We start from the raw sequence: 57,671 nt of genomic DNA on the forward strand, positions 1-57,671 counted from the left end.
GGCAAGGGACGCGATGGATGGCCACGGCTTCGGCATGGCCTCGGTGCGCTTCATCTGCGGCACGCAGACCCTGCACCGCGAGCTCGAACGCACCATCGCCCGCTACCTCAACAAGGACGACGCCATTCTCTTCGCCGCCTGCTTCGATGCCAATGGCGGCGTGTTCGAGCCGCTGCTCGGTGCCGAAGACGCCATCGTCTCCGACAGCCTCAACCATGCCTCGATCATCGACGGCGTGCGCCTGTGCAAGGCCAAGCGCTACCGTTTCGCCAATGGTGACATGAACGACCTCGAGGTCCAGCTCAAGCAGGCGAAGGCCGACAACGGCCGCCACATCGTGATCGCCACCGATGGCGTGTTCTCGATGGACGGCTATCTCGCCGACCTCAGATCGCTCACCGATCTCGCCGGCCGCTATGGCGCCAACGTGATGGTGGACGATTGCCACGCGACCGGCTTCATCGGCCCCGAGGGCAGGGGCACGCCGGCCCGTGCCGGCGTGGAGGACAAGGTCGACATCCTCACCGGCACGCTCGGCAAGGCGCTCGGCGGGGCGATGGGCGGATATGTCGCTGCCAGCCAGCCAATCATCGATCTCCTTCGCCAGCGTGCCAGGCCCTATCTCTTCTCCAATTCGCTGGCCCCGCCGGTCGCGGCCGGTTCAATGAAGGCGATCGAACTGGCAAAAAAAGGCGACGACCTGCGTGAGCGGCTGTTCGCGAATGCCAGGCGCTTCCGGGCCGGGCTCGAAAAGGCCGGGTTCGAACTGCTGCAGGGGGAGACGCCGATCATCCCGGTGATGCTGCACGATGCCCGCCGCGCACAGGACATGGCCAAAGCGCTCGATGAGCGCGGTGTCTATGTCGCAGGCTTCTTCTTCCCAGTCGTACCGAAGGGCAGGGCGCGCATCCGCACGCAGATGTCGGCCGGGCTCACGGATGCCGATATCGACTTTGCCATCGACGCCTTTGCCGATGCCGGAAAGGCTTTGGGCGTGATCTGACTTGCGATATGTAGTATTGTAACTACATTCCCTGTGGAGCCGTCGCATGAAACATATGACAAGCCGCGAATTCAACCATGATATCGGCAAGGCCAAGCGGGCCGCCGATGAAGGACCGGTTATCGTCACCGATCGGGGGCGGCCCGCCTACGTTCTCTTGAAATACGAGGATTATCGCAAATCAGAGACGAATGGGGTGACAATGTTCGATCTACTCCACGATCCCCAGGCAAGCGACTTCGATTTCGACCCGCCCCGTGTGCAGGACAACGGACCTCGGCCCGTCGAGTTTGATTGATGTTCCTCATTGACACGAACGTGCTGTCAGCGTTGCGTCGGCCTGACAAAGCGGATCCCACTTTCAAGGGTTGGGTGCAGGCAACGCCGCCAGGAGAGATGTATCTGTCCGTGTTGAGTGTCTACGAAGTAAAGTTTGGCGCCCTGCGTGTGGCGCGCCGCGATCCGCGACAAGGAAGCGATCTGAATCGGTGGATCGAGAAGTTCGTTCTCAAAGTTTTTGCGGACCGGATATTCGATGTGAGCATGAACATTGCTTTGCGATGCGCCGCACTGCATGTGCCAGATCCCCGGCCGGTGACGGATTCGCTGATTGCCGCAACAGCGCTTGAGCATCGCCTCGTAATTGCGACCCGCAACGTCTCTGATTTTCTGCCCATGGGCGTACGCGTCCTCAACCCCTGGCAAGCCTGAAGGCCCTTCATGAAAGCCCTCGTCAAGTCCAAGCCGGAACCCGGCATCTGGTTTTCGGACAATGAACCGACGCCCACGCTCGGCCCCAATGACGTGCTGGTGAAGGTGCACAAGACCGGCATCTGCGGCACCGACATCCATATCTACAAATGGGATGCCTGGGCACAGAAGACGGTGCCGGTACCCATGGTGGTCGGCCACGAATATGCCGGCGAGATCGTGGAGATCGGTTCGGCCGTACACAGCCTCAGGATCGGCGAGCGCGTCTCAGGCGAGGGGCATGTCATCGGCATGAAGAGCCGCGCCACGAGGGCAGGGCGCTTCCATCTCGATCCCGACACGCGCGGCATCGGCGTCAACATGCCCGGCGCCTTCGCGGAATATGTGAAAGTGCCCGCCTTCAACATCGTGCCGCTGCCCGAGGAGGTCGACGACGAACTCGGCGCCATCCTCGATCCGCTGGGCAATGCCGTGCATACGGCACTCTCCTTCGATCTCGTTGGCGAGGACGTGCTGATCACCGGCGCCGGGCCGATCGGCATCATGGCAGGGGCGGTTGCACGCCATACCGGCGCGCGGCATGTGGTGATCACCGATATCAATCCGGTGCGGCTCGAGCTTGCCGCCAGGGTTGCCGACATCGTGCCGGTGAACGTCGCCAAGGAGGATCTGCGCGACGTGATGGCCCGCCTGAAGATGAAGGAAGGCTTCGATGTCGGCCTGGAGATGAGCGGTGCGCCGGCAGCCTTCCAGCAGATGCTCGATGTCATGCTGATGGGCTCGAAGATCGCCATGCTTGGCATTCCCGCCACGCCCTTTGCCGTCGACTGGAACAAGATCGTCTTCAAGATGCTCACCATCAAGGGCATCTACGGCCGCGAGATGTTCGAAACCTGGCACAAGATGCTGGCTATGCTGCAGAGTGGACTCGACATCCGACCGGTCATCACGCACCGTCTGAAGGCCGCCGATTATCTTGAGGGATTCGAGATCATGTCGCGCGGGGAGTGCGGCAAGATCGTGCTCGACTGGAGCTGAAAAGGTGCGCATCTGCCCGTCAGGGTTGTGGATGAGTCCGGGTCCGCTGTGGGTAAACCGATTTTCTGTTGGCGGAACGGCAATCAACACCTTTTGGATTTGTAATACCAATTGACAAGCCTCGGAAAGCTCTTATCAATCCGGCGCGTAGCTCGGTCTTTCTCGCCTCGGGGCGCATGGTAAAACCAGCTGGACGTAATCGTTTTCATATGCAAGGCGATTGCGGTCGATAAACGTCAACTTGGGAGAGAGACGTGAAAATTCTGAAATCCCTGCTCTTGGCCGCCGCCCTCGGTGCGGTCGCCATCGCTTCGCCTGCCTACGCGCAGGACAAGGGCCCCGTCGGCATCGCCATGCCGACCAAGACTTCCGAGCGCTGGATCGCCGACGGCGACAACATCGTCAAGCAGTTGCAGGCCAAGGGCTACGCCACCGACCTTCAATATGCCGACGACGACATTCCCAACCAGCTTGCTCAGATCGAGAACATGATCACCAAGGGTGACAAGGTTCTCGTCATCGCCGCCATCGACGGCACGACGCTGGCCGACGCCCTGAAGGAAGCGGCTTCTAAGGGCATCAAGATCATCGCCTACGATCGCCTGATCCGTAATTCCGAGAATGTCGACTATTACGCTACCTTCGACAACTTCAAGGTCGGCGTGCTGCAGGCCGGCTCGCTCGAGACCGCGCTCGGCCTCAAGGACGGCAAGGGACCGTTCAATATCGAGCTATTCGGCGGCTCGCCCGACGACAACAATGCCTTCTTCTTCTACAACGGTGCCATGTCGGTGCTGCAGCCCTATATCGACAGCGGCAAGCTGGTCGTACAGTCCAAGCAAATGGGCATGGACAAGGTCGGCACGCTGCGTTGGGACGGCTCGGTCGCACAGGCCCGCATGGATAACCTCCTGAGCGCCTTCTACACCGACAAGAAGGTCGACGCTGTTCTGTCGCCTTATGACGGCCTGTCGCGCGGCATCATCGCTTCGCTCCAGGCGGCGGGCTACGGCTCCGGCGATAAGCCGATGCCGTTCGTCTCCGGCCAGGACGCGGAAGTGGCTTCTGTGAAGCTGATTCGTGACGGCGTACAGTATTCGACCATCTACAAGGATACGCGCGACCTCGCCAAGGTCACCGTGACTATGGTCGACTCCGTTCTCTCCGGCTCCAAGCCCGAGATCAACGACACCAAGACCTACGACAACGGCAAGAAGGTCGTTCCTTCCTATCTGCTCAATCCAGTTCTGGTGACGAAGGACAACTGGAAGCCGGTCCTGGTGGACGGTGGCTACTACACCGAGGATAAACTGAAGTAAGTGGCTGCTATTGCCTAGGCATTTTCAAGCGAAGTTGATACCAATTCGCGTGAAGGAAATGCGTCAAACCAGAAAGATAGAGTATCTTCCGATCCAGGCTCGATCGGAAGATACCCTTGTTTATCGGGCGGCTGGCACGACCGTGTCGGCCGCTTTTTTGATAGGTTATGCGATATGGCGGCCATTCTCGAAATGCGCGGCATCACCAAGACCTTTCCGGGGGTCAAGGCGCTCAACAACGTCAACCTGACAGTAAACGCAGGGGAGATCCACGGCATCGTCGGCGAGAACGGTGCCGGCAAGTCGACCCTGATGAAGGTGCTCAGCGGTGTCTATCCGCATGGCAGCTATGAGGGAGAGATCGAGTTCCAGGGGCAGGAATGCCGGTTCAAGGACATCCGCCATTCCGAAGAACTGGGGATCATCATCATCCATCAGGAGCTGGCACTCGTGCCCTTGCTCTCGATCGCTGAAAACCTGTTCCTCGGCAATGAGCAGGCCTCCGGTGGGGTGATCGACTGGCCGCAGACTTACGCCCGCAGCCGTCAGGTGTTGGACAAGGTCGGCCTCAAGGAGCATCCGGATACGCTGATCACCAATATCGGCGTAGGCAAGCAGCAGCTCGTCGAGATCGCCAAGGCGCTGTCGAAGAACGTCAAGCTGCTGATCCTCGACGAGCCGACGGCCAGTCTCAACGAAAGCGACAGCGACGCCCTGCTCGATCTTCTCCTGGAGTTCAAGGCCCAGGGCATCTCGTCGATCCTGATCTCGCACAAGCTCAACGAGATCTCCAAGGTCTGCGACGAGATCACCATAATCCGCGATGGCGCCTCCATCGAGACGCTCGACTGCAAGAGCGAGGCGATCAGCGAGGACCGCATCATCAAGGGCATGGTCGGCCGCGAGATGGCGGATCGCTATCCCCAGCGCGAGCCTCGCATCGGCGGCCCGGTGCTGGAGGTGCGCAACTGGACTGTCTACCACCATGAGCATTCCGACCGCCAGGTGGTAAAGGGCGTGAACCTTACCGTGAACAAGGGCGAGGTCGTCGGCATTTCCGGCCTGATGGGCGCGGGGCGGACGGAGCTTGCCATGAGCATCTTCGGGCAGTCGTACGGCCAACGCATCAGCGGGCAGGTGCAGATACACGGCAAGCCGGTGGACGTTTCCACCATTCCCAGGGCACTGGAACACGGCCTTGCCTATGTCACCGAGGACCGCAAGCAGCTCGGCCTGGTCCTCGAAGAAGACATCATGAAGAACATCACCCTCAGCAATCTGAAGGGTGTCTCCAACCGCTCCGTCATCGACGACATCAAGGAATTGCGGGTGGCGAATGAGTATCGCCGCAAGTTGAACATCCGCTCGCCCAACGTTTTCCAGAAGACCGTCAACCTGTCGGGCGGAAACCAGCAAAAGGTCGTGCTGAGCAAATGGCTGTTCTCCGACCCCCAGCTGCTGATCCTGGACGAGCCGACGCGCGGTATCGACGTCGGCGCCAAATACGAAATCTACAGCATCATCAACCAGATGGTTGACGAAGGCAAAGCCGTGCTGATGATTTCATCCGAGATGCCGGAACTGCTCGGCATGTGTGACCGGATCTACGTCATGAACGGGGGACGGTTCGTCGGTGAATTCCCTGGCGCCGAGGCAACACAAGAAAAGATCATGCGCGCTATCATGCGTGCGGAGGGACGACAATAATGACAATGAATAGCACGGTCTCGCAGGCCGCTTCCCCGAGAAAGTCCATCGTCGATTACATTTCCAGCAATATCCGAGATTACGGCCTCCTGATCTCGCTGCTGATCATCGTCGGCTTCTTCCAATACATGACCGAGGGCCGCATGCTGGCGCCCTCGAACATCAATAACATTCCCAACCAGAACGGCTACGTCATCGTCATGGCGCTCGGCATGATGCTGGTGATCGTGTCGGGGCATATCGATCTGTCGGTGGGCTCGGTCTGTGCCTTCACCGGCGCGGTCTCGGCCGTGCTGATGGTGAACTTTCATGTGCCTTGGCCGCTTGCCGCCATCCTCACCTTGTTGGTCGGCGCCGTGATCGGCGGTGTGCAAGGCTATTTCATCGCCTATCTGCGCATACCCTCGTTCATCGTGACACTGGCGGGCATGCTGGTGTTTCGAGGCCTGACCTATCGCCTGCTCGGCAACACAAATGTCGGCCCGCTGCCGGCGACCTTCAACCAGCTCAGCGCCGGCTGGATCACCGATCCCTTCGCGGTGCCTGGCTTTTACGTGACCACCTTCGTGCTGGCGGTCATTGCCGCAGCGGCTTTCATCATCCTCAACATCAAGGGCCGGATGACCCGTATCAAGCACGGTGTCGAAGAAGAGCCCTCGACGATCTTCGTCGGCCGCAGCATCCTGATGGCTGCGGTCACGCTTTACGTCGGCTATCTCCTGGCCGAGTATCGCGGCCTGCCCACGGTGCTGATCATTCTGCTGGCGTTGACGTTGCTCTATGTGTTCGTGACCACACGCACGGTGATCGGCCGTCGCATCTATGCGCTGGGTGGCAACGAGAAAGCGGCCAAGCTCTCGGGCATCAACACCAACCGGCTCATCCTGCTTACCTTCCTCAACATGGGCGTCCTGGCGGCGCTTGCAGGCATGGTCGTGACCTCGCGCTTCGGCGGCATGGCGACGCCCAAGGCCGGTGATGGCTACGAGCTCGACGTCATCGCGGCCTGCTTCATCGGCGGCGCGTCGGCCTCCGGCGGCGTAGGCAAGATCACCGGCGCAGTCATCGGCGCCTTGCTGATGGGTGTGATGAATGTCGGCATGTCCATTCTCGGCCTCGGCATCGACGACCAGAAATGGATCAAGGGTCTCGTGCTGCTCTTCGCCGTCTGCCTCGACGTCTACTACAAGAGGAAGCGCTGAGACCTCTCTCACGGCACGCAATCGTAACTTGGCGATGGCGTGCTCTCCCGCTACACGCGTTCCCCGGCGGGGAGCGCGGCAATGGATCGAATCGTCAAGGCCTTCTTCAACTCGGCCGCGGGCCTGAGCCATGCCATGCGTTGCGAACTGGCGATCCGCCAGGAGGTCGTGGTTCTCCTCATCGCCCTACCGGTAAGCTTCTTCCTGGCCGAGAACTGGTGGAAGCGCCTCGCCCTGATCGGCGTGCTCCTGATTGTGCTGATGGTCGAACTGCTCAACACTGCGATCGAAGCGTTGTCGGACCATGTAACGCCCGACGCCCATCCCCATATTCGCATCGTCAAGGATCTGGGCTCGGCGGCCGTCTTCATGGCGCTGGCGCTGGCCGGCTTGACCTGGCTTGTCGCGCTGGCCGAAAGGCTATAGCGTTTTGCGATTTGATGGCATCGGCAAGAATCGCAAAGAAGCGTTAGAACAAGGAGTTAGAGCAATGGGCGTTTACGTGTAAACGCCCATTGCTCTAGTGTAAGGAAAGCCGATAGCATTTTCTTCGTTCGTAGAATCGATCATGAGCACCGATATTCTTCGCATCGCCATTGCCCAGCTCAAGCCGACGCTGGGTGATCTCGCCGGCAATGTCGCCAAGGCCCGCGCCGCCCGTGCCGAGGCCCGCAAGCAGGGCGCCGACCTCGTCCTCTTCACCGAGCTCTTCATCTCCGGCTATCTGCCCGAGGATCTGGTGCTGAAGCCGGCCTACCAGGACGCCTGCCGCGCCGCGCTGGAGGATTTTGCCCGCGATACCGCCGATGGCGGCCCAGCCGCCCTTATTGGCCTGCCCTGGAATGAGAAGGGCAAGCTGCACAATGCCGTGGCGCTGGTCGAAAATGGCATCATCGCCGCCGTGCGCTTCAAAAACGATCTGCCCAATTATGGCGTATTCGACGAGAAGCGGGTGTTCCAGCCGGGGCCCATGCCCGGCCCGATTTCCTTCCGCGGCGTGCGCCTGGGCGTACCGATCTGCGAGGACATCTGGGGCTACGACGTCGTCGAATGCCTGGCTGAGACCGGCGCCGAGATCCTTCTGGTACCCAACGGCTCCCCCTATCATCGCGACAAGTCGGATGTGCGCCTCAACATCGCCGTGGCGCGCGTGGCCGAGAGCGGCTTGCCGATCGCCTACGCCAACGAGATCGGTGGCCAGGACGAGGTGATCTTCGACGGTGCCTCCTTCGTCATCAACGCCGACCATACCCTCGCCGTGCAACTCCCGGCCTTCCGCGAGGCGGTGGTCACCACCACCTGGCGGCGCGGCGGCAAGGGCTGGACCTGCGATAAGGGGATGATCGAGGCGGTCGAGGAGGGCGATGAGGCCGACTATCAGGCCTGCATGCTGGGCCTGCGCGACTATGTGAACAAGAACGGTTTTCCCGGCGTGGTGCTCGGCCTTTCCGGTGGCATCGATTCGGCCATCGTCGCCGCCATGGCAGTGGATGCGATCGGGCCGGAGCGCGTGCATTGCGTGATGCTGCCCTTCCACTACACCTCGCCGGAATCGCTGAAGGACGCCCATGAGTGCGCCACTGCGCTCGGTGTCCGCTACGACGTGGTGCCCATCGAGGCGCCGGTTACGGGCCTTGAAAGCGTGCTGGAGCCGATCTTCAAGGGCGCCCCCCGCGGCATCGCAGAGGAGAACATGCAGAGCCGCACCCGCGGCACCATCCTGATGTCGATCTCCAACAAGTTCGGCGCCATGGTGGTGACCACCGGCAACAAGTCGGAGATGTCGGTGGGCTACTGCACGCTCTATGGCGACATGAATGGCGGCTACAATCCGATCAAGGACCTCTACAAGACCGAGGTCTACCGCATCTCGGCCCTGCGCAACCGCTGGAAGCCGGTAGACGCCATGGGCCCTTCGGGCGTGGTCATTCCCGAGAACATCCTCACCAAGGCCCCGACCGCCGAATTGCGCGAGAACCAGAAGGACCAGGATTCGCTGCCACCCTACGACGTGCTCGACGACATCCTGCGCTGCCTGGTCGAGCACGAGATGCGGGTAGGCGAGATCGTCGGCCGCGGGCACGACGAGGAGACGGTGCGCAAGGTCGAGCGCCTGCTTTATCTCGCCGAATACAAGCGCCGCCAGGCCGCGCCGGGCGTGAAGGTCACGGAAAAGAACTTTGGCCGCGACCGGCGCTACCCGATCACCAACCGTTTTCGAGACAAGGGCGCGGGGCTGACGCCGGACGCTGCGCTTTACCGGATCGCGAGCGGCAGCAGTGTCGAAACCATCGACGTGTGAGTTGGCGGGCCAACTCTCGGGGCGGGTCTCCTCCGCAAGCGGTGCGGAACCACGCAGAGGAGGCGCGGAGCCGAAGTTGGGCACATAATTGAGCGATGCATCCGTAACCTGGCCTCTTCGCTATGCTCAAAATGCATATCAGACCTGCGTCGATTGTGCCTCTATCCACGCGCTCCGCTGGTAAAATGTCGGCATTGACGTTCTCAATGGGAACGTAGATGGCCCGGGTTCCCAGATACCCGGGAAAAGGAGCAGAGGCCTTCCTCCACGGCGCACCGCGAATGGTGCCGCATCGCGGTCTTGAGGACCGCCCTTTCAAAACGCCTTCCACAGAGGTTGCGCTCGCAACCGATCTACGCCCGCCCGGACAATTCCTGCCCGCGATCATATCGATCGCGGGTTCGTGCTGTCACGAGCGAAACGGGCTTCGTGCCTTCCCCACGGTAAGGCCTGTCGCCGGCGCCCTGCCTCGGAGCCAAAGCCGAGGCGCTGTCACCGTGTATTCCATCGATGGACAAGCTCATGCTTGACTTGCTTCAAAGCGAACACGCCGATCTTATCCTCCTCGTGGCCAAGATCGTCGGCGTTCTCGTCGCGGTTTCCCTTTTTGTGCGGGTGAGCGGCATCGTCCGCTACATCCCCAATGACCGGCTCGGTGTGCTGGAGAAATTGTGGAGCATCCGCGGCTCCGTCCGGAGCGGCTTCATCGCCCTGCGGGGAGAAGCCGGCTATCAGCCCAATGTGCTGCGCGGCGGCTTCCACTTCTTCATGCCCTTCCAGTTCCGCATCCATCCGGTTTCGCTCGTGACCATCCCGCAAAGCGAGATCGGCTATATCTTCGCCCGCGACGGCGAGCCCCTGCCGCCCACACAGACGCTCGCCAACAACGAAGTCGCCAACGACTTCCAGGATGCGCGCGGCTTCCTCTCGAATGGCGGCCAGAAGGGCCCGCAGCGCAAGATCCTGCGCGAGGGCACCTATGCCATCAACCTCGCCCAGTTCGTGGTGCTGACCCGCGACAGCATCTATGCCGTACGCCTCAATGCCTCGGAAAAGACCTTGTTCGAGAACATGTCGACTCTGATCTCCGAGCGGTCCGGGTTCCAGCCGGTCGTGATCAAGGACGCGCAGGATGTCATCGGCGTGGTCACCGTGCACGACGGCCCATCCTTGCCCGATGGCGAGATCATCGCACCCACCGTCGGCAGTGCGGCCAATGACCCCAACTTTCACAACAATTTCCAGGATACCGAGAAATTCCTGCGCGCGGGCGGCTATCGTGGCCGGCAATATCAGGTGCTGGCGGATGGCAGCTATTATCTCAACCGGCTCTTCGCCACGGTCGAACTCGTCAACAAGACGGTGATCGAGGTCGGCACGGTGGGCGTGGTGGTGTCCTACACGGGACGGCGTGGCGTTGACCAATCGGGCGATGGCTATCGCCACGGTGAACTTGTGGACCCCGGCTATCGCGGCGTATGGACGACACCGCTGCTGCCGGGCAAATACGCCTTCAACACCTACGCCGGCAAGATCGTCACCGTCCCCACCACCAATTTCGTGCTGAAATGGACCAAGGAGCAGTCCGGCCCGCATCGGCTGGATGAGAATCTCTCGGAGATCGGCCTGATCACCCGTGACGCCTTCGAGCCCCTGTTACCGCTCTCGGTGGTCGTCCATATCGACTACCGCAAGGCGCCTCTGGTGGTGCAGCGTTTCGGCGATATCAAGAAACTGGTCGAGCAGACCCTCGATCCGATGGTGTCGGCCTATTTCAAGAACATCGCCCAGACCAAAACCCTGATCCAGCTTCTGCAGGAGCGTAGCGACATCCAGCAGAAGTCCGGCGACGAGATGCGCACCAAATTCGAGGGCTATAGCCTCGAACTGCAGGAAGTGCTGATCGGCACGCCCCATGCCGGCACTGGCCAGGGCATCGAGCAGATCCTGATCCAGCTGCGCGAGCGGCAGATCGCGGTGGAGAAGGTCGAGACCTACAAGCTTCAGGAAGTGGCTGCCGTTCAGGAGCGGACACTTCGCGAAAAGCAGGCCATGGCCGAGCAGCAGACGCAGATCACGGCCTCGGCTCTCTCCATCCAGGTGCGCGAAAACGAGGGCAAGGCCAAGCTCGCCCAGACCCGCCAGGAGGCCGAGACCATCCAGGTCACCGCCAAGGCCAATGCCGAGCGAGCGCGGCTCGAAGGTGGCGGCGAGGCCGACCGCATCCGTTTCATCGGTTCTGCCGACGCCGACAAGATCCGCGCCATCGGTCTCGCCCAGGCCGAGGCGACGGACAAGCAGGTCCAGGCCTATGGCGGACCGCAATACCAGCTCAACAGTCAGGTGCTGATGCGCTTCGCCGAAGCCATCGAGAATGGCAAGTTGCCGCTCGTGCCGAGTATCATGGTGGGCGGCGGCAAGGGCGAAGGGGGCAGCGGCAACCTCGTCGAGATGCTGCTGGCCATGCTGGTGGCCGAGCGCACAGGGACGCCGCAACGGCCGGGGACGCCTGCGGGTGAGAGGACGAACTGACGACGAAATGGCGCGCCGCGAACCTCCCCCAGCTTCGTGGGGAGGCCTTGCGTTGCGCCTTGCTCTACTGACTCATATCGCCCAACCCGCCTTCAAGCCCTCCAGTACCGCCTCTTCCGCCGTCCTCGGCGTCAGGCAGTCGCCGATGACATGCAGTTCGCCCTCGAAATCGGTCAGCTCGGCTTCCAGCGTGTTCACCGCATCATGCCCGAGCGAGGTCACCAGCGTGTCCACACCCTCGACGATGATCGGCTCGCGGCCAGTGACATGGGCGAGGTAGACGGTCTGGCCGTCGACGCCGTAGAGATCGGCATAGGGGATGACCTCGACGCCGAGATCATGCAGCACACCGGCGGTCTGGTCGCGTACATAGGCCTGGATGCGCTGGCCGGGCATGTAGCCGTTGACGGCGAGGCGCACCTTGCAGCCGGCCCGGGCGAGCTTCTCGGCGACACCCATGCCGATCCAGTCGCAACGCCAGTCCGCTACCAGCACGGAGGCGCCGACATTGACTTGGTCGCGCAGCACCTGCCAGGCATCGACGACATGGGCACTCTCAGCGCCCGGTAATTCGGGATGACGCGGCGTCGCGCCGGTCGCCAGCACCACGGTGTCGGGCTTCTCGCGCAAGACCAGCGCGGGATCGACCCTGGTTCGCCTGACGATTTCGACGCCGGCTCGTTCGGCTTCACGCGTAAGGTTGGGCACGATGGTCCCGAATTCGAGGCGGCGCGGCAGCAATTGCGCCAGCAAAGCCTGTCCACCCAAGCGCTCCGAGGCCTCGAAGAGCGTGACCTTGTGGCCCCGCTCGGCCGCGATGGCAGCCGCCTTCAGCCCGGCCGGGCCGCCGCCGGCCACCAGCACGCGCTTGGACTTCTTGGCGCGCTTCATCGTGCCGTAGCTGAGCTCGCGGCCAGTCTCGGGATGCTGGATGCAGGAAATGGGCACGCCGAGCTGGAAATGGCCGATGCAGGCCTGGTTGCAGGCGATGCAGGCGCGGATATCGTCGAAGCGGCCTGCCTCGGCCTTGTCAGGCATGTCGGGATCGCAGATCAGGGCACGCGTCATGCCCACCATATCGGCCTCGCCCTGGGCGATGAGGCGCTCGGCATCCTGGGGCTGGTTGACGCGGCCGGCGTAGAAGACGGGCGTCTTCACCTTGCGCTTGATCGCTGCCGCAACCGGCGCACCATAGGCGCTGGCGAAGGCCATGGCGGGTGCAATATGGACGGCACCTCCAAAACTCGCCGAAGAGCCGACAGTCAGGTTGAAATAATCGAAGGCGCCATCGAGGGTGACCAGGACCTCGCTCACCTCCTCGGCGGTGAGGCCGTTGAGGTCGCGGTCCTCGGCGCTGAAGCGCAGGCCGATGACGAAATCTGGACCCGTCTGCCTGCGCACGGCCTCTACGATCTCACGCAGGAAGCGCAGGCGGTTCTCCAGCGAACCGCCATACTGGTCCTCGCGCAGATTGGCACGCGGATTGACGAACTGGGCCGGTAGATAGCCGTGGCTGCCGACGATCTCGACACCGTCGAGGCCGGCGGTCTCGAGCCGTCTTGCCGCCGCGCCATAACCTTCGACGATCTCGGCGATCATGCGCGTGGTCATGGGGCGCGGCATGACATGGAAGCGCTGGTTGGGCACGGCCGAGGGGGCATAGGCGACCGGCGCCGTGCCCTCCGCCGTCTCCATGATCTCGCGACCGGGATGGAAGAGCTGGCCGAACACGGTGGCGCCCTCGGCATGACAGACTTCGGCGAGACGCCGGTAGCCGGGGATGCAGTCGTCGCTGGTCGCCATCAAGAGATGGGAGGTGTAGCGCGCCGTCTCGTGCACGCCGGCGACCTGCAGCACGATCAGGCCGACGCCCCCTTTGGCGCGGGCCTGCTGATAGGCGATCAGGGCATCATTGGGCACGAAGGCGGTGGGCAGCGTGGTGTCGTGCCCCGTCGACATGATGCGATTCTTGATCCGGGTGTTGCGGATCGTGAAGGGCGAATAGAGATGGGGGAGGGGATGGCTCACGCGGCCTCGGCTTGATGCTCAGGCCGATTGCTTCAGCCGGAATCATTATCAAACGGGAGGCGCGTCGTTTTCAAGCCGCGCAAGCCCCCTACGTGCCGGGGACCGTGAAATCGAAGCGGTAGGTTGCCGATACGCCCAGCAACAGCTGGTTGACGTTGCCGCGCTCCCTGACCAGGCTCGAATCGGCCGCCGGGCCGGTGAGGCGGCTATATTCGGCGAAGGCGCTGGTGGTGATCTTGTCGGTGGCCTTCCATGTCAGGGCGCCCCCGACGCCGACCGATTTGATGCCACCCCCGTCGGGGTGATAGATATTCAGGCCGGAAGCCAGCGATTCCGCCAGCGATACACCGTAGTACGCCTCGTAGTAGCTCTCGCTCGCCGCTGAGATGCGCGGGCCGCCCGAGATGCGCCAGGTCGGCGTGATGTCATAGAACGCATCGGCCGCGAGATCGGCGACCACGCCATGATGCGCGCGGATGCCCTGGCGGACTTCGGCGCGCAGGCGCAGCCAGTTCGAGGGGTAATAGTTCATGAAGAGGCCGAGTTCGCCACCCCACGGCACATCCTTGAGGCCCCTGAGGTCGTTGGATGCGGAGTCGGTGCGCTCGAACAGGATCTTGGCGACGGGGCCGATCTGGAAATTGCCCGAGTCGAACACCGCAAGGCCTGGATTGTCGTTGCGCGAGGTGAACACCGGGCCGGCACCCGAGCGGCCCAGCGACACCATCGGCGCCGCCAGGAAGCCCATATTGCTGGCGCCCTCATAGCTCGGCCCCACCGTGGCCTGGGCGCCCAGGGTGAGCGACCAGCCTCCGGCGAAATAGGTGTCCCAGAAGCCTGTGGGCGTGTAAGGCGAGGGGGTGGGCGTGGACTGGGCGAGTGCCGGTGAGGCCAGCGTGCAGCCGAGAGCTGCGGCAGCGACGGTCGTCTTCAACAGGGTACGCAACATCACTTCTTTCCCGGCTCTGCCTGTATCACAGTCATAGGCAGGCTTTGCCTGACATTGCCCGCAAGGTGACAACAAAGAATGAATGAAGGCTTGAAGTTTCAACAGAATTCCCTAACGTCATGTTCTTGATGCGAGGAGCATCAACAGTGCCGCGTCATCGCATCGCGACGACAGGTCCATGGCGGTTACGGTCAGCCTGCCGAATATCCAGAAGGCAGGCGCGGAAGGATTGGTGCCGCCCCTTATAGACGTGATGTCATTTTTGTGGCCAGCAAAAACGACTCTCGTCGTGTCCATAATCTTTCCTTCAAAATCGGGGCCGCGGGGTATAGGAGACAGCGTTTCGTCAAATCGAAGGCCCGTTATGCCGCCCGTCGTCCGCTTTGCGCCGTCTCCTACCGGCTATATCCATATCGGCAATATCCGCACCGCCCTGCTGAACTGGTGCGTGGCCAAGCGCGACGGCGGCCAGTTCATCCTGCGCTACGACGATACCGACACTGCCCGCTCCCGGCAGGAATATGCCGACGCCATCAGGCAAGATCTTATCTGGCTCGGCATGGTGCCGGATCTCGAACTGCGCCAGTCCGATCGCCTGCCCCTCTATGACGCCGCCACCGCCGCGCTGCGGGCGGCCGGGCGCCTTTATCCCTGCTACGAGACCGAGGAGGAACTCGACCGCCGCCGCGCCCTGCAGAAGGCGCGGGGCCTGCCGCCGGTCTATGACCGTGCTGCCCTCAGGCTGACCGATGTGCAGAAGGCGGCCCTGGAGGCCGAGGGGCGCCGGCCGCATTGGCGCTTCCTGCTCAACCATCGCCGGGTGGAGTGGGAGGACGGCGTGCGCGGCCCGGCTCATATCGACACCTCGTCGCTCTCCGATCCCGTGCTGGTGCGCGCCGATGGCAGCTATCTCTACACGCTCACATCGGTGATCGACGACATCGATCTTGGCGTGACCCATATTGTCCGAGGCGAGGACCACGTCACCAACACCGCCGTGCAGATCGAGATTTTCGAGTCGCTGGGCGGCAAGGTACCCGTTTTCGCGCATCACAATCTTCTCACCACGCTGAGCGGGGAGGGGCTCTCCAAACGAACGGGTGCCCTCTCGATCCGCTCCCTGCGCGAGGATGGCTTCGAGCCGATGGCGGTGTCGAGCCTGGCGCTTCTTACCGGGACATCGGAAGCCGTGCGGCCGGTCGCCTCACTCGAGGAATTGGCCAAGCTGGTCGATCTCTCGCGTATTTCTCGCGCGCCGGCCCGTTTCGATCCGGCGGAGATCCAGGTGCTTAACGCGCGTTTGCTGCACGAGACGCCCTACGCCGCAGTGGCGGAGCGGCTGGCGGCTCTCGGCGTCGGCGGCGGCGAGACATTCTGGCAGGTGGTGCGGAGCAACATCGTCAAGCTGGCGGAGACGAAGGGCTGGTGGGATGTGGTGACCGGCCCAGTCGCGTCCGATGTCGAGGATGCCACCTTCCTGTCTCGCGCCGCCGCGGTCCTGCCGCCCGGGCCCTGGGATGAGACGACCTGGAGCACCTGGACCGATGCGGTAAAGGTCGAAACCGGCGCCAAAGGCAAGGCGCTGTTCATGCCGTTGCGCCAGGCACTGACGGGGCTCGATCACGGGCCGGAACTGAAGGGTTTGTTGCCACTGATCGGCCGGGAGCAGGTGTTGGCAAGGTTGAAGGGGTAGGGTCGTGAGATAATCCCGGCGTCACCCCTCCGACACCTCCCTCTGGCACGACTCGCCTCCCCATCCCATATGCAGGCGGATGAGGAGGCACTGGATGCTGAACAAGATTGTCATCGGCCTGGCTGCGATCGCCGCCCTGGCTTCAACGCCCGCCCTGGCCCAGAGTCAGGATCCCGACCTAATCTTCAAGAAATCGACAGTCTGGAAATTCCTGACGCCGGACGACAAGCTGGCCGTCTATGGCATCGACGATCCCGATGTCGAAGGTGTTGCCTGCCATTTCACCGTCCCCGAAAAGGGAGGCCTCAAGGGCATGTTCGGTGTTGCCGAGCAGGTTTCCGACATTTCGCTCGCCTGCCGACAGATCGGACCGATCAAGTTCAAGTCGAAATTCGAGCAGGGAGCCCTGGTCTATCGCCAGTCGCGCTCGTTCTTCTTCAAGAAGATGCAGGTCGTGCGCGGCTGCGACGTAAAGCGCAACGTGCTGGTCTATCTCGTCTATAGCGACAAGCTGATCGACGGGTCGCCGAAGAATTCGACGTCCTCGGTCCCGGTCATGCCCTGGAACGGAGAGCCGGCGCCGAAATGTGGGGACTTCGTCGAATGAGGAACCTGGGAGTATCCGTGTTCGGTCAAGCAGCTTTAGGCGTCCAAATCCGATTATCTCGCAAGAGGGCGTTAGCGAGGATGATGAGCTTGCGCATGATGGCGACGATGGCGATTTTTTTGGGTTTTCCGGCGGCGACCATGGCCTGGTATTTAGCGGCGAGGTCGGGGTTCCATCGGATAGCGGCGACCATGGGCATATAGAGGGCTCGTCGCAGAAGGGCTCTTCCCCCGCGAATGAAGCGCTTGCCATTTTTGCTGCCGCTGTCGCGTGGGACAGGGGCGAGGCCGGCCAGGCTTGCGGCTTGAGGGGGAGACAGGGTGCCCAGTTCAGGCATGTGGATGAGCATGGCGTGAGCTGTGATGGGTGCCACGGCGGGGATGGAATCGAGGATTTCGGCTCTGCGCTTGAAGGCGGGATCCTTGTCGGCCCGCCTGGCGATCTCCTCGTCGATGGCGTTTATCTGCGCTTGGGTCAGAGCCAGTGTCTTGGCGAGTTGGCGCTTGATCAGGGGGAGTTCGGCGGTTTGCTGGCGGGTCTGGGTTGCCACTTTGATCTTCATCAGGGCGTCCCGCGCCGCGGCCAATTGCTTCATCTCCTCAAGGGCCTGGCTGACGATGAGGGTCGGCTCGGGCTGGACGGCCTGGCCATAGCGGGCCAGGGTCATGGCATCGATGCGATCGGTCTTGGCCAGCCTGCCAATACCTTCGGCAAAGCGTCGGGCCTGGCGCGGGTTGAGCTTGACGGCCGGCAGGCCGGCCTGGTTGAGCGCGCGTTCGAAGGCGCGATGATAGGCCCCCGTTGCTTCGAACACCACACGCTCGACAGTCCAGGAAGAAAGCCAGGCAAGCAGGGCGCGATGGCCCGCCTGGGTGTTGGCAAAGCGCTTGATGAGGCCTGCCGGGTGGACAGCCACATCCAAATGATCCTTGCCGATGTCGGTGCCGACATTGTGTGCTAGGCTGCTCGTCATCTTTTCCAAGTCCTCTGCTTGTCTCCGGAGCAATGCCGGTATCCGTTCAGGCCTCATGGAAAAGAGAGGGGTGGTCAGACTCCTAAGTCAGTCCTTCGATTATCGCAGGCACGACCCGTCCCCTCCCGCCTCCAGCTCGGCGGCCACCGAGCTGGAGGCATCCAAAAGCTAGGCTTGCACGATGGGATTGAAATAGACAATCGCAGGCATCCCTGCCTGCTCTTCCTTTCCTTCAAGCTGCGATGTTTCCAAGAAAGAGCAGGCAGGGATGCCTGCGATCCCAGGATGTCACTTTTCGCAGGTAATCACCACCGCATGCGGTTGCACGACCGCGACTTGTGTCGGGCCGTTGATCGAACCGGTGATATCGGCCTCGCTCTGGCGACGATAGTCGATCGCCTTGGAATAGCCATTGGCGACACACCATTCGGTGGCGATGGGCGCGCCGCAGGCCGCGCCACTCTCCAGGCAGGCATCGACGCCATACCCGTCGTCGTTGGCGACGACAAAGGAGGCAACGTTCTGGGCAGAAGCCGGCATGGCGAAGGCCAACGCAGCCGCAAACAGGGAAATAGTAGGGAGTTTCATCGAAATACGCGCTCGTGAACGGGTGCTGCCCCGTTCAATATCGGAGCCTGACTACCATCGCAGTGCGCTTTTAAACATCCGTAAATCGACGTGGAGAAACTTTGGCGGAACCATGTTGCCGCTGTGCATCACTAATGGAAGGTTACTCCGAGTCATCCATCTTGACTTCCGCGCCCGCTTGGCACATTGGTCCGGCCATGACAAAGACGGCCATCCTTTCGCGGATTATTTGCAGCTAGCAGCAAAGCTGGCTGGCGCCGTCATTCGCCCAAAAACCTTGAGCGCAAGACGCCCCGGCCAGCCGAGGTGGGGAACCCATGGTATTGAGGCTTTACGATACGCGCACGCGCACCAAGGTCGACTTCCATCCGGTCGATCCCGACCATGTGCGCATGTATGTCTGCGGCCCAACGGTCTATGACTTCGCCCATATCGGCAATGCTCGCCCGATCATCGTGTTCGACGTGCTGTTCCGCCTGTTGCGCCATGTCTATGGCGTCGAGCATGTCACCTATGCCCGCAACGTCACCGACGTCGACGACAAGATCAACGACAGGGCAGCCGAGCGCGGCATTTCCATCCGCGAATTGACGGACGGCACGCTGGCCCAGTTCCACCAGGATATTCGAGCGCTCGGCGTGCTGATGCCGGACCAGGTCAATCAGCCCGGCCAGCTTCCGCAGATGGTCGAACCGCGCGCCACCGATCATATCGAGGAGATGAAGGCGCTCATCGAACGGCTGATCGCGCGAGGCGTCGCCTATGTCGCCGAGGAGCATGTGCTGTTCTCGGTGCAGGCGATGGGTAAGCTCGGCGGCGTTCCGCGCTATGGCGCGCTCGCCCGGCGCTCGCTCGACGAGATGCTGGCGGGCGCCCGCGTGGATGTCGCCCCTTACAAGCGCGATGCCATGGATTTCGTGCTGTGGAAGCCCTCGCACGGCCATCAGCCGGGCTGGCCGAGCCCGGCGGGCATCGTGACCCCCGGACGCCCAGGCTGGCATATCGAGTGCTCCGCCATGGCGACCGCCGAGCTCCTTGAGCCCTTCGGCGGTGGCCTTACCTGCGACGATCCGGCCCGCAACATCTTCGACATCCATGGCGGCGGCATCGATCTCGTCTTCCCGCATCATGAGAACGAGATCGCCCAGAGCTGCTGCGCCTTCGATACGCCGGTGATGGCCAATGTGTGGATGCACAATGGCTTCCTGCAGGTCGAAAGTGAGAAGATGTCGAAGAGCCTCGGCAACTTCATCACCATCCGGGAATTGCTGGCGAGCGACAAGTTCGGCGGCAGGGCCTGGCATGGCGATGTGCTGCGCCTTGCCATGCTGCGTACCCACTACCGCCAGCCGATCGACTGGACCGTGCAGGCGCTTACGGAAACGCAGCAGACCCTATTGCGCTGGTATGAGGATGCGCCTGCAGGCGGCAGCATTGACGCGGGCGTGATCGAGGCGCTCTCGGATGACCTCAACACACCGGCGGTGCTGGCGCGCCTGCACCAGATCCAGAGCCCGGCCGACCGTGCGGCTACCCTGACCTTTCTCGGCTTCAGCAACGATGCGGCAGCACTGAAGGGCGACGCCGCGATCAGCGAGGCCCTGCGAGAGGAAGTCGAAGGCCTTCTTGTCGCACGAAAGGCGGCTCGGGCCGCCAAGAACTGGCCTGAATCGGACCGCATTCGCGATGAGCTGGCAAGGCTCAACATCGCCGTCAAGGACAACAAGGACGGCACGACGAGCTGGGAGGTCAAGGTCTGATGGCACAGGCAATGCCGAAACCGGGGCTTCGCCCCTTCCTCCCGGCGGATGGGCCGATCCTGGCCGAAATCTTCCGTGCCAGCATCCATGAACTGACCGGGGAGGATTATTCCGAGGGCCAGCAGGAAGCCTGGGCCAGCGCGGCCGACGACGAGGAAGCCTGGGGCCGACGGCTCGCGGACTCCCTCACGCTTGTCGCCACGGTCAGTGGCTCGCCCATCGGCTTCATCTCGCTCAAGGGCAAGGAGCTGGTGGACCTGCTCTATGTCCATCCGGCCGTGGCGGGGCAGGGCGTCGCCGCCATGCTCTACAACGCCATCGAACAACTCGCCAGGGCGCGCGGCGCCACGGCGCTCACCGTCGATGCCAGCGATACCGCCCGCGACTTCTTCCAGAAGCAAGGCTTTGCGGCCCAGCGGCGCAACACGGTGATACTCGGCGACGAGTGGCTCGGCAACACCACCATGAAGAAGACGCTTGTCGCGCCGGGAGCGGCTTCGTGACGACCCGCGACCGGCTCTATCTCTTCGATACCACCCTGCGCGATGGCGCCCAGACGACAGGCGTAGACTTCTCCCTGCCGGACAAGCAGGCGATCGCCCGTCTGCTCGACGATCTCGGCGTCGACTATATCGAGGGCGGCTATCCGGGCGCCAATCCGCTGGATACGCAATTCTTCAGCCAGGACAACGGCCTCCGGGCGACGTTCACAGCGTTCGGCATGACCAAGCGGGCGGGGCGTTCGGCCGCCAATGATCCCGGCATCGCCGGTCTTCTCGACGCGAAGGCCGAGGCGATCTGCTTCGTCGCCAAGAGCTGGGATCAACAGGTTCGGGTCGCGCTCGGCATCAGCCTGGAGGAAAATCTCGATTCGATCCGCGATAGCGTCGCCACCGCTCAAGCACGAGGTCGCGAGGTGCTGCTCGATTGCGAGCATTTCTTTGACGGCTACAAGGCCAATCCCGATTATGCGCTGGCCTGCGCCAAGACCGCCTTCGAGGCGGGCGCGCGCTGGGTGGTGCTGTGTGACACCAATGGCGGCACGCTTCCCCACGAGGTCGAGCGTATCGTCGGCGAGGTCGAGAAGGTCATCCCGGGCGACCATCTCGGCATCCACGCCCATAACGATACCGAGCAGGCGGTGGCGAATTCGCTCGCGGCGGTGCGCGCGGGCGTGCGCCAGATCCAGGGCACGCTGAACGGCCTCGGCGAGCGCTGCGGCAATGCCAACCTCACCTCGCTGATCCCCACGCTCCTGCTCAAGCCCGATTACGCAGGCCGCTTCGAAATCGGCGTCGACGGGCACAAGCTCGAAACGCTGACGCGCGTATCGCGCAAGCTCGACGAGTTGCTGAACCGCACGCCCGATCATCACGCGCCCTATGTCGGTTCCTCGGCCTTCGCCACCAAGGCCGGCATCCATGCCTCCGCGGTAGTCAAGGATCCCTCGACCTATGAGCATGTAGCGCCGGAAAGCGTCGGCAACCGGCGCAAGCTCCTTGTCTCCGACCAGGCCGGCAAGTCAAATATCCTGGCCGAACTCGAACGCCTCGGCCTGACCATCGACAGGGACGATCCACGCCTGACGCATCTGCTCGGCGCGCTGAAGGATAAGGAAGCGCAGGGCTATGCCTATGAGGGCGCCGACGCCTCCTTCTTCCTGCTGGCCAAGCGCATCCTCGGCACGGTGCCGGAATTCTTCTTCATCGAGCGCTTCAGCGTGAATGTGGAACGGCGCTGGAATGCCAGGGGCGAGCTCGGCAGCTATTCGGAAGCCATCGTCAAGGTGAAGGTGGGCGAAGAAGAGCTGATCTCCGCCGCCGAGGGGCAGGGGCCGGTCAATGCGCTCGACATCGCCTTGCGCAAGGATCTCGGCAAGTACCAGTCCTATATCGAGGATTTGAAGCTGGTGGACTACAAGGTCCGTGTCTTCCAGGGTGGTTCGGACGCGGTGACGCGCGTGCTGATCGAATTCCAGGATAGGACGGGCGAACGCTGGAGTACGGTGGGGGTGTCGGACAACATCATCGATGCTTCCTTCCAGGCCCTGACGGATTCGATGACGTACAAGCTCCTGAAGTCCGGCGCGGAGGTGTGAACCCAGCGTGGCAGGCGAGTCGCGCCTTCCTCCGTTAGTATCTTCACCTTACCCTTGCCCTCTGGCGCATTCGCCGTCACGTTCTCCACAAACGGCCGTGAGTCTTCCTTAACCGTGGGACGATCCGAGCCATGGGAGGAACAACGGTGCCCACCAAAAAGCTCATCAACGATCCCAAGAACATCATCGAGGAGATGCTCGAAGGCGTGGTGCGAGCCCATCCCGGCCACATCAGGCAGGTGCCCGGCAGCCCGCGCTCCGTCGTCGCCGTCAGCGGCCCGCGCCAGGGCAAGGTAGGCCTGGTGATCGGCGGCGGCTCCGGACATGAGCCGACCTTCCTCGGCTTCGTCGGCGAGGGCCTGGCGGACGCCTGCGCGGTCGGGAATGTCTTTGCTTCGCCGCCTCCCGATCCGATTGTGGAATGCGCCAAGGCTGCCAGCGGCGGGGCGGGCGTGCTGTTCATGTATGGCAATTATGCCGGCGACGTCATGAATTTCGACATGGCGGCCGAGATGGCTGCGATGGATGACATCGAGGTGCGCACTGTGCTTACCACGGACGATGTTGCCTCGGCACCCTTGGATCAGAAGTCTAAGCGGCGCGGTGTCGCCGGCAATTTCTTCATCTTCAAGATCGTTGGCGCGGCCTGCGACAAGATGTTGTCCTTCGACGAATGCGAGCGCGTGGCGCGCAAGGCCAATGACCACACCTTCACGATGGGCGTGGCGCTATCCCCCTGTTCGCTGCCGCATACGCTCAAGCATAATTTCGAGATCGGTGAGAACGAGATGGAAATCGGCATGGGCATCCATGGCGAACCTGGCGTGGCCCGCGAGCCGCTGCGCAGCGCCGATGCGGTGACCGACGAGATCATGGACCGCATCTTCGCCGAATTGCCGACACGCTCGGGCGGCAAGGTCGCCGTCCTGGTCAATTCGCTGGGCTCCACGCCGCTGATGGAACTCTATGTCATGAACCGGCGCGTGCATCAGCGCCTCGCCGAAAAGGCCATCGGCGTGCATGCCACCTGGGTCGGCAATTACTGCACCTCGCTGGAGATGGCCGGCGCCTCGATCACCCTCCTCGCCCTCGACGAGGAACTGACGGAGCTTCTCGACCACCCGTGCGACTGCGCGATGTTCCGCGCGGGCTGAAGCCCGTCCTCTCGTCAGAATGCCACTCCCGCGGATCGAAGCGATGACCGAGTTTACCACTGCCGGACTGATCCAGATGTTCAATGCCATCGCCCGGGCGATCGAGGCCGACAAGGACCGCCTGTCGGCTCTCGATGGCGTGATTGGCGATGCGGATCACGGCGTCACCATGGATATGGGCTTCGCCGCGGTGACGCAGGCGCTGGCCGGTCTCGATCCCGCCGCGACCGAACCGACACAAGTGTTCAACACAGCGGCGAAATCCTTCCTCAACGCGGTCGGGGCGTCCTCAGGGCCGCTCTACGCCACGGCCTTCATGCGAGCGGGCGCTGCCGTCAAGGGCAAAGCGAGCCTCGACCGGGATGCGATGGTGGCCGCCGTGGCGGCGATGGCGCAAGGCATTCAAGATCGTGGCAAAGCCGAGCCTGGCGAGAAGACGATGGTCGACGCCTGGCACCCCGCCGCCGCGGCGCTTCGAGCCGCTGCCGTCGGGGGGCAGTCGCTACAGGCCTGTCTGCGTGCCGCGGCCAAAGCGGCTGAGCAGGGCGCGGAGGCGACCAAGGCCATGCTCGCGTCCAAGGGCCGCGCTTCGCGTCTGGGCGAGCGCGTACTCGGCCATATGGATCCCGGCGCGGCGTCGGCGGTCGTGATCCTCGATGCGATGGCGGAGAGCGCTACTGCTTGACTCCCTCGGCATTGATGGCGATGTCGACCTGATCGCCGATCAGGGGCAGGAAGGCTTTCATGCCGAAATCCGAGCGCTTGATCCTCGCCGAGGCGGTAAAGCCGGCCACCATGCTGTTCCCGCGAAGGAAGTCAGGCGCCATGCGGTTGAAGGTCACCTTGAGCACGACCGGCTTGGTGACGCCGAGCAGGGTGAGGTCACCCGTGACATCGGCAGTGCGGGCACCGCGCCTCCTTACGACCGTGCTTCTGAATGTCATGGCTGGAAACGTAGCCGCATTGAAGTAATCGGCAGAGCGCAGATCCTCATCGCGTGCGGCCGAGCCGGTATCGACGCTGCCCGTGCCGATCGTCACCTCCACGCTGCTGGTCTCAGGCTTCTTTTCATCGAACGTCAGCGTGCCCTTGATGTCGTGGAACGTGCCGCTGATGCGGGAATAGCCGAGGTGATCGATGGTGAAGATGGTTTGGGTATGGTCGGGGTCGAGTTTGTAGAGATCGGCGGCACTGGCCGAAGCAACAAGGATGGAACCGGCCAGGAAAGCTGCCGCTGCAAGTATGGGGATGCCATGCTTCATGGGTGTTCCGTATTCGCCTGAAAGCGGTGGGCCGAGATGAACACGCGCATGACAGGTTTTATTCAGCCTGCCGGAACATTGGCAAGGCGCTTGATATCGTGGCAGTCGACTTGACCCCCCGATGAGACAACTTCGGCTTTGTTCTGGCCGGGGCTTACAGCGTCTCCGGTGCGACATGCAATTGCATCTCGGCCTGCGTCAACTTCTCGATCGCAGTCCTGAGCATCGGCACCACGTCTTCGGACTTGCTGGCCACCAGGACCTCGACGGTGGTCTCCGGACGGATGAAGCCTTCCTCGCGCATATGGTCGAGGATTTCGAGGAAGCGCGTCCAGAAGCCGTCGATATTCACCAGTACGATCGGCTTCTTGTGCTGGCCGAGCTGGGCCCAGGTCAGCTGCTCCACCAATTCCTCGAGCGTGCCGACGCCGCCGGGCAGGGCAACGAAGGCATCGGCGCGCTCGAACATCAGGCGCTTGCGCTCGTGCATGTCCTTGGTGACGATCAGTTCTTCCACATCGGTCAGCATGCGCTCGCGGCGCTGCAGAAAGGTGGGAATGATGCCGGTGACGGTGCCGCCATTGTCGATGACAGCGCGGGCGACGGTGCCCATCAGGCCGACATCACCGCCGCCATAGACCAGGCGAATGCCGCCGGCGGCCATGTCGGCACCGAGGCGCTGGGCGCCCGCGACATAGGAAGGGCGGATGCCGCTGCTGGAACCGCAATAGACGCAGATCGATCTTAGTTTTGTCATGCCCCGGTTTTGCAACGCAGCATCCTCGGGGTCAAGCCCGATGGGTGGGCAGGAACTGCCGCTCATTTGGTCGCTTGCGCCTGCCCACAGATATCCGCCAGGATGGCATGAGCGGTCATGAAGCGGCTTTCGGTCTGCAGCGCGATCTTGCCTTCCTCGAACTCACCGCCGGGCTCGGCCCTGAGATCGAGCCAGAGGACGTCGGTCTGCCGGAGCGTGCAGAATTCATCCACGGGAACGGGGATCGTCAACGACTGGAACGATCCGGCAGTGATATTGGGCGGGCTTTCGCGCCGGTGCTGGTCGCCGATCTGCACGCCGGCGATCAGGTTCATGGTCGGGATGGGGCCGGCTGAGTCGCGGGGCGTGAAGTCGACGATGACGGCTGGCGTGCCCAGATGCTGGTGGATGGTGACATCCACCGTGACGTCGTTGCCGCGATAGCGACCGAGCGGTATGTCGCTGTCGGCAGAAACGTAGGTCTTCGTACGGGTGGCGGCAGCAGGCGGAGGGCTGGCCGGCGCCGGAGGCACGAGCACCGGCTCGGTCGGGACCGATATGGTCACGCTCGGGGCCGACGGGGCGGGCGCGGAGGCCAGGATCGTCTTGCCTCCGAGCTCCCCGTTGATGGCGAGGACCTGCGAAATGCCATCCTGCCGATCTGTCATCATGTGGGTGGAACTCAGTTCGCTCCCATTCAGCCAGTGAATGCTGTCGGGGGAGGCGGTCTGAAGAATGGCATTGATATTGTCGCCGATGCCCATCTCCGAAAAATAGCGCGCGGCACGGTCATAGGTGGATTTGGGCGTCGCCACTTTCTCCGTGGTCTGGGAGATGACCTTCTGCTTCACCAGTTTCTGGTTGACGACGACCACGTGCCCGTTCACCAGTGCGCGCCGGCGCAGATACGTGTTCATATAGCGTGTCGTAGTGAGGTAGTTGGTGAACTGATGTACCCCGACAAAGGCGGTATAGGGCACGTGTCGGGCCTCGCCGGCGGCAAGCAGGAAGGCGCAGCTTGAGGCGCATTCGGACGCATAGCTCTGCGGCGAGCCTTTGCGGCCGGTCAGGGCATTGTCGATGCACTTCCTGTCCTTGGGATCGCAGGGGTCGAGGATGGTCTTGCTGACCGTCACGTCGAGGTGATTGGCCCGGATCAGCTGTCCCAGCGTGATGCCGGCCTCGACCTTGCCGCCGCGTGAATTGACGAAAACGGGGAGCTTGCGCTTGCCGGCCAGTTTCAGTACGCGCTTGAGCAACGGAGGCGTACCGGCCACTATATCCCCTTGCATCATGATCCATTCGGCGCAGTTCGGTTCGCAATTGCCCGAATGATCGCGTACAATGGCGATGTGCATCGGATCCATAGTTTGGGCCGGATTGTTCGGTTTTGATTTGATCGGTTTGGCAGGCGCTGCCGTAGCGATGGACAGCACCGAAAAGATCACAGTGAGCAAGACCAGCAGCGCCCTGGACATGAAGACTTTCCGGCTTAGCGAAGTTGAGAAAAACATAGCGCGATCTCCGTCCAAACTCATGAGAATAATGAGATTCGAGCTATGAAAATCGCGACGGGATAGTACGGCATGGTGATGCAAGCGCCGGTTGTGGGAACGGAGCCAGGCCCGTGGTTGAACCGGGTGGCAGCACAGGGAGGGCGGCGGTCAAACAAAAAACTGTCACCTTCAAAACAACACATTGATTACCAAGGATAAAGTAGGTCATAGGTAGGCTTCGCCGCTTTCGATCCTTTCATTCGGAGCTGCGATTTGCAATTTTACAGAAAACCGGGGCTGGCGTTCGGCAAGTGTTTCTTCTTGTCGGACTTGCGATACGGCACCGGGCATGACACCAATCGTTTCGATGCGCGTGCTTGCATCGGGAGTGCGTGATGGCTGTGGGCTGGAAGAGTTTTGGAATAGTGGGAGCGGCGAGCGTCGTGAGCGTCGGCACGCTATACAGCGTGCTGGTTCGGGAACCAGCCACCACCGCCCCACCCGAGCCCGTGACCAGCGCTGCTCCCGGCAGCCAGCCTGCGGCGCCCACGCCCGGCAAGCCGCCTGCCGCATCCCAGCCGCAGCAGAACGTTCAGGCGCCGACCGCACCCCAAAGCCAGGCATCCGCGCAACCTCAGGCGCCCAAACCCAATGCGCCCAGCCCCGTCGCTGCCAAGCCGGCGGCGCAGCCCGAAGCCGCCAAGCCTGCTGCGGGCACCACGGCTGCGCCCGCGGCCGGAGCCAAGCCCGCCGATACCACTCCGGCGGCGAAGGAACAGGTTCTGCCGACCTTCGATATCGCGCGCATCGAGCCGGGTGGTGACGCCGTGATCGCTGGCCGCGCCGCACCGGGCGCAACGGTGGAACTGCTGCGCAATGGCAACACCTATGCGCGCGCCGTCGCCGATGTCGGCGGTCAGTGGGCCATCGTGCCGCCGGCCCTGCCCAAGGGGCCGTGCGAATTGACCCTGCGTACCACTTCGCCGGATGGCCGGGTGACGCAGTCGGAGCAGACGGTCTCGGTGCGCGTGCCGGAGCAGCCCGGCGAGGAGGTCGTGATCGTCCTCAACACGCCGAATGAGCCTTCGAAGGTGCTGACCGATGCCGTGCCGCCAACCGGCAAGGCGATCGCCAATTCGCAGGTCGCCGCGGCGCCACCCACGCAGGGACTGCCGGCGGGCAATGGGCCCACCGTGACCAATCCCTCTTCGCCGACCCCGAGCACACCCAAGGACGGCGCGGGCAACACGCCCTCGCGCGCGAACGCCTCGATCCGCACGGTGGAAGCCGACGAGAACGGCCGTTTCTTCGTTACCGGCATGGCTGAGCCGGGTGCTTCGCTGCGCATCTATCTCAACGATACGCTGGTCACCACCGTGACCGCGGCCAGGGACGGCACGTTCGGCATGACCATCGAGAAGGGCATGTCACAGGGCGACTACAAGGTGCGGGTGGACGATGTCGCCGCCGGCACCGGGCAGGTGCTGACCCGGGCCGAGGTGCCGTTTGCCATGGCCGAGAAGACGGCCGCCGGTTCCGCTCCGGCCGTCGTGGCCGCTGCCTCCACGCCGGGCAAGTCGGCCGCCCCGGGCGCGGCGGTGCCCGTGTCGGCGTCCTCGAGCCTAGCAACGCGCGGGGTGTCCGGATCAGCAACCCCGCAGCAGGCCCAGCCTGCGAGCGTCCAGGCGCCCGGCACCGCCCCATCCCCCGGCGTGCCTGCCGCATCCGGTCAACCGGGGCAGGGGGCTTCGCCTGCCGCCGGCGTGTCCGAAGGCGGCAACCCGGTCTTGCCCACGGCCACCATGCCGGCTGCCGCGACACAGGCCGCGCCAGGCAACCAGCCCGTGCGTGTGGGCGACGCAGGACCGACCGGGACAACGCCGCCGCCTTCCATGGCCGTCATCCCGGAGATCCGCACCACGACGATCGTGCAGGGCGATAATCTCTGGCGGATCTCTCGCAAGATCTACGGGCAGGGCATTCGGTACACCTGGATCTACGACGCCAACACCAATCAGATCCGCAACCCCAACCGGATCTATCCAGGCCAGATCTTCGTGATGCCGGAAAAGAAGGTGCCGTAGATTTTGACGCCGGAATAAGCGGCCAGTTTTTGCGCGTCCATCGGCACATGTCATCCACATGAGCGCGAATTTGGTCCGCGCAAGCTTGCAGTCGCTTCGATGCAGACCTAACTACGCAGCGACATTCCAAGAAAAACCCTGCCGCCAGGAGTGCCCAGTGCTCCTTCGCCGAAAGCCTATCCATGCCGCCCGATATTTCAGCCGCTCGCAAGCGCATCAGCGCTGACCGGGGCGCTTTCCTTCACACCATGAAGCAGCTTTGGCCCTATATGTGGCCGGCCGAACGAACTGATCTGCGCATGCGGGTGGTCTGGGCCTTCGTGCTCCTGCTCCTGTCCATGGTCGTCACCCTGGTCATGCCCTACACCCTGAAATGGGCGACCGACGGGCTAGCGGCGCTCAATGGCGGCAAGGTCCTGACGGGCTCCATGCTCGCGATCTGGCTGGCCGGCCTGCCTCTTTCCATGCTGGTTGCCTATGGTGTGACCCGTGTCCTGAGCACGTCTATCTCCCAGTGGAAGGACGGCATGTTCGCGCCCGTCTTCCTCTATGCCGTGCGGCGCCTGGCCATCGAGACTTTCCAGCACATCCACAATCTCAGCCTGCGCTATCATCTGGAACGCAAGACGGGTGGCCTGTCCCGGGTGATCGACCGCGGCCGGACCGGCATCGAGAACATCGTTCGCTTCGCCACCATCAATATCCTGCCGACGATCGTGCAGTTGGTGCTTTATCTCGGCATGCTGCTGCTTCAGTTCGACTGGCGCTACGCCACGATCGTAATGGTCACGACGGCGATCTATGTCTGGTTCACCATCAAGGCGACCGACTGGCGCATCGACATCCGCCGGGAGATGAACGAATCCGATACCGACGCCAATCAGAAGGCGATCGACAGCCTGCTGAACTATGAAACGGTCAAGTATTTCTCGAATGAGGATCGCGAGCTAGCCCGCTATGACCGCGCCTTGGCCGGGTACGAGAAATCCGCCAACCGCACCTATATGACGCTGACCTGGCTCAATATCGGCCAGGGCATCATCTTCACTTTGGGCATGACCGCTTCTCTCCTGCTGGCGGGTTTTGGCGTTTCCAGAGGCGTCAATACGGTGGGCGATATCATCCTGCTGAACGGCATGTGGCTGCAGCTGGCGACGCCGCTGAACTTCCTTGGTTTTGCCTATCGCGAGATCAAGCAGGGCATCACCGATATCGAGACCATGTTCGAGCTTCTCGACAAGGAGACCGAGGTCAAGGACAGCCCTGATGCCAAGCCGCTGCAGGTCAGCGAAGGGCGCGTCACCTTCGACAATGTGGTGTTCAGCTACGATCCCGACCGTCCCATCCTGCAGGGGCTCTCGTTTGATGTGGCGCCCGGCGCCACGGTGGCAATCGTCGGCCCGTCGGGCGCCGGCAAGTCGACCATCTCTCGCCTGCTGTTCCGCTTCTACGACGTCAATGACGGGCGGGTGCTGATCGATGGTCAGGATGTGCGGGACGTGACGCAGAAATCCCTGCGCGCCGCCATCGGCATGGTGCCCCAGGACACTGTGCTCTTCAACGATACCATCCGCTACAATGTACGCTATGGCCGCTGGGATGCCACCGATGCCGAGGTGGAGGAGGCGGCCCGCCTCGCCCAGATCGATACCTTCATCCGCCGCATGCCCAAGGGCTACGAGACGGAAGTGGGCGAGCGCGGCCTTAAGCTTTCCGGCGGCGAGAAACAACGTGTCGCAATCGCGCGCACCATCCTCAAGGGGCCGCCGGTACTGGTGCTCGACGAGGCGACCTCGGCGCTCGATTCCTATACCGAGATGGAGATCCAGGACGCGCTGGAGCGCATTTCACAGAACCGCACTACCCTGGTGATCGCGCATCGCCTCTCCACCGTGGTGAATGCCGATGAGATTATCGTGCTCGACAAGGGTGTGATCGTGGAGCGTGGCAATCACGAGGAACTTCTGTCTCGTGGCGGCATCTATGCCGGCATGTGGAACCGCCAGCGCGAGGCGGACGAAGCGCGCGAGAAGCTGCAGCGCTCGCAGGACGAAGGCTCGCCGGTTTATCGGGACGCGTTGGCGGGGTAGCGCTGGGAGCGCGGACGTCCCTAGGACACTCGAGAGAGTGTCGGACGATTCACTCTTGAAACGAAGCGGTTGCCAATTTGGGCGGCGGCTTGCCGTTCGTGACCGCACCATTTATTGAAAAGTCCAGGTTCAAGAGCGGACGAGGACGTCCATGGGCGCTAACTTTGCTGGAAGGGCGCGCAGTTGGAGTGTCGATCACTGATCGACAATCTCGGAAACGATACGTTTTGCGGGGAGGGAAGAGGGCGATCGGTGATCGCCCCTCCAGTTTCCATCGCCTCACACCACAAAGTTAGCGCATATGGACGAGGACGTTCGCGCGCCCAGTAGTACGCTCCTCAGGGAGCCTTCATCCCCAGTTCATCTTGGCTGCAGTTTATTCACCGCGCTGGGAGCCCAATTCCGCCCCGTGAAGGACAGATCATGTCGACCCGCCGCCGTTTTCTTGCCGGAGCTGCCGCTGTTACCGCCAGTGCCCTGGCTGCCCCCGCCCTGGCCCAGAATCTCGTAGAATGGCGGATGGTGACAGCCTGGCCCAAGGGGCTGGCCGGCGCGGGCACCGGAGCGCAGCGCCTGGCCGATCGCATCGGCGTGCTCACGCAGGGGCAGCTCACCATCAAGCTCTATGCCGCCGGCGAGCTTGTGCCCGTCGACCAGAACATGACGGCGGTCATGTCCGGCGATGCCGAGATGTCGCACGACATGTCGGCCTATTACCTTTCCAAGTCGCCGGCTTTTGCCTTCTTCTCGGCCATTCCCTTCGGCCTTATGGCGCAGGAATTCAATGCCTGGATCTATGCCGGTGGCGGGCGCGGGCTGTGGGACGAGCTCGGTGAGCGCTTCGGCATCCGGGCCTACGCCGCCGGCAATACAGGCGCGCGGCTGGGTGGCTGGTTCCGAAAGGAAATCAACACGGTCGACGATCTGAAGGGGCTGCGCTTCCGCATTGGCGGGCTGGCGGGGCAGGCCCTCGCCAAGCTCGGCGTCAACCAGATGCTGATGCCAGGCTCCCAGATCCTGCCCAAGCTGCAGTCCGGTGATCTCGACGCGGCCGAGTTCATGGGGCCGATCAACGATCTTTCCTTCGGCTTCCAGAATGCAGCGAAGTTCTGCTACTGGCCAGGTTTCCAGGAGCCTTGCGCCGCCCTGCAATTGCAGGTGAACAGCGCCAAATTGGATGCCTTGCCGACCACCCACAAGGTCGCCATCGAGGTCGCCTGCACTGAGGAAAACTCGCGCTCGCTCGCCGAATACAATGCGCGCTCTCCGATCGCCATCGCGCAGGCGGTGACCGAGCAGGGCGTGATGCTCAAGCAGTTCCCGGATGAAGTGTTCAAGGCCTTCGGCACGGCGAGTGGCGAGGTGCTGAGCGAAATGGTCGACAACGGCGACGACCTCACCAAGCGCATCGCCGCCTCCTATTTCGCCTTCCGCCAGGCGACGCTGCTGTGGACCCGTATCGGCGACCAGGGCTACACCAATATGAGGCTGCTCGATTACAACTATCCCAAGGGCGGCTGAGGTTCGAGGCGCGCAACTACCGGGCCGAGACCGGCATGGCGGCAGTTGGATGGCGCGGGCAGGCCTTGGAATCGTCCCCCGATCCACTGGACGGCCGCGGCCGCTCTGTCACGCCCGACGAAGGCATGGCCGACGCTCGGCATAGGCGCGCGCGATAAGGAGTACGACAAAAACGGGCGCCGTAGGGAAGGGGGCAGCGAAAACTCGCCCCGTTTCGGACAGCCGCACCGCCGCTGTTGCGTCAACCGATGGTGCGCCCGATGCCATGACCCATCCGGTGTAAAGCTGGCGTCCTCAAGTGTATCTTATGCATGCCTAGATTCGGATCTCATTTTTGTCTCTAACGCTTCCGCCGAAAATAAACAGCAGCGCTGGATGGTGGCAGATTTTTATGCTTTAGAGTGCCGCAAGCTCAAAGGTTTGAACCATTGCGGTTGTCCGAAGAATTTAAATTCTTTGAGAGCGAAATAAGTACTGTCCCTTGTCTTTGACGTTGCGGAATGTGGATTGATGAGCACCGTCTGGATTAGCCTGGCTTCCTTCCTTGCAATCTTTTGCAGCGCATTGGCCGGTGTTGCCCTTGCCCAGCACCTGCCCGAACCGCATCTGAGTGCCGAAACGCGAACGGCCGTCTCCGTGTCGATGGCTGTCGTCGGAACGCTGGCGGCGCTGGTGCTTGGCCTGATGATCACCAGTGCCAGCAATTCGTTCAAGCAGCGCGCCGATGCGATCGACAGTCTGGCCATCAACATCGTCAAGCTCGACCGGGTCCTGCTGCGCTATGGCCCTCAGGTGCATGACATCCGCGTCACCCTCAAGGCCTATGCCGAGAACAAGGTCTCCCAACTCTCCAATCCGCTGTCCGCAGAGGGCGGCGATCTCCAGACCCTGAAGGAACTCGAGGCGATCGAGGATCAGATATCCAATCTGACGCCGACGACTGAGCGCGAGCGCCAGATCGTCGCGCGCGCCCTGGCGATCACGCAGGCGATTTCGGAAGCGCGCTGGCTACTGGTCGAGAAGACAGGCATCGCGGTGCCCCCGGCCTTCCTGATCCTGCTGATCTTCTGGCTGGCGCTGCTTTTCGCCAGCTTCGGCCTGTTCGCGCCCAAGAACGCGACCGTGATCATCGTTCTCCTGCTTTGTGCCCTCGCGATCTCCGGCGGTGTGCTGATTATCCTGGAGCTGGGGACGCCGACCAGCGGGCTGATCCGCGTCTCGGTCGAGCCGATGCGCTCTGCCATTGCCGAGATCGGCTCGGGGTTGTGACATTCCGACCCCTGGAGACCGTGCCTCTAGAGCAAAACGCGTTTAGGCGTAAACGCTTCTTTTCTCTAACTCTTTGTTTCGACGCGTCTTTGCGATTCTTGCCGATTCCGTCAAATCGCAAAACGCTTTAGCGCGTCTTGCAGGTCACGGTATTGCCACCCCGCGTCAGCGTCGCGCCACGGCCCTTGATCCAGAATTCGGTGGACTGGTCCGTATAACGCCCGCCATCGGCTGACATCGCCTGCGGCAAGGTGAGGGGTGGGACGCCGCGGCCGAAGGTAAGAGTCGCGCTGCCGGTGCCCCGATTGTCGAAGGCCGCGACAATCCGGCTTCCATCGGAACAGCGATAGCGAACGCTCGGACCAGCCTGCGCGGGGAGCGGACAGGCCAGGCCCACGATCGCTGCGACGACACAAAGGCGCTTCATATCTGCCTCCGATTTTTCAGAACGGGCCATGCGAGGCGATGCCGTCCATCACCGTTGAGAGGGTCAGGATGCGTGCCTTGTAGGCCTCCGCAATGCAGGCAATGTCCGTCCCGCACTGGTTGCGGGCCTTCAGCCACTGCCGCTGAGTATCGCCGATATCGCCGCGCTGGCCCATGGCGACGAGCGAAGTCACGATGCCGAAAAGTGTCGCCATGCGGGCTTCGCTCTGCCCGAGGCCGTAGTTCCGGCAGATGGTCTGTTCGGTCGGCAGGCTGGCCTTCGCGCAATCGATCGGCGCGTAGTCGGCCGCTGCGGCCGGTTGCGCCACGCCAGCGAGGCCGGCCACGATGAGGGCGGCGGTGGCGTGCTTCCGGCCGAGCGCAACCTGCTCCGCTGCGCCAAATGTCTTGTGGACTGCCATGAGGCTCCTCGATCGGTGGATCATTGGAGTTCTATCAGTATCTTCTATCCATCTCAATCCAATTGCGATGGATCATATAAGCGATTAGCAACAAGAGAATGTTGGAATTTGCCAATAAGCGTAATAACGTCATGTCATATATATTATAGGTAATTTCTGACAATAAGAATTGAAGATGTCTCATTGGCCCGGCTCCATCGCCGGCCGGCATCGAGAGAGGAAGTGTTCACATGATCCTGGTCCGCCTGTCCAAGTTTGCCCTGATCGGCGCCGCCGCTCTGTTCTTTACGCTCGTGGCCTTCGGAAATATCACCGACTATGACAGCAACTGGCAGTTCGTGCAGCACGTCCTGTCGATGGACACCACCTTCCCGAATTCCGCGATCCATTGGCGTGCGGTTACAAGCCCGGCATTGCAGCAAGCCGGCTATATAGCAATCATTGCCTGCGAGGTGTTGGTCTCGCTGCTGCTTTGGGTTGGCGCGGCTCTGTTGCTCGCCAGAATCGCCGCACCGGACTTCGACGGAGCAAAGTCCGTGGCGATTGCGGGGCTGACCCTGGGGCTCTTGCTCTACCTGGTCGGATTTGTTGCGATCGGCGGGGAATGGTTCGCCATGTGGCAGTCCCAGATCTGGAACGGCCAGCAGAAGGCTTTCGATTTCATCGGCATGCTCGGCGTCGTTCTTCTTGCTACACTTATACCTGACGGCAGGCCGAAGAGCGGCTGAAAACTTGGTTGGGGATGGCCAGGGATTGCCGGCTCGGTGAAAAATCCCTCGGAACTGCCTTGGCCGGTTAAAATCCGGCGCAATTAACGCGTTGTAAACTTTTGGCATTCCGCAAAGATAGATCTGGCAGCCTTGAGCAGGAAGCTCGTTAATCGGATTTCCGCAGGCTTTTGGATTTTACTGCATCAACCTCGCCATCTACAAACTGAGCGCAGTCTATCGATCAGTCTCCAGTAATTAAGTATATTCAATCCCAAGAAATAAATAATACGTTAGGGAAAATACCCTGAAGAGAAGAGCAAGTTTGATCGATTAACCAGTTCTTCATCATGATATACGGCCCTGGGTTGATCTGAACAGCCGCTTTGGCGTAAGGTCCCAATCTGGGGCGGCGCTCCCGCGGCGTGGCGTGATGAGGGCGCTGTTCTATGGCGAGGGGTGAAGCAGAGGGGATAAGGGGGCGTCTGCGGCTCGACCGCCTCTCCCTGTCGCGCCCTCAACTCGCCAAGGGGTTGTCGCTTTCGGTCGCCGTTGTGGCGCTTGTTGCCGGGCTCAAGCCGCAGCCCGCCGCCGCTTTCAAGCTCTTCGGCTACAGTTTCTTTGAGTCCGAGCAGAAGTCGACCTCGCCTGATGCCCAGCCGTACACCATCAGCGTCAATGTGAATGGCGGCGACAAGGACATCAAGGCGGCCGTCGAGACAGCGTCCGCCCTCTACAGCGGCAAGGACGAAGTGCCCCCGCCCTCCACGCCGGCCTTCCTCTCCAAGGCGCACGCCGAATATGACCGTATTCTCGGCGCCCTCTACGCCAATGCGCATTATGGCGGCTCGATCTCAATCCTGGTGAATGGCAAGCCGTTGGAGCAGATCCAGTCCGACGCCACCTTGCCCCATCCCGTGCCCGTGGTAATCAATGTCGATCCAGGCCCGGCCTTCACCTTCGGCCAGATCAGCTTCGAGGGCAGGGCGCCGCCGAGCCCGGCGGACGAGAACCCCAAGATCAAGACGCCAGAGCGCCTCGGCCTGTTGCCCGGCAATCCCGCCAATTCCGATATCGTACTTTCGGCCGAGCAGGCGATGATCGATGCCTGGCGCCGCCAGGGTTATCCCAAGGCCAAGGCCCTGCCGCGCAAGATCGTAGCCGACCACGTCAATAACCGGCTGAACGTGACGCTGGCCGTCGAGCCCGGACGCCTTGCCCACTACGGCCAGGTCACCGTTGACGGCACCAAGGACATGGATCCGGCCTTCACGGCCAGGCAGATGGGGCTGGAGCCAGGCGGCCAATATGATCCTGCCGATATCGAGCTTGCCAAGCGCCGCCTGCAGCATCTGCAGGTATTCTCGACCACCAGCATCACCGAGGGCCCGATCAACAGCAATGGCCTGATGCCGCTGATGGTTACGGTGACGGAGCGCCCGCTGCATGTGTTCGGTGCCGGCGCCGAATATTCCACCACCGATGGCGCTGGCCTCAATGGCTATTGGGAGCACCGCAATCTCTTCGGCCAGGCCGAGCGCCTGCGCCTGGAGGCCAGCGTTGCCGGCATCGATTCTGTGGATACCTCGAACTTTACATATCTGGGCGGCATCACCTTCGTGAAGCCGGGCATCTGGGATCCCTTCACCGACCTCACCGCCCAGCTCCTTGCCAAGCGGGAGGTCTATGATCCCTATTCGCAGAATACTTTCCGCGCCAGAATCGGCCTCGCCCATGAGTTCTCGGAGCAACTGACCGGCAAGATCGCCGTCAATGGTGAGTACGACCAGGTCGACGACCGCTTCAACAAGCGCGACCTTCTGCTCTTCAGCCTGCCGGCCGAGCTTGCCTACGACACCACCGACGACAAGCTGGAGCCGACCAAGGGCTATCGCCTCAAGGGCCAAGTCGAGCCGTTCTATGAAGCCAAATTCGGCAATTTCGGCCTCATCAGCCGTGTCGACGGCTCGGCCTATTTCTCCTTCGATTCGATGGGCCGCTATGTCCTTGCCGGTCGCGTGGCGATCGGCTCCATTACGGGAGCCCCCGCCGACGAAATGCCGGCCGATCGCCTGTTCTTCGCCGGGGGCGGCGGTTCGGTGCGTGGCTACGACTATCGCAGCCTGGGCCCGCGGCTGGCCAACGGCTTCATCGTCGGCGGCCAATCGCTCGCGGAAGGTTCGCTGGAAATGCGCGTGAAAGTGACCGACTCCATCGGTATCGTGCCCTTCGTCGATGCAGGCAGCGCCTTCTCCTCCTCCTTCCCGACCTTCGACGAAACCATCAAGGTCGGCGCGGGCGTCGGCCTGCGCTATTATACCGGCCTCGGTGCCATCCGGCTCGACATTGCCCGCGGCCTGACGCAGATCAACGGGCGCGTGATCGATAACGGCAGGATCAAGCGCCAGCATACGCCGCCGGCGGCGATTTATATCGGATTGGGAGAGAGCTTCTGATGCGGCGCAGGATCGCCCTTGCCATCGCCGTCACCGCCGTGGCCCTGCCGCTTGGCCTGCGCGAGCTCGCACCTGCGCGCGCTGACGATGCAAGCGAAAAGTCGTGGTTCGTTTCCTATGTCGAGAACACGATCTCGACCCCCGACCAGAAGATCTCGCTCGGCCAGATCGACGGCGCGCTATCCTCGGACGTGAAGATCTCCTCGATCACCATCGCCGACCGTCAGGGCGTGTGGCTCACGATCAAGGATGCCCATCTGGTCTGGAGCCGTACGGCATTGCTGACCGGTAGGCTCGACATCGATTCGCTTGAGGCGAGTTCGATCGAGGTCACGCGCAAACCGAACCCGGCGCAGGGCGTGCAGGCCGCCGCGAGTTCGCAGGGCTTTTCGCTGCCGGAGCTGCCGGTATCGGTCAAGCTCGGCAAGCTCGCCGTGCCAGCTGTCAAGCTTTCTGCGGCACTCGCGGGCGAGGACACCGTCTTCGACGTCAATGGCAATGCCCTGCTGGAAGGCGGCAAGCTTCATGCCGAACTCCTGGTCAAGCGCATCCAGCCGCCGGGTGGCGATCTCACTTTCACCACCGATTTCGACAATGCCACGCGCCAGCTCAGCCTCAACCTGTCGCTGCAGGAGCCGCATGGCGGCTTTCTGAGCAGCATGCTCAAGGTGCCCGGCAATCCGTCGCTCGGCTTCACCATCGTCGGCTCCGGCCCGCTCGATAATTTCGCGGCCGATCTCGCCCTCTCCGCCGATGGCACCAAGCTGTTCGGCGGCAGGACGACGATCGCGCAGGGACCCACCGGGTTGACCTTCAAGTCGGATCTCAACGGTTCGTTGGAGCGGCTGGTCGATCCTGCCTATGCCGATTTCGTGAGGGGCGAGTCGGCCATCTCGGTGGCGGGCGGGCAGGCGGCGGGCGGCGGCTATACGCTCGACCATGCTACCGTCAAGTCCGGGGTGATCAACCTCGCCTTGTCGGCCGCCCTTTCGCCCGACGCCTTCCCGACCGACCTCAAGCTCGATGGCACCTTCGGCGCGACCGATGGCCATGACATCCTGCTGCCGGGCGGAGGGGCGCATATCAAGGGCATGACCCTGAAGGCGCAGTTCGGCAATGGCGGATGGAATGCCAATTTCGACCTGCAGAAAATGGTGGCCGGCACGGTTCAGGCAGAGAGCGCAACCATCCAGGCCGGCGGCGATGCGCAGAATCTCGAAAATCCTCAAAGCCGCAGCGTGACCTTCAAGGTCACCGGGCATGGCGACGGGTTGAGCTCGACCGATCCCGCGCTCGCCAAGGCGCTGGGCAAGGTGCTCGATCTCACGGCTGCCGGCAAATGGCAGGCCGGCCAGCCAGTGATCATCGATGGCGTGCATCTCGCGGCCAATGCCGCTCAGGTGGGCTTCACCGGCAAGGTGGAAGGGGCGACCCTGAGCGGTGTCTACACGCTGGCAACGCCTGATATCTCCGTTTTCTCGGGCCTTGCCGGTCGCGATATGCGCGGCAAGACAGATCTTTCCGCAAAGGGCGACATCGGCCTCGCCGGCGGTGCCTTGAACCTCACCTTCGAAGGCAACGCCACCGACGTGGTGATCGGGGACCCCCGGGCCGACGCCCTCCTCAGGGGCGTAACCGGCCTCAAGGGCGGCGTGCGGCGCGACGAGCAGGGTCTGCATTTCGACGCCGTCAATCTCGGCAACAAGCAGTTCAACGCTTCCGCCAACGGCCTCTACGGCGCCAAGGTTATGGACTTCAAGGCGACTGCCGGCCTTACGGACATCAAGCTGGTGACGGATCGTGCTTCCGGCGCGATCGATCTGGTCGCCACGTTGAAGGGAACGGCCGAGAAGCCGGATGTCGTCGCCGATATCGACGCGCCGAATCTGACCTTGCAAGGCAAGCCCTTCACCGGTGGCAGGGTCAATTTCACCGGCAGCGTCGCGGGCCCTTTGGTCAACGGCACCTTCAATCTCTCGGGCATGCTGGATCGCATGCCGGTCCGGGCCGCTGCGACCATCGTCACGACCGACGATGCAACGCATGAGCTCAAGGGTCTCACCATGAGCGCCGGCGCCGCGCAGATCGCTGGCGATCTGGCGCTTCGGCCCGACAATCTCGCCAGCGGCCAATTGACGGCGGCGATACCGGACATGGCCGCGATTGCACCCCTGCTTCTGACCAAGGCCTCTGGCTCGGTTACGGCCAATATCGCCCTGTCGATCGACGGCACGAAGCAGAATGCCGCAGTGAAAGCCCAGGCCAAGGCGCTGAGGATCGAGACCAACACCATTGGCGCCGCCGATATCGATCTCACCGCGACGGACCTGCGGGGCGTGCCCGCGATTGCCGGCACCGCGACGGCCAGTAATGTCCAGGCCGGTTCTTTCATCCTCAATCAGCTTCAGGCCACGGCGAAATCGGAGGGCGCGAACAGCACGGCCTTCCAGGTCCAGGGCACGATGCCAAAGGGCAAGCTCGCCATATCCGGGGCTGTTAAGCCGGCTGCAGACGGGCTCGATGCGAGGCTCGACACGCTGTCCGTGCAGCAGCAGGGCATTTCCGCCTCGCTCGCCTCACCAGTGACGATCGCCAGTCGCTCAAGCGGGGTGACGATCCCCAAGGCTGTGCTGCGCATCGGGCAAGGCGGTCAGGTTGCGGTTGACGGCACCGTGGGCGATGCCATCGCCATGAATGTGGTCGTCAGCCAGTTGCCGGTATCGCTCGCCAACCTCTTCTCGCCGGGTCTCGGCGCCAGCGGCACGCTGTCGGCCAACGCCAAGGTTTCCGGCAAGACCGCTGATCCCAGCGCCGAGTTCCAGGTTACGGGTACCAACCTCAATGCCGCAGCGCTCAAGGGCATGGGGCTCTCCGCGCTGCAGCTTTCCGCCAACGGCCGTTATGCCGGCAAGACGGTCACGCTCGAAAGGGCCAGCGTCACCGGCGGCGGCGGCCTCACGGTTTCCGCACATGGGCAGGTGCCGCTGTCGGGGCCAGGCCTCTCCGTGGCTGTGCAGGGCTCGGCCCCGCTTGCCCTGGCCAACGGGCTGCTTAGGGATCGCGGCGCGCGCGCCACCGGCACTCTCACGCTGAACGCCAATGCCAGCGGCTCGATCTCAGCGCCTGTTGTTTCAGGCCAGGCCGTGATTGCGGGCGGCACGCTCAGCGATCCCGACACGGGAATGAAGCTGACGGGCATCACCGCCACCGTGCGCTTCGACGGGGACCGTGCCACCATCGCCCAGTTCAGCGCCGCCACCCAAGGAGGCGGCACCCTCGGCGCCAGCGGTTCGGTCTCGCTCAAGCCGGACCTGACAGCGGACCTCACCATCACCACGCGCAACGCCAAGCTGACCGACGGCGATCTCGCCACCGCGATAATCAGCAGCGACATGACTGTGCGCGGCCCGCTGATGTCGCAGCCGGTGGTTGGCGGGCGCATCACCATCCAGCGCGCCGAGATCACCATCCCCGAGCGCTTCGCTACCAACGCGGCGATGCTGGGCGTCAAGCATCTCAAGCCACCGCCGGAAGTCGCCCGCACGCTCGCCAAGGCCAATCCGCCGACGAAGGGCGGCAGGAAGGGCGGCAAGGGCGGCTCCGGCCCGAACGTCGTGCTCGACATTACCATCGATGCGCCGGCCCGTATCTTCGTGCGCGGACGTGGCATCGATGCAGAACTCGGCGGCCAGATGTCCCTGAAGGGGCCGGCCTCCAATCTCGCGCCGGTGGGTGCCTTCGAGCTGAGGCGCGGTTCGCTCGACGTTATCGGCCAGCACATCGTCTTCGACAGCGGCAAGGTGACGCTGGTGGGCGATCTCGACCCGCAGATCGACTTCGTGGCGACCACCAAATCCAGCTCGATCTCGGTGACGGCGCGGGTCACCGGCCGGGCTTCCGATCCGCAGATCGTGCTCTCCTCCGTGCCCGAGCTGCCGCAGGACGAGGTGATGGCGCATTTCCTGTTCGGCCGCAGCATCCAGGACCTTTCGCCGCTGCAGATCGTCCAGCTTGCCACTGCCGTGGCCCAGCTGGCAGGCGGCTCCTCGGGGCCGGACCTTCTCGGCAGCATCCGCAAGTCCACCGGCCTCGACAACCTCGGCGTCGTCACCGATTCCTCGGGTAATGCCGCCGTGCAGGCCGGCCGCTATATCGGCGACAATATCTACCTCGGCGTCACCACAGGCGTGGGCGGGCAGACGGACGCCACCGTCAATCTCGACGTTACGAAGAACCTCAAGTTGAGGGGTCAGGCCGGCACAGACGGTTCGAAGGCCGGGATCTACTACGAGCGGGAATATTGAGGTGAAATTTCTTCCTTTATAATCAGGTGGTTAAGTGACGTGTCTGTCCCACCGTTTTTTGAAGTTTATCGAGGGAGGCACCACGAATATAGCCGTTGTAACTTCACCGCAGCCAGCGTGAGAGCGCGCGCTCGTGTCGACGTCCCTCCCAGTCATGCTGTGCAGACCTCTGGTGGGGCCGCTCTTCAGGCTCGCCAACGGTTTTATTTCACACGCATGTGCTTCGATTGCCGAGATGAGGTGTTCTATCAAAAGAAGCTAATCAGGAGGCACGGCGTGACTTTAGAGATTATTGGACGGAGGGCCTTTCTCACGCTTGGCGGGAGCTTGGTGCTCGCAGGCTGTGCTACCTCCCATGCCGGCGTGGCCAGCCTTCCGGTGATCAGGGCGGTGCATGTCAGCGGTGGCGGCAATCTGTGGCTGCAGACCATGCCCCCCTTCGTGCAGCGCAACCTCATCCAGCAACTCGGCTCGCGCTATGAGCCCGGCGCTAGGGGCGGCGCGACGTTGACCGTGCAGCTAACCGACATAAGCTTTCCTACTGCATCCAACGCGGGCTTCGGCAGCGTCGATACGCTGGATGGCAGGATCACGCTTGCATCTTCCTCGGGCGCCGTGCTGGAGAGCTTCCCGTTGTTTTCTTCCACTGCTTCCATCGATGCTGCACCGGAAGTCACGGGGCCGACATCGCGGCGCTATGACTGGCTCGCGTCAAGTTATGCGCATTGGGTGTTGAGCAAGTTGGCGTGAGATCCAATGGCGAAGAGATTCAGCCGCAGGACTCAGCCGATGTTTGTGGCGGTTTGACGTCTGGCTGGCTTCCGAGCGCCAGCACTCACTTTCGGTGCGCCATCTCGCGCCGTATGCTCCTATGCCGCGGTTGCAGCAGCCAGTGTTGTTGCCGGTGGGCGCGACTGGATGTGAGGTAGGGAAGGGGGCCGTCGGCTTCCCAAAACGTGGGACAGCCAGCGCGAAAAGCATAAATAACTGCGCGGGACAGAGTACTGTCCCACGTTCTTCCAGCTCTTTGATTTTACCTTATTATCATACTACGAGCGGGAATTTTGACGTGAAATTTCCTCCCTTTGAACCATAGGGTTAAGGGAATTTCTTGTCTCGCCGTGGTAACGAGGCGCTGAACTATGAGGCGCGGGTGCGTTTCAATGGCGACCGTCGCTTCGGGGCTGCCTTCGCAGCCGAGTGCTTCGTTGGGCTATTCGCTTCCTGCGCCAATCGTGCTTGGCGCAAGCGCTCGGTCTTGGCCGCCCGGATCGAAAGTTCATCATCCAGGATCGCGCGGGCGACCTTGTTGGTCTCTTCGTGCCTGGCCTCCATGCGGGGAAGCTTGGGTACGAAACGAACGTCAGCCGTGCGTGACATAGCGGTCCCACTCCAAAACAAAAAAGGCCGGGCAAGCCCGACCTTCTCGATATGCGTCTCAATGGCCCGTGCCAGTACATCCGTGGTCAAGGGCCATCAGCGCCCCATAATTACTCAGCGCGGAGATTTTCAGCCGCATTCTTGCCGCTGCGGTTATCCCGCACGACGTCGAAGCTGACCTTCTGCCCCTCGACGAGGCCGCGGAGACCAGAACGCTCAACCGCGCTGACATGCACGAAAATATCCGCTCCACCCTGATCAGGCTGAATGAATCCAAAGCCCTTGGTGGAATTGAAGAATTTTACAACACCGGTGTTCATGACGATTTCCTTTCAATCGAACATAAGAGAATCCTCGCCGCGCAGAGTGCCCGGCAAGATTTTGAGATCGAAGTTGAAAGAGGAAGATCGTCAGCGCGATTCCGGCGCAGAAAAAGTTCGACAGCAAAATCGACGAAAATAAGCATAGAGGTTAATTGAGTGGAGATCAAGGCGCAGCTATATCGTCTCGATCATTTCCTACTTTCACTGTTATTTCGCCGGCGCCGCTCCATCTGTCTCCGTCAATTAGGAGAGCGCGCATGGCGCTCCCGGCTAACGTCCCCCCGACACTCGCAGGATCGAGCCCGTCACATAGCTCGCCGCATCCGAGAGCAGATACATCACGGCGTCGGCAATCTCCTCCGGCCTGCCGATGCGCTGCATCGGGATCGAGGGCCTGATGCGCTCGACACGTCCGGGATCGCCGGTGCTGCGGTCATGGATCTCGGTCTCGGTCATGCCAGGCGCCACCGCGTTCACCCGCACTCCCTCCAAGGCGAGTTCCCTGGCCATGCCGATCGTCAGACCATCGACAGCGGCCTTTGAGGCGGCATACCAGACATATTCGCCGGGCGAGCCGATATCGGCGGCCACCGAGGAAATGTTGACGATGGACCCGCCGGGGCCGCCGAGCCGTGTCGATAGGCGTCTGGCCGCCTCGCGCGCGACGAGGATGGCACCGGTCACGTTAAGGTCGATCGTCTCACGAATAACCTGGGTATCGACATCAGTGAGCCGGCCCGAACGCCCGGTGATGCCGGCATTGTTGACCATGTGGGTGAGCTGCCCGAATTCGTCCGTCGCGGCGAAGAGGGCGGCGATGTCGGCTTCATCGGCCATGTCGCCTGCCAGTACCAGAGCACGAGCGCCGGCCTTGTGCACGGCGTCGGAAACCTGCCCGGCGGCTGCATGGTCGCTGCGGTAGTTGATGACGAGGTCATAGCCGACTTCGGCCGCTTTCAGACAGATGGCCGCACCGATACCCCGGCTTCCGCCGGTGACGAGAAGAAGGGGGCGTTTCGACATGGTCTGCAAATTCCTTGTATCAAATGGCGTGAATGACGTCGCGCCGTCATCGCCTTCATAACGATCGTAGCAGTATCAGGGGCGTCTCCCAGCGGCCGCGATCTCCTGGTCGATCGGTACTGCCGCTTGGATCACCCAGTCGGCGATGGCGGCGATGTCGTCGAGATCGAAACGCGGCAGCGGGAAGGGGCCTGGCGCGTCGGTGGCAATGGCGCGGACATAGGGATCGTCGGGATGGATGAAGGCCTTGTCGACGGCCACCCGATGGATCTCGATCTTGGGATGAGGATCGCGCTTGAAGCCCTCGACGATCACGAGATCGACCTGGGAGAGACGCTTGAGCAGCTCTGCCAGCAGCGGCTCGGGCGCGCCGCGCAGCTCGTGCATCAGTGCGAAGCGATGGGCCGAGGAGACCAGCACTTCATGGGCGCCAGACTCCCGATGGATGTAGGAATCCTTGCCGGGTTTATCGACGTCGAAGGCGTGATGGGCGTGCTTGATGGTGGAGACCGTCAGGCCGCGGCGGCGCAGCTCAGGAATGAGAGCCGCGATCAGGGTCGTCTTTCCGGCGCCGCTCCAGCCCGAAAGGCCCATGAGACGCATCATGGCCCCGGCGCCTTACGCAGATGATGGGAGGTGAAGCCCTCGCCCTCTATGCGGCCTTCATAGAGATCGCCGGTCTCCCGGGCGATGTTGGGAAGGTCGATGGCGGCCATCGGGTCCGTGCATTCCAGGATCAGCAATGCTCCCGGCTGCAGCTTGGCGAGTTCCTTCTGTGCACGCAGCACTGGCAGCGGGCATTTCAATCCACGCAGATCGAGGCGAAGCGCTTCATCGGACGCAAAAGGGGGGGCGGTGCCGGGCATTGCCATGGCTGTAGCCGTCTCGATGACCGCGTTCAACCTTTGTCTGCACGCCGTGACCCTGTCATGATGGCAACATGACACCGAACAACGACGCAACCATGGGCCTCATCCTCGCCGGCGGCCTGTCGAGCCGCATGGGGGGAGGCGACAAGGGCCTTTCCCGGCTCGGCGAAGCGACCATCCTCGAGCGCATCGTCGCGCGTTTGACACCGCAGGTCCAGGTGCTGTTCCTCAACGCCAATGGTGATCCCAGCCGCCTGGCGAAGCTCAGCCTGCCGATCCTGGCGGATACACTTCCTGATTTTCCCGGACCGCTCGCCGGTGTGTTGGCCGGACTCGACCACGCGGCGCAGGTGGGCTTTGCCGAGGTTGTGGTCGTGCCTTGCGATGCGCCGTTCCTCCCCGCCGATCTCGTGGCCCGGCTCCGCGCGGCGGTCGGGGGGAAGGGCGGCGCCGTCAGCGTCTCCGGCGGCAGGCGCCACCCGACAGCGGCGCTTTGGCCAGTGCATCTGCGGCAGGTCCTGAGGGTCGCGCTGGTCGAAGAGAACCAAAGGCGGGTCGAGACCTTCCTTCGGCGGCACGGTTTCGTCGAGGTGGCATGGCCCGCCGAGCCGTTCGATCCGTTCATGAATGTCAACGATCCGGACGGCATGGTGCAGGCGAGGGCACTGCTGGAGCGCTGGCCGCAGGCGTGAGCGGGGTGATCGTCTCCGACTACCATTCTTGGAACGGGCACGCGTGGTGGAGGGAAAACTGCAGTCGGAGACTGCCACTCCGAAATGCCCTTCCTGCAAGAAACTGGCCTTGCATCCCTGTGAATGCTAGAAGCGCGCGCGAGTACGGGAGTTGTTGTCATTTCCACCACCAAGACCAATATTTCGAAGCAGATCCCCATTGACGCGATCCCGCTGCTGCGGCGCCTGTTCCGGGATGAGGGCGTTCGCAATCTCAAATTCTATGCGGCCTCGATCGCGGCGGGCGCTGTGGAAGCGGCGATGGGGGGCTGCTGGCCTGGCTGATCGGACCGGTGATCCGCGCCTTGGGGGGCGATGTCAGCCTGCGCACGATTGCCGGCCTGGCGGTGGCGGCGATCGTGGTGTTTCTGGTCAGGGGCGTATCGGGCTACCTGAAGGATACGATCATGGCGAGGATCGGCAACAGCATCATCGCCAACATCCAAAGGCGCCTGTTCGACCATGTCGTGCAGCAGGACATGGCGTATTTCACGGCGCGCCATTCCAGCGAAATGGTCACCTCCAACGGCTTTGTTGCCAGTTCCGCACGCGGGGCTTCCAACCTGTTGGTGGATTTGGTCACCAATGTGCTGCAGGTCATCTCGCTCGTGGTCGTGATGTTCGTGCGCGATCCCCTGCTGGCCTTCACCGCCATGATCGTGATGCCGCCGGCGATCCTCGGGCTTCGCTATGTCACGCGCCGGGTCGGGCGCCTGGTGAGACGGCAATATCAAAGCTCCACCCAGATCACCGGCACCCTGCAGGAAACCTCCCAGGGCATCCGCGTGGTGAAGTCCTTCGGCATGGAGGACGCCATGCGCCGGCGCATGGAAGCCGGCATCCTCGAGGCGCAGACGGCGGCCAACAAGATGGCCGGCCTGGCCTACCGCGCCGATCCCATCATGGACACGATGGCCGGCGTCGCCGTGGCGGCGGTGATCGTCTATGGTGGCTGGCGCATCACGAATGGCGAACTGACGCTTGGGGGGGCTGGCCTCGTTTCTGTTCGCCTTCCTGGCCATGTACGCCCCGTCCAAGGCGCTGGCCAAGACCAATGTCGGCCTCAACGCCGCGATCGCGGGCGTCAGCATGTTCTACGAGATCATGGACACGCCCGCCGGGGAGGGGGCGGTCGAACGGGCCAAGCCGGCCTTTGTGAAGAAGGGCGGCACCGTGGTCTTCGACAGGGTGACCTTCGGCTACAAGCCGGACGAGCCGGTGCTGCGCGAGCTCTCGCTCCATGTCGAGGCTGGCAAGACGACGGCGCTGGTCGGCCAGTCCGGCGGCGGCAAGTCGACGGTGGTCAACCTGATCCTGCGCTTCTACGAGCCGCAATCGGGGGTGATCACCATCGACGGCCAGGATATCGGCAAGGTCTCGATCGGCAGCCTGCGCGAGGCGATGGCCTATGTCGGCCAGGACGTCTACCTCTTCGGAGGCACCATCCGCGAGAACATCGCCTTCGGCCATCCCGGCGCCTCGCAGGAAGCGATCGAGGCGGCGGCGAAGGCGGCCTATGCCCATGATTTCATCCAGGCCTTCGAGCGGGGCTACGATACCGAGGTGGGCGAACGCGGCCTGCAGCTCTCCGGCGGCCAGCGCGCCCGCATCGCCATCGCCCGCGCCATCCTGCGCGATGCCTCGATGATCCTGCTGGACGAAGCGACGGCGGCGCTCGATTCCGAATCCGAGCAGGCCGTGCAGAATGCGCTCGACGATCTGTGCGCCGGACGCACCGTCGTCGTCATCGCCCATCGCCTGCAGACGATCCAGGAGGCCGACAAGATCTGCGTGATCGAGGCTGGCCGCGTGGTCGAAGAGGGCACGCATGAGCAATTGCTCGCCCGCGGCGGGCGCTATGCCTATCTCCACGCCGTGCAGTTCCGCGAAGAGCTCGAACTCGCCGGTGTAGAGCAAATCTCGGTGTCACTAGCCGCAATGCGCTCTAACTTATTGCTTTGACGTATTTTCTTCATTGAACAAGCCTATTGGCTTTTTCTTGAAAACGCCTTGAAAGGTCTCCGTTTCCGTGAAGTCCGTTGCCCTGTTCGATCTTGATGGCACCCTGGTCAATGCCGACCATCTGCACTACGAGGCGTGGAAGCACATGCTCTCGCCGCATGGCATCGACCTCACGGAGGAGTCCTACCGCACCGACGTCATGGGTTCGCCCAACAGCCTGCTTCTGAAGAGCCTGCTCAAGGGCCTCGACGAGAAAGCCGGGCTCGCGCTGATCAACGATAAGGAAGCGATGTTTCGCCGCCTCTTCGTCAAGGTCGAGCCGGCCACGGGACTGACGGCTTTCCTCGACTGGCTAGGCAAGAATGGCGTGCCGGTTGGCGTTGTCACCAATGCGCCGCGGGCCAATGCCGAGCACCAGCTTCGGGGCCTCGACCTCGTGAAGCGCTTTCCGCTCGTTGTCATCGGCGCCGAGGTGGCGAGGCCCAAACCCTTCCCCGATCCCTATTTGGCGGGCCTCGAACATCTCGAAGGTCGCGCCACAACCAGCCTCGCTTTCGAGGATTCCCGCTCGGGTATCGCGGCCGGCAAGGCGGCGGGGCTCAGCGTAGTCGGTCTGACGACGGGCATGAGCGAAGCCGCCATGCTGGCCGAAGGCGTCGATCTCGCCATTCCCGACTATGAGGATCCCCGCCTTCTGCCCTTCGCGGCGCAGCGTCTCGGCCTCGCCTGATAGCGAGAGCGCGGACATCTTGTCCGCCCCTTCGATCCCCGTCCCACGAGCCGGCAAAGAATTGCCTTTCCCTCCCCCTGCGAACGCGCTAACACCAGATTGTCTCATGGGGTGCCTGCAAGGGCTGAGAGGCGGGAAGCACGGTGCTTTTAGGCCAACCCATCGAACCTGATCCGGATCGTACCGGCGGAGGGATGAGCCTTGAAGCAGCATGCTTCCACTGCCCTTTCTTCATTCTCGCTGTCCGTCTCGATCACCTATCGATTTGGAGGACGCTCATGCTGAAGAAACTCCTGGCTGCCATCGCTCTGGCAGCGCTCGCCACCGCGGCACACGCACAGGATAAGCCGGCTCTCACCGTCTACACCTATGAAAGCTTCTCGGGCGAATACGGCCCCGGCAAGCAGTTGCAGACCGCCTTCGAGGCCAAATGTGGCTGCACGATCAATTACGTGACCGCCGATGACGGCGGCGCGCTCTTCGCCAAGCTCAAGCTGGAGGGCACTTCCACCAAGGCGGATGTCGTCGTCGGCCTCGACGACAATCTGATGGGGGAGGCGGAAAAGTCGGGCCTGTTCGTGCCGCATGGTTTGGCCACCGATGGCCTTTCCTTGCCGGAGCCCTGGGCCGACAAGACCTTCGTGCCCTTCGATTGGGGCTATTTCGCCTTCGTCTATGATGGCGACAAACTGAAGAATCCGCCGGCCAGCCTGAAGGAGCTCGTCGAGAACAAGGACGGCCCGAAAGTGGTGATCGAGGATCCGCGCACCTCGACGCCGGGCCTCGGGCTGCTCGCCTGGATGAAGGCTGTCTATGGCGACAAGGCGGCCGACGCCTGGAAGCAGCTCAAGCCCCGCATCGTCACCGTCACGCCGGGCTGGTCGGAAGCCTATGGCCTCTTCCTCAAGGGTGAGGCGGACATGGTGCTTTCCTACTCCACCTCGCCCTCCTATCACATCGAGGTCGAGAAGAAGACGAACTACCATGCCGCCATGTTCCCGGAAGGGCATCAGGTGCAGGTGGAGGTCGCGGGCCTGGTAGCGAGCTCCAGGCAGCAGGATCTCGGCCGCCAGTTCCTGAGCTTCCTGCTGTCGAACGAAGGCCAGGCCGTGCTGCCCGAGACCAACTGGATGTTTCCCGCCAAGACCCCAGCCGCGGGCCTACCTGATAGCTTCAAGGCCGTGCCGGTTCCCGCCAAGGCACTGATGTCGGACCCCGCCAAGCTCGCCGAGAACCGCAAGGCGTGGATCGACGAATGGCTGGCTGCCATGGCGAAGTGAGGGGTTGATGTACGGCAGGTCAACTTATGTGCGCTGGTGTTGCCCCCCGTTCTGCAGCGTCACACCACAAACCTGAATGTCCGGTCTCTCCCTTCTCGCTGCCCTGGCTGCTCTTGTCCTTGCCTCCCTCGCCAGCCTCTTTCTCGCGGCAGGCGGCGAACCGTGGCAGGGCAATGCTGCCTATCTCGTCTCGATCGCCAGCTTCACGCTCTACCAGGCGCTGCTCTCGACGCTGTTCTCCCTGATCTTCGGCGCGCTGGTGGCTCTGGCTCTGGCGCGGCGGCATTTCCCAGGGCGGCGCCTGCTGCTGGCACTCTTCGGCGTAGCCACCGCCTTGCCTTCGATTGTCGCCGTCTTTGCCTTTGCGGGCATCTTCGGCCGTGTCGGCATCGTCAACGCCGTCCTCGGCGCCATCGGCCTGCCCGGCCTCGCCATCTATGGTCTCACCGGCATCCTGCTAGTCCACGTTTTCTTCAACGGCGCCTTCGCAGCCCGTGTCTTCCTGGCCGCGCTGGAGGCAGTACCGGGCGAGCATTGGCGCCTGGCGTCTTCCCTCGGCCTGCCCTCGGGCGCCGTATTCCGCCTGATCGACTGGCCAGTGCTGCGGCGCGACATGGCGGCACTCGGCCTCCTGATCTTCATCGCCTGCGCCACCAGCTTCGCCATCCCGCTCACCCTCGGCGGCGGCCCAGGCAGTGCGACCTTCGAGGTGGCGATCTACCAGGCCATCCATTCCGACGCCGATTTCGCCCGTGCGGCCGTGCTCGCCCTGCTCCAGATTGGCGCGATGGTGGTGCTTGTGGTGCTCGCAGCCCCCCTGCTGGTCTCGACGCCGGAGGTCGCCGCGCTGGGCCGCCGCATCGAGCGGCCGGACCGGCGGGGGATGGCGCTCCACCTCATGGACGCTGCCGTGCTCGTCATCGCGCTTCTTCTCATCGTGCCACCCTTGCTGGCCGTGATCTGGGCCGGAAGGTCATTGCTGGCCGGATTGGACCCGCAGGTGCCGCGAGCCCTCGGCACCAGCCTCGCCGTCGCGATCGCAGCCGCCACGCTCGCTCTCGGTGCAGCGCTGCTGCTCTCGCGCTCTCGCGCCACCCTCGGTGCTTCCGGTTGGGCCCGGACCGCGCGGCTGATGGCCTCGGCTCCACTGCTGGCCCTGGCAATTCCGCCTCTCGCCTTTGCTGCCGGCCTCTATGTCATCGCCCGGGCTTTCGGTGCGGCCGATCTGATCGCAACGCCGGCCCTGATCCTGGTCAATGCCATGATGGCGCTGCCCTTCGTGCACCGCCTTGTCGATCCGCCCATGGCGCTCGCCCAGGACCGCTATGGACGCCTCGCCGAAAGCTTCGGCATGACCGGCTGGACCAGGCTGCGCCTGATCGAGTGGCCGCTGCTGGCGCCCTCGGCCACCGCGGCCTTCGCCTTCGCCATGGCGCTGTCGCTTGGTGACCTCGGTGTGGTCGCCTTGTTCGGTTCGGAGGGGCTGGTGACCTTGCCTTCGCTGCTCTACGCCAAGCTCGGCTCCTACCGCATCGAGGAGGCCGATGGCATTGCTGCCCTGCTGGCCGGGCTGGTGCTGGTGCTCTTTCTGGTGGCCGACAGGCTGGGAGGCCGGCATGCTCGTCGCTGACAAGCTTACCATCGTCATCGATGATTGGACGGGTGTCTACGACCTCTCTGTCCCAGGCGGCAGCATGGCGGCGATGGTCGGTCCTTCTGGTGGTGGCAAATCGACCCTGCTCCACGCCATTGCCGGCTTCGAGAGGCCGTCGAGCGGCAGCCTCAGCTTCGAGGGGCTAGACCTCCTGCCGGTGAAACCTTCGCAGCGGCCGGTCGCTATCGTCTTCCAGGATCACAATCTCCTGCCCAATCTCACGGCGCTGCAGAATGCCGGCCTCGCCCTGTCGCCGTCGCTAAGGCTGTCTGCGGCCGACAGGGGCGCCATTTCCGCCATGCTCGATCATGTCGGCCTCGCTGGGCTGGAGAAGCGCCTGCCTTCCGAGCTCTCGGGTGGGCAGCGCCAGCGCGTCGCACTGGCCCGCGCCATGCTGACCACGCGCCCGCTGCTGCTGCTGGACGAGCCGCTCACCGGCCTTGACCCGGCCATGCGCGCCGGCATGATCGACCTCATAGATACACTGCGGCGCGAGAAGGGGCTGACGGTGCTGATGACCACCCATACGCCCGAAGATATCGAGGGACGGGCGGATCAGATCCTGACCGTGGCGGACGGGCGGATCGTGTAGGTCATTCCGAGCGTATCGCTTGTGAGGATACGCGCGGGATCACGGTCGCTGTTGCGCTGCACACGCCAAGGTCTAAGCTTCCTTCTTTGCGTAGAGAGGGAATCGCCCGCATGGACGCCAGCGCGCTTGCCAGACTGATCGCCCAGGGGCGAGGTGCCGAGCCGGCGGATCTCGTGATCAAGAATGTGCGGCTTCTCGATCTCGTGAGCGGCGATCTCACGCAGACCGACATCGCTATCGGCGGCGACCGTATCATCGGTACCTATGCAAGCTATACCGGCCGGCACGAGATCGACGCGCGCGGACTGATCGCGGTGCCCGGCTTCATCGACACCCATCTCCATGTCGAGTCTTCGCTGGTAACGCCGGCCGAATATGATCGCTGCGTGCTGCGCCATGGCGTAACCACGGCGATCTGTGACCCGCATGAGATCGCCAACGTCGTCGGCGCGGATGGCATACGCTTCTTCCTGGAATCGGCGGGCCACACCGCCCTCGACCTGCGTGTGCAACTGTCGAGCTGCGTGCCCGCCACCCATCTGGAGACGTCCGGCGCGCGGCTCGGCGCCGAGGACCTCCTGCCCTTTGCCGGTCATGACAAGGTGATCGGCCTCGCCGAGTTCATGAATTTTCCGGGTGTGATCAATGCCGATCCCGACTGCCTGGCCAAGCTGATCGCCTTTCAGGACCGCCACATCGACGGCCATGCCCCGCTTCTGCGCGGCACTGATCTCAACGCCTATCTCACTGCCGGCATCCGCACGGACCATGAGACCACCACGGCGGAAGAAGGGCGCGAGAAGCTCGCCAAGGGCATGACGCTGCTGATCCGCGAGGGCTCGGTCTCCAAGGATCTGCATGCCCTGGCCGAATTGATCACGCTCAAGAATTCGCCCTATCTCGCTTTCTGCACCGATGACCGCAACCCCCTCGATATCGCCGAGGAGGGACATCTTGACTTCATGATCCGCACCGCCATCGGCCTCGGCGCCGAGCCGCTGGCGGCCTATCGCACCGCGACGATCTCCGCCGCCATGGCGTTCGGGCTGCGAGACCGTGGTGTGATCGGGCCGGGCAGGCGGGCCGACATCGTGCTGCTCGAGGATCTCGAACTTTGCGCCGTGCGCCATGTGATCAGCGCCGGCCGCCTCGTAGAGGACGGGCTCTTCGAGGGACGCCCTCGCGTGCAGCCGGTCGGTCTCGATTCGATGAAGGCGCGGCATGTCACGGCATCGGATTTCGAGGCAGCCGCCCCGGGGCCGACGGGCCCCGTGATGGGCGTGATGCCGGGCAAGATCATCACGCAGCATCTGCGCCTCAGCCTGCCTTATGCCGATGGCCGGCGCGGGATCGATCTCGGCCAGGACGTGGTCAAGGTCGCGGTGGTCGAGCGCCATGGCGTGAATGGCAATATCGGCCGCGGCTTCGTCAAGGGCTTCGGCCTGAGGCAAGGCGCAATTGCCTCCTCCGTCGGGCATGACTCGCATAATATCTGCGTGGTCGGCGCCGATGACGCCGACATGGCACTCGCCGTCAACCGCCTCGGCGAGATTGGCGGCGGCTTCGTGGTGGTGCGCGACGGCGCCGTGCTGGCGGAGCTGGCGCTACCGGTGGCCGGGTTGATGAGCACGCTGCCCTTCGAAGCGGTGCGGGACCGCCTGATGCCTCTTAGAGCCGCGGCGAAATCGCTCGGCGTCACCCTGGCTGAGCCCTTCCTGCAGGTCGCCTTCCTGCCGCTGCCGGTGATTCCACACCTGAAGATCACCGATCGCGGCATGGTCGATGTCGACCGCTTCGAGCTGATTACCGCCTGAATCAAAATCTGAGGAAGAGATGGAAAACCATCTCTTTCCAAGCTTTTATGGCACTAATCGGAATCGGTACTCCAGCATGACTCCTTGCCATCTAAGCATTTTGCGATTCTTGGCGATCCAATCTGAAGGTAAAACGCGCCAGCGATGAAGCTCCTCGTCGTCTTCTGCCATCCCTGCGCGGAAAGCTACGTCGCCGCCGTGCGCGATGCAGCCTTGCGCGGGCTCGCCCAGGCCGGGCATGACGTGCGCGTTCTCGATCTCTATGCCATGGCGTTCGATCCGGTGATGAGCGGCGACGAGCGGCGCGGCTATCACGACAAGGGCAGCAACGAGGCGCCCGTGGTGGAGCATCTGGCCCATCTGCGCTGGTGCGAGGGGCTAATCTTCATCTATCCCACTTGGTGGTACGGGCCACCTGCCATGCTGAAGGGCTGGCTGGAGCGCGTCTGGGTGCCGCACGCGACCTTCACCATGCCTGACAACGGCAAGCCGATCGGTCCCGTGCTCACGCATATCCGCCTGCTCGCCGTCATCTCGACGCTGGGCTCGCCGTGGTGGTGGTGGAAACTGTTCATGAAGGAGCCTGGTCGGCGCATCCTCCTGCGGGGGCTCAAGATGCTCTGCGCTCCGCGTTGCCGCACGATGTGGATCGCACTGCATCGGCTCGACGAGATATCTGATGCCAAGCGTCGGCGCTTCCTCACCAAGGTCGAGAAGAAGATGGCCCGGTTGAAGGGCTGACGATGCAGATTCCCAGCAAGATCAGCCGCGCAAAAGGGGGGTCTTTCGCCGTAAAATGACAGGCTGCCCTTGTTTGGCCTCAATTCGACTGGCGAAAACCGTCGTTTCCTAGCGACTTCGTGGAATTCCGTGGGCATTCCATCCCTTCGGACTTGACTCAGCCCGCAGCCTATTGTCTCAACGCGCCGTCTCAAACAGGGTGCTTGCATGAGTATCGCCTTCACGTTTCCCGGGCAGGGAAGCCAGACTGTCGGCATGGGCAAGGGACTGGCCGCTGCCTTCCCGGTGGCCCGGGCCGTCTTCGATGAGATCGATGCTGCGCTGAGCCAGAGGCTGACTTCCGTGATCTGGGATGGTCCGGAGAGCGACCTCACTTTGACCGAAAATGCCCAGCCTGCCCTGATGGCTGTTTCTCTCGCTGCCTTCCGGGTGCTGCAGGACGAGGCGGGCCTCGATCTCAGGAAACATGCAAGCTTCGTCGCCGGCCATTCGCTCGGCGAATATTCGGCGCTTGCCGCTTCCGGCGCGCTGACGATTGCCGATACCGCGCGCCTGCTGCGGATCCGCGGGCGGGCCATGCAGGCGGCGACGCCAGTCGGCACCGGCGCCATGGCCGCGCTGCTCGGCCTCGATTTCGAACAGGCGACCGCCGTTGCCGCGGAGGCTGCGCAGGGCGACGTATGCCAGGCCGCCAACGACAATGCGCCGGGTCAGGTCGTCGTCTCGGGCGCCAAGGTCGCCGTGGAGCGCGCGCTTGAGATCGCCAAGGCCAAGGGCGCCAAGCGCGCCATCCTCCTGCCCGTGTCCGCTCCTTTCCATTGCGCACTGATGCAACCTGCCGCCGATGCGATGGCCGAGGCGCTGGCCAAGGTGGTCATCGAGGCGCCGGCCGTGCCGCTGGTCGCCAATGTGCTGGCACGCCCGATCTCCGACCCCTCAGTGATCCGCAAGCGGCTGGTCGAGCAGGTCACTGGCACCGTGCGCTGGCGCGAAAGCGTGGAATTTCTCGCTGGCTCCGGCGTCACCAAGCTGGTCGAGGTCGGCTCCGGCAAGGTGCTGAGCGGCCTCGTCAAGCGTATTGCCTCGGGCGTCGAGGCGGTCAGCGTCGGCACGCCCGAGGACGTCGCGGCCTTTGCCCCGACCCTCGGCTGAACAGAACACAGCAAGCAGGCGCCCTGCGGCGCCAGGATATCAGAACGGGCAAGCCTCGCTTCGATCGGCATGCGGCCGGACCCGGCCAAGACGGCGCCCAAAAGGGGGAGAGAATGTTCGACCTTACTGGCAAGATTGCACTCGTAACCGGCGCCACCGGCGGCATCGGCGCCGGAATTGCCATTGCCCTGCACAAGCAGGGTGCGATCGTGGCGCTGTCGGGCACCCGCCAGGCTGTGCTTGAGGAACTCGCCGCCAAACTCGGCGAACGCGCCCATGTCTTTGCCTGCAACCTGGCCGACAAGCAGCAGGTCGAGGCGCTCGTTCCCAGCGTCGAGGCCAAGCTCGGCCAGGTCGACATCCTGGTCAACAATGCCGGCTTCACGCGCGACGGATTGATCATGCGCATGAAGGACGAGGATTGGGACGACGTCATCGCCGTCAACCTGACGGCAAGTTTCCGCCTCGCCCGTTCGGCCGTGAAGGGTATGTTGAAGCGCCGCAACGGCCGCATCATCAACATCGCTTCGCTTTCGGGCGTGATCGGAAATGCGGGCCAGACCAATTACGCCGCTTCCAAGGCCGGTCTCGTCGGCATGTCGAAGTCGCTAGCTCAGGAAGTCGCCACGCGAGGCATCACCGTCAATTGCATCGCCCCAGGCTTCATCGAGACGGCCATGACGGATGTGCTTAACGAGAAGCTGATGGAAACGATCCTTGCCACGGTCCCGGTCCGCCGGCTCGGCCATGTCGATGAGATTGCCGCCGCCGTCGTTTACCTTGCTTCGGTGGAGGCGAGTTACACCACCGGCCAAACGCTGAATATTAACGGCGGAATGGCAATGATTTGAATGGGTTACAGCAAGATCCCATGCTGGTTTCCAGTGTAGGGCTGCCCGCTGGCAATGGCATTTGAAGTGTGTTAATCACCGCCAAGGGGCATTCCGATGGCTCCTGCGAAT

48 protein-coding genes, 1 pseudogene and 1 riboswitch (1 of these 50 running past the window's edge) are annotated in these 57,671 nt (G+C 62.9%); of the genes and pseudogenes, 36 read left to right on the top strand and 13 right to left on the bottom strand.

The window, feature by feature from the left end:
* From ACMDCR_RS13220 to ACMDCR_RS13265, 10 genes are all read left to right on the top strand, one after another.
* A protein-coding gene (locus ACMDCR_RS13220) for a glycine C-acetyltransferase (protein WP_413993609.1) crosses the window boundary here: on the top strand, window positions 1-1,003 show its 3' portion. It extends 200 nt beyond the left edge of the window; the window shows 1,003 of its 1,203 coding nt (coding positions 201-1,203); the start codon falls outside the window, past its left edge; it ends in the stop codon at window positions 1,001-1,003.
* 46 nt (window positions 1,004-1,049) lie between these two features.
* Window positions 1,050-1,301, top strand: coding sequence for a type II toxin-antitoxin system Phd/YefM family antitoxin (locus ACMDCR_RS13225; protein ID WP_413992967.1), 252 nt, complete (start codon window positions 1,050-1,052; stop codon window positions 1,299-1,301).
* The gene (locus ACMDCR_RS13230) at window positions 1,301-1,714 is read left to right on the top strand and encodes a type II toxin-antitoxin system VapC family toxin (RefSeq protein ID WP_413992968.1); all 414 of its coding nucleotides are present in this window, start codon (window positions 1,301-1,303) and stop codon (window positions 1,712-1,714) included. Before ACMDCR_RS13225 ends, ACMDCR_RS13230 begins: the two co-directional genes overlap by 1 nt.
* Before the next feature lie 9 nt (window positions 1,715-1,723).
* Window positions 1,724-2,752 (top strand): L-threonine 3-dehydrogenase, encoded by a 1,029-nt coding sequence (gene tdh / locus ACMDCR_RS13235; RefSeq protein WP_413992969.1) that lies wholly within the window; start codon window positions 1,724-1,726, stop codon window positions 2,750-2,752.
* 254 nt (window positions 2,753-3,006) lie between these two features.
* Entirely contained in the window at window positions 3,007-4,071 is a 1,065-nt protein-coding gene (chvE, locus tag ACMDCR_RS13240; RefSeq protein WP_413992970.1) for a multiple monosaccharide ABC transporter substrate-binding protein, read from the top strand.
* A gap of 174 nt (window positions 4,072-4,245) precedes the next feature.
* On the top strand, window positions 4,246-5,778 hold the full coding sequence (gene mmsA / locus ACMDCR_RS13245) for a multiple monosaccharide ABC transporter ATP-binding protein (protein WP_413992971.1): 1,533 nt from the start codon (window positions 4,246-4,248) through the stop codon (window positions 5,776-5,778).
* Window positions 5,778-6,980, top strand: a complete 1,203-nt coding sequence (gene mmsB / locus ACMDCR_RS13250) for a multiple monosaccharide ABC transporter permease (RefSeq protein ID WP_413992972.1) — start codon at window positions 5,778-5,780, stop codon at window positions 6,978-6,980. Before mmsA ends, mmsB begins: the two co-directional genes overlap by 1 nt.
* Window positions 6,981-7,061: 81 nt before the next feature.
* Window positions 7,062-7,406 carry a diacylglycerol kinase gene (locus ACMDCR_RS13255; RefSeq protein ID WP_413992973.1) on the top strand — a complete coding sequence of 115 codons (345 nt, stop codon included), beginning with the start codon at window positions 7,062-7,064 and terminating at the stop codon, window positions 7,404-7,406.
* Between the two features lie 142 nt (window positions 7,407-7,548).
* Window positions 7,549-9,282 carry an NAD+ synthase gene (locus tag ACMDCR_RS13260; RefSeq protein ID WP_413992974.1) on the top strand — a complete coding sequence of 578 codons (1,734 nt, stop codon included), beginning with the start codon at window positions 7,549-7,551 and terminating at the stop codon, window positions 9,280-9,282.
* A 522-nt stretch (window positions 9,283-9,804) separates the two neighbouring features.
* A complete protein-coding gene (locus ACMDCR_RS13265) occupies window positions 9,805-11,814 on the top strand; it encodes an SPFH domain-containing protein (protein WP_413992975.1) in 2,010 nt (669 codons plus the stop codon).
* 72 nt (window positions 11,815-11,886) lie between these two features.
* Here ACMDCR_RS13265 and ACMDCR_RS13270 read toward each other — a convergent pair whose 3' ends face one another.
* Complete coding sequence (locus ACMDCR_RS13270) at window positions 11,887-13,842, bottom strand: FAD-dependent oxidoreductase (protein ID WP_413992976.1); 1,956 nt, start codon at window positions 13,840-13,842, stop codon at window positions 11,887-11,889.
* Between the two features lie 88 nt (window positions 13,843-13,930).
* On the bottom strand, window positions 13,931-14,791 hold the full coding sequence (locus ACMDCR_RS13275; RefSeq protein ID WP_413992977.1) for a MipA/OmpV family protein: 861 nt from the start codon (window positions 14,789-14,791) through the stop codon (window positions 13,931-13,933).
* 364 nt (window positions 14,792-15,155) lie between these two features.
* Here ACMDCR_RS13275 and gltX point away from each other — a divergent pair, with 364 nt between their 5' ends.
* Window positions 15,156-16,484, top strand: a complete 1,329-nt coding sequence (gene gltX / locus ACMDCR_RS13280) for a glutamate--tRNA ligase (RefSeq protein WP_413992978.1) — start codon at window positions 15,156-15,158, stop codon at window positions 16,482-16,484.
* Between the two features lie 94 nt (window positions 16,485-16,578).
* Window positions 16,579-17,091, top strand: coding sequence for a CreA family protein (locus tag ACMDCR_RS13285; RefSeq protein WP_413992979.1), 513 nt, complete (start codon window positions 16,579-16,581; stop codon window positions 17,089-17,091).
* Between the two features lie 25 nt (window positions 17,092-17,116).
* Here ACMDCR_RS13285 and ACMDCR_RS13290 read toward each other — a convergent pair whose 3' ends face one another.
* Together ACMDCR_RS13290 and ACMDCR_RS13295 are read right to left on the bottom strand one after the other, a co-directional pair.
* Complete coding sequence (locus tag ACMDCR_RS13290; protein WP_413987661.1) at window positions 17,117-18,064, bottom strand: IS110 family transposase; 948 nt, start codon at window positions 18,062-18,064, stop codon at window positions 17,117-17,119.
* Window positions 18,065-18,352: 288 nt separating this feature from the next.
* Window positions 18,353-18,652 (bottom strand): hypothetical protein, encoded by a 300-nt coding sequence (locus ACMDCR_RS13295; protein ID WP_413992980.1) that lies wholly within the window; start codon window positions 18,650-18,652, stop codon window positions 18,353-18,355.
* A gap of 317 nt (window positions 18,653-18,969) precedes the next feature.
* On the opposite strand from ACMDCR_RS13295, the gene cysS reads away from it, so the two are divergent.
* The 5 genes from cysS to dhaL all read left to right on the top strand — a co-directional run bounded on the left by cysS (window position 18,970) and on the right by dhaL (window position 24,349).
* Window positions 18,970-20,412 (top strand): cysteine--tRNA ligase, encoded by a 1,443-nt coding sequence (cysS, locus tag ACMDCR_RS13300; protein WP_413992981.1) that lies wholly within the window; start codon window positions 18,970-18,972, stop codon window positions 20,410-20,412.
* On the top strand, window positions 20,412-20,915 hold the full coding sequence (locus ACMDCR_RS13305; protein ID WP_413992982.1) for a GNAT family N-acetyltransferase: 504 nt from the start codon (window positions 20,412-20,414) through the stop codon (window positions 20,913-20,915). Before cysS ends, ACMDCR_RS13305 begins: the two co-directional genes overlap by 1 nt.
* Window positions 20,912-22,510, top strand: a complete 1,599-nt coding sequence (gene cimA / locus ACMDCR_RS13310; protein ID WP_413992983.1) for a citramalate synthase — start codon at window positions 20,912-20,914, stop codon at window positions 22,508-22,510. The genes ACMDCR_RS13305 and cimA overlap by 4 nt, the downstream gene beginning before the upstream one ends.
* A gap of 146 nt (window positions 22,511-22,656) precedes the next feature.
* The gene (locus tag ACMDCR_RS13315; RefSeq protein ID WP_413992984.1) at window positions 22,657-23,664 is read left to right on the top strand and encodes a dihydroxyacetone kinase subunit DhaK; all 1,008 of its coding nucleotides are present in this window, start codon (window positions 22,657-22,659) and stop codon (window positions 23,662-23,664) included.
* A gap of 43 nt (window positions 23,665-23,707) precedes the next feature.
* Window positions 23,708-24,349, top strand: coding sequence for a dihydroxyacetone kinase subunit DhaL (gene dhaL / locus ACMDCR_RS13320; RefSeq protein ID WP_413992985.1), 642 nt, complete (start codon window positions 23,708-23,710; stop codon window positions 24,347-24,349).
* On the opposite strand, the gene ACMDCR_RS13325 is transcribed toward dhaL, so the two are convergent.
* The 3 genes from ACMDCR_RS13325 to ACMDCR_RS13335 all read right to left on the bottom strand — a co-directional run bounded on the left by ACMDCR_RS13325 (window position 24,339) and on the right by ACMDCR_RS13335 (window position 27,161).
* A complete protein-coding gene (locus tag ACMDCR_RS13325; RefSeq protein WP_413992986.1) occupies window positions 24,339-24,926 on the bottom strand; it encodes a YceI family protein in 588 nt (195 codons plus the stop codon). The genes dhaL and ACMDCR_RS13325 overlap by 11 nt on opposite strands.
* Window positions 24,927-25,080: 154 nt before the next feature.
* On the bottom strand, window positions 25,081-25,683 hold the full coding sequence (locus ACMDCR_RS13330; protein WP_413992987.1) for a TIGR00730 family Rossman fold protein: 603 nt from the start codon (window positions 25,681-25,683) through the stop codon (window positions 25,081-25,083).
* A gap of 62 nt (window positions 25,684-25,745) precedes the next feature.
* Window positions 25,746-27,161 (bottom strand): hypothetical protein, encoded by a 1,416-nt coding sequence (locus ACMDCR_RS13335; RefSeq protein ID WP_413992988.1) that lies wholly within the window; start codon window positions 27,159-27,161, stop codon window positions 25,746-25,748.
* A gap of 413 nt (window positions 27,162-27,574) precedes the next feature.
* Between ACMDCR_RS13335 and ACMDCR_RS13340 the strand changes: the two genes are divergently transcribed.
* The 4 genes from ACMDCR_RS13340 to ACMDCR_RS13355 all read left to right on the top strand — a co-directional run bounded on the left by ACMDCR_RS13340 (window position 27,575) and on the right by ACMDCR_RS13355 (window position 34,143).
* Window positions 27,575-29,263, top strand: a complete 1,689-nt coding sequence (locus ACMDCR_RS13340) for a LysM peptidoglycan-binding domain-containing protein (RefSeq protein WP_413992989.1) — start codon at window positions 27,575-27,577, stop codon at window positions 29,261-29,263.
* A 182-nt stretch (window positions 29,264-29,445) separates the two neighbouring features.
* Window positions 29,446-31,353: an ABCB family ABC transporter ATP-binding protein/permease gene (locus tag ACMDCR_RS13345; RefSeq protein WP_413992990.1), complete on the top strand. Its 1,908-nt coding sequence runs from the start codon at window positions 29,446-29,448 to the stop codon at window positions 31,351-31,353.
* Between the two features lie 423 nt (window positions 31,354-31,776).
* Window positions 31,777-32,874 carry a TRAP transporter substrate-binding protein gene (locus tag ACMDCR_RS13350; protein WP_413992991.1) on the top strand — a complete coding sequence of 366 codons (1,098 nt, stop codon included), beginning with the start codon at window positions 31,777-31,779 and terminating at the stop codon, window positions 32,872-32,874.
* A 510-nt stretch (window positions 32,875-33,384) separates the two neighbouring features.
* The gene (locus tag ACMDCR_RS13355) at window positions 33,385-34,143 is read left to right on the top strand and encodes a hypothetical protein (RefSeq protein WP_413992992.1); all 759 of its coding nucleotides are present in this window, start codon (window positions 33,385-33,387) and stop codon (window positions 34,141-34,143) included.
* A 127-nt stretch (window positions 34,144-34,270) separates the two neighbouring features.
* Here the strand turns inward: ACMDCR_RS13355 and ACMDCR_RS13360 are convergent, their stop codons facing one another.
* The gene (locus ACMDCR_RS13360) at window positions 34,271-34,570 is read right to left on the bottom strand and encodes an MliC family protein (RefSeq protein WP_413992993.1); all 300 of its coding nucleotides are present in this window, start codon (window positions 34,568-34,570) and stop codon (window positions 34,271-34,273) included.
* 16 nt (window positions 34,571-34,586) lie between these two features.
* Complete coding sequence (locus ACMDCR_RS13365; protein WP_413992994.1) at window positions 34,587-34,991, bottom strand: lysozyme inhibitor LprI family protein; 405 nt, start codon at window positions 34,989-34,991, stop codon at window positions 34,587-34,589.
* Between the two features lie 230 nt (window positions 34,992-35,221).
* On the opposite strand from ACMDCR_RS13365, the gene ACMDCR_RS13370 reads away from it, so the two are divergent.
* From ACMDCR_RS13370 to ACMDCR_RS13385, 4 genes are all read left to right on the top strand, one after another.
* Complete coding sequence (locus ACMDCR_RS13370; protein ID WP_413992995.1) at window positions 35,222-35,719, top strand: DUF2165 family protein; 498 nt, start codon at window positions 35,222-35,224, stop codon at window positions 35,717-35,719.
* A gap of 428 nt (window positions 35,720-36,147) precedes the next feature.
* Entirely contained in the window at window positions 36,148-38,154 is a 2,007-nt protein-coding gene (locus ACMDCR_RS13375) for an autotransporter assembly complex protein TamA (protein WP_413992996.1), read from the top strand.
* Window positions 38,154-42,458 (top strand): translocation/assembly module TamB domain-containing protein, encoded by a 4,305-nt coding sequence (locus ACMDCR_RS13380; protein WP_413992997.1) that lies wholly within the window; start codon window positions 38,154-38,156, stop codon window positions 42,456-42,458. Before ACMDCR_RS13375 ends, ACMDCR_RS13380 begins: the two co-directional genes overlap by 1 nt.
* A 276-nt stretch (window positions 42,459-42,734) precedes the next feature.
* Window positions 42,735-43,208 (top strand): hypothetical protein, encoded by a 474-nt coding sequence (locus tag ACMDCR_RS13385; protein ID WP_413992998.1) that lies wholly within the window; start codon window positions 42,735-42,737, stop codon window positions 43,206-43,208.
* Window positions 43,209-43,948: 740 nt separating this feature from the next.
* On the opposite strand, the gene ACMDCR_RS13390 is transcribed toward ACMDCR_RS13385, so the two are convergent.
* The 4 genes from ACMDCR_RS13390 to ACMDCR_RS13405 all read right to left on the bottom strand — a co-directional run bounded on the left by ACMDCR_RS13390 (window position 43,949) and on the right by ACMDCR_RS13405 (window position 46,056).
* Complete coding sequence (locus tag ACMDCR_RS13390; RefSeq protein WP_413992999.1) at window positions 43,949-44,158, bottom strand: cold-shock protein; 210 nt, start codon at window positions 44,156-44,158, stop codon at window positions 43,949-43,951.
* A gap of 273 nt (window positions 44,159-44,431) precedes the next feature.
* Window positions 44,432-45,184, bottom strand: a complete 753-nt coding sequence (locus ACMDCR_RS13395; RefSeq protein WP_413993000.1) for a glucose 1-dehydrogenase — start codon at window positions 45,182-45,184, stop codon at window positions 44,432-44,434.
* Window positions 45,185-45,259: 75 nt separating this feature from the next.
* Window positions 45,260-45,787, bottom strand: coding sequence for a molybdopterin-guanine dinucleotide biosynthesis protein B (mobB, locus tag ACMDCR_RS13400; RefSeq protein ID WP_413993610.1), 528 nt, complete (start codon window positions 45,785-45,787; stop codon window positions 45,260-45,262).
* Window positions 45,787-46,056, bottom strand: a complete 270-nt coding sequence (locus ACMDCR_RS13405) for a sulfurtransferase TusA family protein (RefSeq protein ID WP_413993001.1) — start codon at window positions 46,054-46,056, stop codon at window positions 45,787-45,789. Before ACMDCR_RS13405 ends, mobB begins: the two co-directional genes overlap by 1 nt.
* 68 nt (window positions 46,057-46,124) lie before the next feature.
* Between ACMDCR_RS13405 and mobA the strand changes: the two genes are divergently transcribed.
* From mobA to fabG, 11 genes and pseudogenes are all read left to right on the top strand, one after another.
* Window positions 46,125-46,745: a molybdenum cofactor guanylyltransferase MobA gene (mobA, locus tag ACMDCR_RS13410; protein WP_413993002.1), complete on the top strand. Its 621-nt coding sequence runs from the start codon at window positions 46,125-46,127 to the stop codon at window positions 46,743-46,745.
* 332 nt (window positions 46,746-47,077) lie between these two features.
* Window positions 47,078-47,713: pseudogene (locus ACMDCR_RS13415) on the top strand (ABC transporter transmembrane domain-containing protein); the annotation flags it as partial.
* A gap of 91 nt (window positions 47,714-47,804) precedes the next feature.
* Window positions 47,805-48,746, top strand: coding sequence for an ABC transporter ATP-binding protein (locus tag ACMDCR_RS13420; protein WP_413993003.1), 942 nt, complete (start codon window positions 47,805-47,807; stop codon window positions 48,744-48,746).
* A 67-nt stretch (window positions 48,747-48,813) separates the two neighbouring features.
* Window positions 48,814-49,476, top strand: coding sequence for an HAD family hydrolase (locus ACMDCR_RS13425; protein WP_413993004.1), 663 nt, complete (start codon window positions 48,814-48,816; stop codon window positions 49,474-49,476).
* 97 nt (window positions 49,477-49,573) lie between these two features.
* Window positions 49,574-49,688: riboswitch (TPP riboswitch) on the top strand.
* A gap of 66 nt (window positions 49,689-49,754) precedes the next feature.
* On the top strand, window positions 49,755-50,756 hold the full coding sequence (gene thiB / locus ACMDCR_RS13430; RefSeq protein ID WP_413993005.1) for a thiamine ABC transporter substrate binding subunit: 1,002 nt from the start codon (window positions 49,755-49,757) through the stop codon (window positions 50,754-50,756).
* 76 nt (window positions 50,757-50,832) lie between these two features.
* Entirely contained in the window at window positions 50,833-52,386 is a 1,554-nt protein-coding gene (locus tag ACMDCR_RS13435) for an ABC transporter permease subunit (protein WP_413993006.1), read from the top strand.
* Window positions 52,373-53,002: an ATP-binding cassette domain-containing protein gene (locus ACMDCR_RS13440; RefSeq protein WP_413993007.1), complete on the top strand. Its 630-nt coding sequence runs from the start codon at window positions 52,373-52,375 to the stop codon at window positions 53,000-53,002. The genes ACMDCR_RS13435 and ACMDCR_RS13440 overlap by 14 nt, the downstream gene beginning before the upstream one ends.
* A 110-nt stretch (window positions 53,003-53,112) precedes the next feature.
* The gene (gene ade / locus ACMDCR_RS13445) at window positions 53,113-54,816 is read left to right on the top strand and encodes an adenine deaminase (protein WP_413993008.1); all 1,704 of its coding nucleotides are present in this window, start codon (window positions 53,113-53,115) and stop codon (window positions 54,814-54,816) included.
* Window positions 54,817-54,960: 144 nt separating this feature from the next.
* Window positions 54,961-55,557: an NAD(P)H-dependent oxidoreductase gene (locus ACMDCR_RS13450; RefSeq protein WP_413993009.1), complete on the top strand. Its 597-nt coding sequence runs from the start codon at window positions 54,961-54,963 to the stop codon at window positions 55,555-55,557.
* 207 nt (window positions 55,558-55,764) lie between these two features.
* Entirely contained in the window at window positions 55,765-56,709 is a 945-nt protein-coding gene (gene fabD, locus ACMDCR_RS13455) for an ACP S-malonyltransferase (protein WP_413993010.1), read from the top strand.
* Between the two features lie 113 nt (window positions 56,710-56,822).
* The gene (gene fabG, locus ACMDCR_RS13460) at window positions 56,823-57,560 is read left to right on the top strand and encodes a 3-oxoacyl-[acyl-carrier-protein] reductase (RefSeq protein ID WP_413993011.1); all 738 of its coding nucleotides are present in this window, start codon (window positions 56,823-56,825) and stop codon (window positions 57,558-57,560) included.
* Window positions 57,561-57,671: the final 111 nt, after the last annotated feature.

Origin of the sequence: Labrys okinawensis (assembly GCF_047345005.1) — a bacterium.
In the GTDB taxonomy this organism is placed as follows: Bacteria; Pseudomonadota; Alphaproteobacteria; order Rhizobiales; family Labraceae; genus Labrys; species Labrys okinawensis.

Coding starts and splice junctions, on each gene's coding strand:
- ACMDCR_RS13350 (WP_413992991.1), top strand. CDS start 31,777: ATGTCGACCCGCCGCCGTTTTCTTGCCGGAGCTGCCGCTGTTACCGCC.
- dhaL (WP_413992985.1), top strand. CDS start 23,708: ATGACCGAGTTTACCACTGCCGGACTGATCCAGATGTTCAATGCCATC.
- thiB (WP_413993005.1), top strand. CDS start 49,755: ATGCTGAAGAAACTCCTGGCTGCCATCGCTCTGGCAGCGCTCGCCACC.
- ACMDCR_RS13285 (WP_413992979.1), top strand. CDS start 16,579: ATGCTGAACAAGATTGTCATCGGCCTGGCTGCGATCGCCGCCCTGGCT.
- gltX (WP_413992978.1), top strand. CDS start 15,156: ATGCCGCCCGTCGTCCGCTTTGCGCCGTCTCCTACCGGCTATATCCAT.
- ACMDCR_RS13345 (WP_413992990.1), top strand. CDS start 29,446: ATGCCGCCCGATATTTCAGCCGCTCGCAAGCGCATCAGCGCTGACCGG.
- mmsA (WP_413992971.1), top strand. CDS start 4,246: ATGGCGGCCATTCTCGAAATGCGCGGCATCACCAAGACCTTTCCGGGG.
- mobB (WP_413993610.1), bottom strand. CDS start 45,787: ATGCGTCTCATGGGCCTTTCGGGCTGGAGCGGCGCCGGAAAGACGACC.
- ACMDCR_RS13360 (WP_413992993.1), bottom strand. CDS start 34,570: ATGAAGCGCCTTTGTGTCGTCGCAGCGATCGTGGGCCTGGCCTGTCCG.
- ACMDCR_RS13260 (WP_413992974.1), top strand. CDS start 7,549: ATGAGCACCGATATTCTTCGCATCGCCATTGCCCAGCTCAAGCCGACG.
- ACMDCR_RS13305 (WP_413992982.1), top strand. CDS start 20,412: ATGGCACAGGCAATGCCGAAACCGGGGCTTCGCCCCTTCCTCCCGGCG.
- ACMDCR_RS13380 (WP_413992997.1), top strand. CDS start 38,154: ATGCGGCGCAGGATCGCCCTTGCCATCGCCGTCACCGCCGTGGCCCTG.
- ACMDCR_RS13365 (WP_413992994.1), bottom strand. CDS start 34,991: ATGGCAGTCCACAAGACATTTGGCGCAGCGGAGCAGGTTGCGCTCGGC.
- ACMDCR_RS13295 (WP_413992980.1), bottom strand. CDS start 18,652: ATGAAACTCCCTACTATTTCCCTGTTTGCGGCTGCGTTGGCCTTCGCC.
- ACMDCR_RS13255 (WP_413992973.1), top strand. CDS start 7,062: ATGGATCGAATCGTCAAGGCCTTCTTCAACTCGGCCGCGGGCCTGAGC.
- ACMDCR_RS13325 (WP_413992986.1), bottom strand. CDS start 24,926: ATGAAGCATGGCATCCCCATACTTGCAGCGGCAGCTTTCCTGGCCGGT.
- ACMDCR_RS13230 (WP_413992968.1), top strand. CDS start 1,301: ATGTTCCTCATTGACACGAACGTGCTGTCAGCGTTGCGTCGGCCTGAC.
- ACMDCR_RS13390 (WP_413992999.1), bottom strand. CDS start 44,158: ATGAACACCGGTGTTGTAAAATTCTTCAATTCCACCAAGGGCTTTGGA.
- ACMDCR_RS13265 (WP_413992975.1), top strand. CDS start 9,805: ATGCTTGACTTGCTTCAAAGCGAACACGCCGATCTTATCCTCCTCGTG.
- mobA (WP_413993002.1), top strand. CDS start 46,125: ATGACACCGAACAACGACGCAACCATGGGCCTCATCCTCGCCGGCGGC.
- ACMDCR_RS13330 (WP_413992987.1), bottom strand. CDS start 25,683: ATGACAAAACTAAGATCGATCTGCGTCTATTGCGGTTCCAGCAGCGGC.
- ACMDCR_RS13395 (WP_413993000.1), bottom strand. CDS start 45,184: ATGTCGAAACGCCCCCTTCTTCTCGTCACCGGCGGAAGCCGGGGTATC.
- ACMDCR_RS13335 (WP_413992988.1), bottom strand. CDS start 27,161: ATGTCCAGGGCGCTGCTGGTCTTGCTCACTGTGATCTTTTCGGTGCTG.
- tdh (WP_413992969.1), top strand. CDS start 1,724: ATGAAAGCCCTCGTCAAGTCCAAGCCGGAACCCGGCATCTGGTTTTCG.
- ACMDCR_RS13370 (WP_413992995.1), top strand. CDS start 35,222: ATGATCCTGGTCCGCCTGTCCAAGTTTGCCCTGATCGGCGCCGCCGCT.
- ACMDCR_RS13450 (WP_413993009.1), top strand. CDS start 54,961: ATGAAGCTCCTCGTCGTCTTCTGCCATCCCTGCGCGGAAAGCTACGTC.
- mmsB (WP_413992972.1), top strand. CDS start 5,778: ATGACAATGAATAGCACGGTCTCGCAGGCCGCTTCCCCGAGAAAGTCC.
- ACMDCR_RS13440 (WP_413993007.1), top strand. CDS start 52,373: ATGCTCGTCGCTGACAAGCTTACCATCGTCATCGATGATTGGACGGGT.
- ACMDCR_RS13405 (WP_413993001.1), bottom strand. CDS start 46,056: ATGGCAATGCCCGGCACCGCCCCCCCTTTTGCGTCCGATGAAGCGCTT.
- ACMDCR_RS13435 (WP_413993006.1), top strand. CDS start 50,833: ATGTCCGGTCTCTCCCTTCTCGCTGCCCTGGCTGCTCTTGTCCTTGCC.
- ACMDCR_RS13375 (WP_413992996.1), top strand. CDS start 36,148: ATGGCGAGGGGTGAAGCAGAGGGGATAAGGGGGCGTCTGCGGCTCGAC.
- fabG (WP_413993011.1), top strand. CDS start 56,823: ATGTTCGACCTTACTGGCAAGATTGCACTCGTAACCGGCGCCACCGGC.
- ACMDCR_RS13355 (WP_413992992.1), top strand. CDS start 33,385: ATGAGCACCGTCTGGATTAGCCTGGCTTCCTTCCTTGCAATCTTTTGC.
- ACMDCR_RS13275 (WP_413992977.1), bottom strand. CDS start 14,791: ATGTTGCGTACCCTGTTGAAGACGACCGTCGCTGCCGCAGCTCTCGGC.
- ACMDCR_RS13420 (WP_413993003.1), top strand. CDS start 47,805: ATGTACGCCCCGTCCAAGGCGCTGGCCAAGACCAATGTCGGCCTCAAC.
- ACMDCR_RS13225 (WP_413992967.1), top strand. CDS start 1,050: ATGAAACATATGACAAGCCGCGAATTCAACCATGATATCGGCAAGGCC.
- fabD (WP_413993010.1), top strand. CDS start 55,765: ATGAGTATCGCCTTCACGTTTCCCGGGCAGGGAAGCCAGACTGTCGGC.
- ACMDCR_RS13290 (WP_413987661.1), bottom strand. CDS start 18,064: ATGACGAGCAGCCTAGCACACAATGTCGGCACCGACATCGGCAAGGAT.
- ade (WP_413993008.1), top strand. CDS start 53,113: ATGGACGCCAGCGCGCTTGCCAGACTGATCGCCCAGGGGCGAGGTGCC.
- cysS (WP_413992981.1), top strand. CDS start 18,970: ATGGTATTGAGGCTTTACGATACGCGCACGCGCACCAAGGTCGACTTC.
- ACMDCR_RS13340 (WP_413992989.1), top strand. CDS start 27,575: ATGGCTGTGGGCTGGAAGAGTTTTGGAATAGTGGGAGCGGCGAGCGTC.